This is a genomic window from Chitiniphilus shinanonensis DSM 23277, from assembly GCF_000374805.1.
Classification (GTDB): domain Bacteria; phylum Pseudomonadota; class Gammaproteobacteria; order Burkholderiales; family Chitinibacteraceae; genus Chitiniphilus; species Chitiniphilus shinanonensis.
Genome location: NZ_KB895340.1, coordinates 1 through 55,498 on the forward strand (window position 1 = coordinate 1; position 55,498 = coordinate 55,498).

Below are 55,498 nucleotides of genomic sequence, written 5' to 3' on the forward strand. Positions count from 1 at the left end.
TCGCCAGGCCGAAGCCCGCGTTACCGTTCGACTTGCATGTGTAAAGCATGCCGCCAGCGTTCAATCTGAGCCAGGATCAAACTCTTTCGTTCAATCGCTTAGCTTATTTCGTACTTTGGCTCGTACTCAAAGAAACCATCTCTGGTTCTTTTACGTATGAGCGCTGATTCGTCATCAAGCACTCACACGCATCGGCTGTAATTTGTTAAAGATCAGTCCACCGGACACCGCGCTTTTGAAACCTGCTAAACTCTTCGTTTCGCTTCGTTCTGCGCTGCGTCTCGTGCAGAGAGGCCGAACTATACGGTCGGGCCTGAAAGGCGTCAACACCTTCCCCAAGAAAAATCCAAACCAATACGCTAAGTCACTGATCTGGCAGATAACTTGCCTGCTGCATCTTCGGTCTGGTGTGGATACTCAAATGCAAAGCCCCGCTTTTGGCGGGGCTTTGGCGTATCTGGTGCAGGGCATTTCGGACTCAGCCCTGCGCAAGTCATCCACTGGGGATGGCGGCAAGATACCGGCCGCGTGTTGCACGCACATGACAAGTGTCCGTGCTCAGCCGGCTTCCTGCATGTGCTCGCCCAGGTAATCGAGAAAACAGGCGATGCGGGCCGCGAGCTGGGTGTTGCGGTAGTAGACGGCGTTGATCGGCTGGCGCACGTCCAGCGTGTCGGCCGCCAGCACCTGCACCAGGTCGCCGCGCTCGCGGTCGCGCCGGGTCATGAAATCCGACAGGCAGACCAGCCCTTCCCCACCCAGCGCCAGATGCCGCAGTGTTTCGCCGCTCGATGCGGCGAGGTCGGGCACGATGCGCAGGCCGTTGCCATGCGCGTCGCGCAGCGGCCATTGGTTCAGGCTGTCCGGATGGTTGAAGCCCAGCAGGGTGTGGTCGCCCAGGTCGGAGACCGCCTGCGGTGTGCCACGCGCCGCCAGGTAGCCGGGGCTGGCCAGGATGCGCAAGGCGCTGCTGCCGAGAAAACGCGCGTGCAGGGTGGAATCCCTGAGCTGGCCGATGCGGATCGCCACGTCGGTGCGTTGCTCCAGCAGGTCGATCACCTGGTCGTCGGTATCCAGCTCCAGGGTGATTTCGGGATAGCGGCGGCGAAAGCCCGCCACCAGCGGCACCACACCATGCAGCATGAACGGCGAGGCCGCGTTGACCCGCAGCCGTCCCGCCGGGCGCTGGCGACGCAGCGCCATCTGCTCCTCGGCGTCGTCCACCGCGCCGACGATGGCGCGGGCATGCGCGAGGAACGCCCTCCCTTCCTCCGTCAGCTCCAGCCGGCGCGTGGTGCGGCTGAGCAGGGTGGTTTCCAGCTTTTCCTCCAGCCTGCCCAGCGCGCGGCTGATGCCGGAGGTGGTCTGCCCCAGTTGCCGGGCGGCGGCGGTGATCGAGCCGGTATCGACCACCACGAGGAAAGCCTGCAATTCGTCCAGCGTGGATTTCATTGTTGATTTCCAGTCAACTATCTTGTGCAGAATGACTGGTTTTTCCGCAAAGGCAAAGCACCGACACTGCGAAGCGTTCCCATCCGGAGAGTCGCAATGCCCATTGCCTTGCTGGCGCTGACCATCAGCGCCTTTGCCATCGGCACCACGGAGTTCGTCATCGTGGGCCTGATTCCGACCATCGCAGCGGACCTGGGCGTCAGCCTGCCCTCGGCCGGATTATTGGTCAGCCTGTATGCGCTCGGCGTGGCCGTCGGCGCGCCGCTGCTCACCGCGCTCACCGGCCGGGTGCCGCGCAAGGCGCTGCTGCTGGGGCTGATGGCGCTGTTCACCGTCGGCAACCTGCTGGCGTGGCACGCCCCCGGCTACACCTCGCTGGTGGTGGCGCGCGTGCTCACCGGGCTGGCGCACGGCGTGTTCTTCTCCATCGGTTCGACCATCGCCACCGGGCTGGTGCCGCGAGAGAAAGGGGCCAGCGCCATCGCCCTCATGTTCAGCGGGCTGACGGTGGCGCTGGTCACCGGCGTGCCGCTGGGCACGTTCATCGGCCAGCATTTCGGCTGGCGCGAGACCTTCCTCGCCGTGTCGGCGCTGGGCGTGCTGGCCCTGATCGGCAGCGCGTTGTTCGTGCCGCGCGATATCCGCCACACGCCGCCGTCCTCGCTGCTGCGGCAATTGCAGGTGCTGGGCCAGCCGCGATTGCTGCTGGTGTATGCGATGACCGCGGTGGGCTATGGCGGCAGTTTCATCGCTTTCACCTTCCTCGCGCCGTTGTTGCAGCAGGCCGGCTTCTCCGGCAACGCGGTGAGCCTGGTGCTGCTGGTGTACGGGGTATCGGTGGCGTTCGGCAATCTGTGGGGTGGGCGTCTGGCCGACCGGCTGGGACCGATTCCGGCGCTGGAACGCATCTTCATGTTGCTGGCGCTGGTACTGCTGGTGCTGACCTTCACCGCGCCGCATCCCATCCTGGTGGTGCTCACGGTGCTGGCCTGGGGCGCGGTGGCGTTCGGCAACGTGCCCGGCTTGCAGGTGTACGTGGTCAAGCAGGCGGAGCGCGTGGCGCCGCATGCGGTGGACGTGGCATCCGGCCTCAATATCGCGGCCTTCAACCTGGGCATCGCGCTGGGCGCGTGGGGCGGCGGCTTGATCGTCGAGCAGGTCGGCCTGCGCCATACGCCGTGGATCGGCGCCCTGGTGGTGCTGGGCGCCTGGGCCCTCACCCGCTGGAGCGGCCGCCTGGATCGGCGGCTGGCCGGCGACGGCGTGATCGCTCCGCCATCCGCGACGCTGCCGGCAACCGTCTGCCCCGCCAGCCGCTGAATCGTCCTCCGATCCGCTATTCATTCAGGGCGTGCCCGGCACGCCGCACCCGGAGCGGCTGACAAAACTCAGCGTAGCGATCCTGGCAAGAAGCGCGAAACGCAGACAGTACGTGTGGTACGGCAAGTTTCAGCTCAGCGCCCCCACGCGACGCCGCCAGAAGGGTTTTGTTGGTCGCTCATATATCACAGGAGTCACACCATGCATCCGCCCGCCATCGGCCTCGGTACGTTCCGCCTGCAAGGCCAGCAAGTGATCGATTCGGTCGCCACCGCGCTGGAACTGGGCTATCGCCACATCGACACCGCGCAGATCTACGGCAACGAAGCCGAGGTCGGCCAGGCGATCGCCGCCAGCGGCGTGCCGCGCGACGACCTCTATCTCACCACCAAGGTGTGGACCGACAGCCTGGCCGCCGACCGGCTGGCGCCCAGCCTGGAAGAAAGCCTGCGCAAGCTGCGTACCGACCGGGTGGATCTGGCGCTGATCCACTGGCCGTCGCCGGGCGATGTGCTGCCGGTGGCCGAATACATGACCGCGCTGCACCGGGCGCAGCAACAAGGGCTGACCCGCGCCATCGGCGTCTCCAACTTCACCATCGCCCATCTGCAACAGGCGATCGACGCGGTGGGCGCCGACGCCATCGCCACCTTGCAGATCGAAATCCACCCTTACCTGCAGAACCGCAAGGTGGTGGCTTTCGCCCGCCAGCACGGCATCCACCTCACCGCGTACATGTCGCTGGCCTACGGCAAGGTGCTGGGCGACCCGGTGATCGTCGCCATTGCGCAGCGCCTGGGCGCGACCCCGGCGCAGGTGGCGCTGGCCTGGGGCTTGCAGCAGGGCTACGCCGTCATTCCGTCGTCCACCCGGCGCGACAACCTGGCGTCCAATCTGCACGCGGCAACGCTGCGACTGAGCGATGACGACATGGCCGCCATCGCCGGGCTGGAACGCGGCGCGCGCCTGGCCAATCCGGATTTCGCCCCCCACTGGGATTGAGCGACGCCGGCCGCACGGGCCGGGCCGGCGCCGATCAGGAGATCAGACTGTTGAGCGAGGCCAGTTGCTGGGTGAGGTAGCTGCTGGTCGAGTTCATGTTGGAGATCTGCACGTCGAGCGCGGTGAACTGCGCGCGGTAGCGCTTTTCGGTCTCTTCCAGCCGGCGGTTCAGCGTTTCGGCCTGCTTGTCGTAGTTGTCGATGTCGCGGTTCAGGCCGTCGATCCGGGCCTGCACCGTGCCATCGCTCGCCAGCAGGCCGGTCAGCGCCTGGTCCAGCTTGCTGGCGAAGCCCCGGCTGAACGACAGCGTGCCGTAGCTGCCGGCGGCGTCGCCGGTGACGGTGAGCTTGAGACCCTGCGCCTTGCCGGTGCCGGTCAGCGTCTGGCCGCTGCCGGTGGCCGGCGCACCGCCGATGCTGCCCTCCACGTCCTTGCCGGTGTCGCGCAGGCCCACCTTCAGGCCGAACAGGCTGTCGTTGGCGCCGGTGCTGGTCACCTGGATCTGCGATGCGCTGCCGTAGCGGTTCGAGGTCATCTGGAACGACTGGCTGGCGCTGTCGAAACCGACCGAGACCGTCACCCCCGCGTTCTTGAGATTGCTGTCGCCGTTGATCTGCGACTGGATTTCGGCCGCCAGCGCGGCCGGCGACGAATAGGTGCCCGGCGACAACTTGATCTGCTTGGACGACACCCCGTCCACCGCCACCATCAGCGTGTCGTTCTCGTCGGCGGTGATGGTGAACGAGGTGTCGGTAATGGCGGCGCCGCTGACGGTGGCGCGCGTCGCCGGCTGGGTGATCTCCACCGCGTACTGGCCGGCCTGGGTCTCGGCGGTGGCCGACAGGTAGCTCACCCGCGCGTCGCTGGCGGTGCCGTTGGTGGCGAACAGGCTGGCCACGTCGTCCGGGCGCGCATCCAGTGCGGATTGCAGCTTGCTGCTGTCCAGCGTCATGTTGCCGTTCTTGTCGAAGCTGATGCCCACTTCGCTCAGGCTCTGGTAATGACTGCCCGCGCCCAGCGCCTGGTTGAGCGTGGCGCGCAGCGTGTTCTGCACCGAGCGCACCATCGAATCGCCGTTGAGCACGCCGCTGCTCTTGTCGTCCTCGTTGTAGAAGGTGAGGTCCGATACCGATTTGACGAAGGCGTTGTACGAATCGACGAAATCCTGCACCGACTTCTTCACGCCGCTGGTATCCCGGGTGATGTTGAGCGTGGTGGCGACCGGATTGCCGCTGCTGTCCAGGCTGCTGGTCTTCTGCAGGTTGAGCGTCACGCCTTGCAACAGGTCGGAGACCGAGTTGCTCGACTTGGTGATGGCGATGCCGTCCAGCGCGAACCTGGCATCCTGCGCCGCCTGGGTCTGCACCAGGTGGCCGGTGGCGTTGGCGTCGTAGGTGAAGCGCGACAGGCCCGCCGCGTCACTGTTGTCGCCATCGGCGTCCTCGGCCTGGATGCGCAGGCTGTTGGCGCTGCCGCTGTCGCTGGACGAGAGCAACAGCCGGTAGCCGCCGCCATCGTTGATGAGGGTGGCCGTCACCCCGGCGTTCTGGTTGTTGATGGCATCGCGCAGCCCGGTCAGCGTGTTGTTGCTGCTGTCGATCTTCACCGTCAGCGCGCCCTTCTCGCCGTTCACCGCGAAGGTGCCGGCCGCACCGTCCACGCCGGGCACCTCGGTGCCGAACTGGATGGTCAGCGTGCCGGTGCCCACCGGCGCGCTGGCGCTGGAGAACACATCCGACTTCAGCTTCTGGCTCTGCGCCAGTTGCGTCACCGCCAGGCTGTAGCTGCCGGCCTGCGCCAGCACCGAAGTCGACACCGTGCCGATGCCGCTGTCGCCCAGGCTGCCCTGCACGCTCTTGTAGGCGCTGGCGCTGGACAAGGTCAGCACCTTGCCTTGCAGCGACGCCAGCGCGCTTTGCAACGACCCGACCGCCGAAATCTTGGTGCCGGCCTCCGTGACCTTGGTCTGCAACTTGGTCAGCGGCTGGCTCTCCACCTGCATCAGTTGCGAGATGATGCCGTTCACGTCCAGCCCGGACCCGAGGCCCGCCGAGCTAATCGCCATGCTGTGCTCCACGCGCGGGCCCGCGCCCGCTCACGACACACAAGCTAACGTCCTCGCTTCACCGCGCTATCGCCGCCTTGTAACAGCGATGTCAAGCCGTTCCCGGCGCTGCATGCCGTGCATGGCGCGGCTAACAAAACCCTCCTGGCGGCGTCGCGCTTACTTGCCGTACTTACCCGTACTGTCTGCGTTTCGCGCTCCTTGCCAGGACCGCTTCGCTGGGTTTTGTCAGCCGCTCTTCGTGTCACCGCGCTTGCACCACGCTGCTTCGCCGCCATCATGATCGAACAACCATCGCCACCGAGTCCGCCATGCCCCGCATCAGCGCCAACCAGATCGAGATCGAATACGAAACCTTCGGCCCGCCCGAGCGCCCCGCCGTGCTGCTGATCATGGGACTGGGCATGCAGTTGGTGGCCTGGCCGGAGGATTTCTGCCGCGCGCTGGCCGACGCCGGCTTTCACGTGATCCGCTACGACAACCGCGACGTGGGGTTGTCCAGCCACCTGAATCACCTGGGTCGGCCGCGCCTGCCGTGGCAGATGCTGAAGCGCGCGCTCGGCCTGCCGCTGCGCCCGCACTACACGCTGGACGACATGGCCGAAGACGCCGTCGGCCTGCTCGACGCGCTCGGTATCCGCCACGCCCACGTGGTGGGGGTGTCGATGGGCGGGATGATCGCGCAGCTGTTGGCCGCGCGCTGGCCGGAGCGGGTGCTGACGCTGTCCAGCGTGATGAGCAGCAGCGGCGCGCCCGGGCTGCCCGGCCCCACGCCCGCGGCCCGGGCGGCGCTGCTGCGCCGGCCGCCGCGCGGCTTCTATCGCCCGGAGCGACGCGAAGACCTGGTGAGCTTTCTGCAGGACACCTTCCACATGCTGAACAGCCCCGGCTTTCCCATCGACCCCGCCTTGCAGCGCCAGCGCATCCGCGAGGGGCTGGACCGCGCGCTGAACCCGGTGGGCTCGCTGCGCCAGATCATGGCCGTCGCCGCCGCGCCGGATCGCAGCGCCATGCTGGCGGCCATCGGCGCGCCGACGCTGGTGGTGCACGGCCTGGACGACCCATTGCTGCCGGTGGCCTGCGGGCGCGACACCGCCGCCAAGATCCCCGGCGCGCGGCTGGTGGAGGTGCCGGGCATGGCGCACGACCTGTCGCCCGGCGTGTGCGACACCCTGCTGCAACTGCTGGTGCCGCATCTGCGACGCGAGGAAGCCGCCTGAAGCGGCCGGCCCCCCGCGTCGGGGCGGTCACGCCTTGCGGTCGATCCAGCGCAGCACGCGGTTGAAGGTCAGCCCCTGCAACAGGATGGAGAACAGCACCACCACGTAGGTGGCGGTCAGGATCAGCGGCTTGTATTGATCGTTGGGCAGCGACAGCGCCAGCGCGATCGAGATGCCGCCGCGCAGGCCGGCCCAGGTCATCAGCAGCGGCGTGCGGCGGAAGTTGAAGTCGTAGCGCGAGCCGATCAGCCCCAGCGCGCACACCAGGATGCTGGCGTAGCGCGCCAGCAGCGTGATCGCAATGGCGGCCAGCCCCACCAGCACGTAATCGAACTTGATCACCACCACCACCATCTCCAGGCCGATGATGACGAACAGGATGGCGTTGAAGATCTCATCGAGCAGCGACCAGAACGCGTCCAGGTGCTCGGTCGATTTGCGCGACATCGCCAGGTGGCGCACCCGGTTGCCGATGAACAGCCCGGCGGTCACCACCGCGATCGGCGCCGACACGTGCAGCAGCTCCGCCAGGGCGTAGCTGCTCAACGCCAGCGCCATGATCATCATGATCTCGATCTCGTAGCTGTCGATCGACTTGATCGCCAGGTACAGCGCGAACGACAGCGCCAGCCCCACCACCACGCCGCCCAGGATGTCCTTCACGATCAGCAGCAGCACGCTCCAGTCCAGGCTGCTCACCGGCTGGCCGGCGTGCACCAGCCCCAGCAGCACGATGAACAGCACCACGCCGGTGCCGTCGTTGAACAGCGCCTCGCCGGTGATCTTGGTCTTGATGTTCTTGATGCTGGGGCCGTCGCCCAGCAGCGCCAGCACGCACACCGGATCGGTGGGCGAGATCAGCGCGCCGAAGATCAGGCAGTAGACGAAGGGCAGATCCATCCCCAGCGCCCGGCACGCCAGGTAGAACAGCACGCCGGTGATCGCCGTCGCCAGCATCACCCCCACCGTGGCGAACAGCGCGATCGGCAGCTTGTACGCCTTCAGCTCCGCCACGTTCACATGCAGCGCGCCCGCGAACAGCAGCACCGCCAGCATGCCGTGCAGCAACAGGTTCTCGAAATCGAGCTTGTTGACCAGCACGCCGACGCTTTGCAGCGAAAACGCCGAGGTCTTGTCCATCACGATCAGCACCAGCGACAGCAGCACCGAGAAGAACAGCAGACCGATCGACGCCGGAAAGCGGAACACCTTGTGGTTGATGTAGCCGCCGATGGAGGTGATGGAGAACAGCAGCGCCAGCAGTTGCAGGGTGGAAAGTTCCAAAAGAAGAGCCTCGTGCTTGTTTGCGGTGACAATTGACGGCCAGCGACGCGGGTCAAGCAATTTCGACAAACCACGTTGGCGCCGGCAGGCGCAATATACGACAGCATGCGTTTCAGGCCATCGGTCACGTTGCAACGGCGGCGGACTGACTATGCTTGAGGCACGCCGTCCAACCCATCCCCCTCCCCGCCATGATCGCCCTTCTCGAAGCACGCCGCGCCGGACTGCTCGGCCGCCAGCACTGGATGTCCAACCTGATTGCCGGCGTAGTGGTCGGCGTCGTCGCCCTGCCGCTGGCCATGGCCTTCGCCATCGCCTCCGGCGCCAAGCCCGAACAGGGGCTGTACACCGCCATCGTCGCCGGCCTGCTGGTGTCGATCTGCGGCGGCAGCCGTCTGCAGATCGCCGGCCCCACCGGCGCCTTCATCGTCATCCTGTCCGGCGTCACCGCCAAGTACGGCATCGCCGGGCTGCAACTGGCAACACTGATGGCGGGGCTCATCCTGCTGGTGTTCGGCCTGACCCGGATGGGCGCGGTGATCAAGTTCATCCCCGATCCGGTGATCGTCGGCTTCACCGCCGGCATCGCCGTCATCATCTGGACCGGGCAATGGCCGGATTTCTTCGGCCTGCCGCCGGCGCAGGGCGCGCACTTCCACGAAAAGCTGTGGCACATGCTGCAATCGTTCCCGCAGTGGCACCCGGCCACCACCGGGCTGGCGGTGCTGTCGCTGCTGCTGGTGCTGTACAGCTCGCGCCTTCCCGGCCTGAAGCGTATCCCCGGCCCGCTGGTGGCGATGGTGGTGGCCACCGTGGTGCAGGCGATCTTCCAGTTCGACGGCGTGGTCACCATCGGCAGCGCCTTCGGCGGCATCCCGCAGGGCCTGCCCAGCTTCGCGCTGCCCGAGATCACCGCATCGCGCGTGATCGAGCTGATCGGCCCGGCGTTCACCATCGCCATCCTCGGCGCCATCGAATCGCTGCTGTCGGCGGTGGTGGCGGACGGCATGGCCGGCACCCGCCACAATGCCAACCAGGAACTGGTGGGCCAGGGCATCGCCAACATGGTGGCGCCGCTGTTCGGCGGCTTCGCCGCCACCGGCGCGCTGGCACGCACCGCCACCAACGTGCGCAACGGCGGCAACAGCCCCCTGGCGGGCATCACCCACGCGGTATTCCTGCTGCTGGTGCTGTTGCTGCTGGCGCCGCTGGCCGCCGACATCCCGTTGCCGGCGCTGGCCGCCATCCTGTTCGTGGTCGCCTGGAACATGAGCGAGGCGCGGCACTTCCTGCGCATGACCCGCCGCGCGCCGCGCGCCGACGTGGTGATCCTGCTGGTGACGTTCTCGCTCACCGTGTTCGCCGACCTGGTGGTGGCGGTGAACATCGGCGTGATCCTGGCCACCCTGCACTTCCTGCGGCGCATGTCGTCCAGCGTGGCGGTCACCGCGCAGGGCAGCCAGGAACTGAAAAAGGAATTCGGCCATCGCGGCTTCACCGACCTGCCGCCCGGCCTGCTGGTGTACGCGTTGGAAGGCCCGTTCTTCTTCGGCGCCGCCGAGAACTTCGAACGCACGCTGAGCAACATCCACGCCTACCCGCGCATCCTGATCATCCGTTTGAAGTGGGTGCCCTTCATCGACATCACCGGCTTGCAGACGCTGGAGGAAGTGATCGGCTCGCTGCACAAGCGCGGCGTGCTGGTGAAGTTGTCCGGCGCCAACGAGCGCGTATCCGAAAAGCTGGAACGCGCCGGCATCGTCGAACTGGTCGGGCGCGAACACGTACATCCGGCCTTCGACGAAGCACTGGCTTCCGCCACCGACCTGATCGCCTCCGGCGAGCCGCTGCGCCCCCCGCCCCGCCCGCAGTCCTGATGCCACGAAGAACGGCCCGGTTACCCGGGCCGTTTGCTTATGCACCAGCCGTTCACTGGCCGGCGCACTTGCCACTTTGCAGCGCCTCGACCTCGGCCAGCCCAATCCCGGCGCTCCGCCTCTGGCGGAAATTCCAGCCCGCGTTGTAACAAACACCCGCAACACCTGTGGACACGGAGCGCACCGAGCGCACGGAGAACACAGAGAAAACCCAGCGCCGCCCCTTCGCCGGACCGCATCCACCCCGAGCAACGCGAGGCCCCCTCGCGGCGGCGAGGGCGGGGGGAGTGGGATCGATCAAGGGGAGCCGATCCCGGCAAACCATCACGACCAAGACCCCGGCTAGGCCGGGGGCCGTAGCAATCATGCGGACAGCGCTGCCACCACTTCACTCGGCGCCCTGCGGCGAGGGCGGGGGGAGTGGGATCGATCAGGAAAGAGCCGGTGTGGGCATTCCTGAAACGACGCGCACCCGGCTTGGCCGGGTGCTTGATGCCGCCTCAATCTCAACCCCGGCAAACCCGCAAACCCAAGGCTCACCCCACCCGCTGCCCCGCCCGCCACACCCCGCGCACCAGCGGCGTATGCGGCGTGGCGCGCACGCGGATCACGTCGGCGCGCAGGCCGGGCGCCAGTTCGCCGCGGTCGTCCATCCCGACCAGCCGCGCCGGGGTGCGCGTCACCGTGGCCAGCGCGCGTGGCAGGCTCCAGCCGGGCTCGTCGGCCAGCATGAAGGCCGCGTGCAGCAGGCTGGCCGGCACATAGTCGGACGACAGCACGTCCAGCAGCCCTGCGCGCGCCAGTTCGGTGGCGGCGACGTTGCCGGAGTGCGAGCCGCCGCGCACCACGTTGGGCGCGCCCATCACGATGGCCTGCGCCGCCGTACGCGCGGCCTGGGCGGCGAGCAGCGTGGTCGGGAATTCGGACACCGTCACGCCGTCGACCGCGCCTTCGGCCACGTGCTCGACCGTGGTGTCGTCGTGGCTGGCCAGCGCCAGGCCGCGTTCCTGCGCCAGCCGCACCACGGCGCGGCGGTTGCGCTGCGCGTGCGTCTCCTGGAGCACGCGGCGCTCGGCCACGTCCTGCGCCAGGCGCTCGTCGCTCCAGTGCTCGTGCTTCTGCGAGTAGACGCGGTATTTCTCCAGGTCCATCCACTGCCGCTGGCCGGGCGTGTGGTCCATCACCGACAGCAGCTTGAGCAGCGGCTCGTCCAGGTAGCGTTCCAGTTGTTCCAGCACGTCGGGGCTGGAGACCTCGCAGCGCAGGTGCAGCCAGTGGTCCACCCGGGTGTGGCCCTGAGCCACCGCGTGGCGCAGCGCATCGATCGACGGCGCCAGCGTGGTGGCGCGCAGGCTGTTGCGATCCTCGCCGATGCACAGCGCGTCGAACACCGTGGTGATGCCGGCGCTGGCGACCTGGGCGTCGTGGATGGTCAGCGCGGAATGCACCGGCCATGCCACGCCGGGACGCGGGCCGAGGTGCTTTTCCAGGTTGTCGGTATGCAGTTCGACCAGCCCCGGCATCAGGTAGTCGCCGTCGCAATCCTCGGCGCCGGGCACGGCGGTGACGCCGTGGCTGAGGTCGACGATGCGGCCGTCCACCAGCCGCAGGGTGCCGTGGAGGATGTCATCGGCCAGCACGATGCGGGCATTGGTCAGGATCTGTTGGCTCATGGCGCGGTTTCCGTGGCACGGGTGAGGGAGAAGCAACGGCTGGCGACGCGGTCGCGGATCGCCACGTCGTGGAAGATACCGACGATGGCGGCGCCGCGCTGGCGCGCCGCGTCGATCAGTTGCGCGACGCGCTCGGCGTTGGCGGCGTCGAGCGAGGCGGTGGGTTCGTCCAGCAGCAGGATCGGGTGCTCGGCGATCAGGCCGCGCGCGATGTTGACGCGCTGCTGCTCGCCGCCGGAGAAGGTGGCCGGCGGCAGGCGCCACAGTCGTTCCGGCAGCGACAGCGCGCGCAGCAGCACGGCGGCGCGCTCGCGCGCCTCGCCGTCCGCCACGCCGCGATCGCGCAACGGCGCGGCGACGATGTCCAGCGCCGGCACGCGCGGAATCACGTGCAGGAACTGGCTGACGTAGCCGATGGTGTCGCGGCGCAGCAGCAGCACCTCGCGCGCCGCGGCCTCGCCCAGCACCGTCCAGCCGGCGTCGCCGCGTACCCGCACTTCGCCGCCGCTGGCCAGGTAGTTGCCATACAGGCAGCGCAGCAGCGTGCTCTTGCCGGTACCGGACGGGCCGACCAGCGCCACGCATTCGCCACGCGCCACCGCCAGGTCCACACCGTCGAGCACCGCCAGCCGCGCGCCGTGTTGTTGATGCAGCACGAAGGTCTTGGACAGACCACGGGTTTCGATCATCAGGTCGGGATTCATGCGCGTCTCACAGGTGAAGAACCGAGGACACCAGCAGCTGGGTGTACGGATGTTGCGGATCGTCCAGCACCTGGTCGGTCAGGCCGGTCTCGACCACGCGCCCGCCCTGCATCACCAGCAGGCGATGCGCCAGCAGGCGCGCCACCGCCAGGTCGTGGGTGACGATCACCGCGGCCAGGCCGAACGAGGTGACCAGCTCGCGCAGCAGGTCGAGCAGCCGCGCCTGCACCGATACGTCCAGCCCGGCGGTGGGCTCGTCCATCAGCACCAGCCGCGGCTTGGTGACCAGGTTGCGGGCGATTTGCAGCCGCTGCTGCATGCCGCCGGAAAAACGCGATGGCGCTTCGTCGATGCGCGCCGGGTCCAGCTCGACCCGCGCCATCCAATCCTGCGCGGCGGCGCGGATCTCGCCGTAGTGGCGCGCGCCGGTGGCCATCAGCCGCTCGCCGACGTTGGCGCCGGCGCTGACGTTCATCCGCAGCCCGTCGCGCGGATTCTGCTCGACGAAGCCCCAGTCGGTGCGCAGCAGCCAGCGGCGCTCGGCCTCGGACAGCCGCGACAACTCGGTCAGGCCGCGCCCCAACAGCGCGTATTCGATGCGGCCGGCGTCGGCCGCCAGCCGGGTGGACAACAGCTTGAGCAGCGTCGACTTGCCCGAGCCCGATTCGCCGACCACGGCCAGCACTTCGCCGGGCCACAGCTCGAAGCCGACGTCGGCGCAGCCGATGCGCGCGCCGTAATGGCGGGTCAGCCCGCTTACCCTCAGCAATGGCGTCAGAAGCCTGTCATTCGCTTGCATAGTTAAGCTCCAATTCAGGAAGAAGCAGGCCCCCGGCCAAGCCGGGCGCTCGCCGTATCGTTTGATGCCGGCACCGGCTTCCCTTGCTCGATTCCAACTTCCCCCGCCCTCGCCGCCGCGAGGGAGCCTCGCTGCGCTCGATGGGCCGGGCCGGTGTGGCCGGCGTGCTGCCGCGATGCGCAGTATTCGGAATCGGAACAGACGAACATCCGCCCGCCGGCGTCGTCCAGCACCACTTCGTCGAGGAAGCTGTCGTCGGCGCCGCACAGTGCGCACGGTTCGTCCCAGCGCTGCACGCTGAACGGGTGGTCCTCGAAATCCAGGCTTTCCACGCGGGTGTACGGCGGCACCGCGTAGACGCGCTTCTCGCGCCCGGCGCCGAACAGTTGCAGCGCGGGGCTGCGGTGCAGCTTGGGGTTGTCGAACTTGGGGATCGGCGACGGCGACATCAGGTAGCGGCCGTTGACCATCACCGGGTAGTCGTAGGTGGTGGCGATGTGGCCGTAGCGGGCGATGTCCTCGTACAGCTTCACGTGCATGAAGCCGTAGTCGGCCAGCGCGTGCAGGGTGCGCGTCACCGCCTCGCGCGGCTCCAGCCGGCGCATCGGCTCGGGCTCGGGCACCTGGTACACCATGATCTGGCCTTCGGCGAGCGGCGCCTCGGGGATGCGGTGGCGGGTCTGGATCACCGTCGCCTCCGCCGTGCGGTCGGTGGTGGCCACGTCGGCGGTGCGGGCGAAGAAGCGGCGGATGTTCACCGCGTTCACGGTGTCGTCCGAACCCTGGTCGATCACCTTGAGCACATCGTCGCGCCCCAGCACCGAGGCGGTGACCTGGATGCCGCCGGTGCCCCAGCCGTAGGGCAGCGGCATCTCGCGGCTGCCGAACGGCACCTGGTAGCCCGGGATGGCAACGGCCTTGAGCAGCGCGCGGCGGATCATCCGCTTGGTCTGCGGGTCGAGGTAGGCGAAGTTGTAGCCGGTGGCGCTCATGCGGTCTGCTCCTGGGCAGGCTGCGCGCTGGCGATGGCGGCGCGCATGCGGCGCACCAGTTCCAGCTCGGATTGGAAATCGACGTAGTGCGGCAGCTTCAGGTGCTGTACGAAGCCGCCGGCCTCGACGTTGTCGGAGTGCGACAACACGAATTCGGCCTGCTGCGCCGGCGCGGCGGGCTCCTCGCCCAGCTCGGCGCAGCGCAGCGCGCGATCGACCAGCGCCATCGCCATGGTCTTGCGCTCGGCCTCGCCAAAAGCCAGGCCGTAGCCGCGGGTGAACTGCGGCGGCGTGGTGCTGGAGCCGGCGAACTGGTTGACCATCTGGCACTCGGTCACGGTGATCTCGCCAATCTGGATGGCGAAACCCAGCTCTTCGGGCACTACCTCAAGCGCCACCTCGCCCATGCGGATCTCGCCGGCGAACGGGTGGGTGTGCGAATAGCCGCGCTGGGTGGAATAACCCAGCGCCAGCAGAAAGCCCTCGTCGCCGCGCGCCAGATTTTGCAGGCGGGTGGCGCGCCCGGCCGGGAACGACAGCGGCTCGCGCGACAGATCGGCCGGCGCCGGATCGCCCGGCGGCGGCAGTTCCGGCTCGATCAGCCCTTCCTCGCCCAGCAGGTCGATGCCGCGCGGCAGGTGTTCGGGCAGCGGCTGCGCGGCCTCGGCGACCACCGGCGCCTCGCCGCCGGCCAGCAGCGAGAAATCGAGCAGGCGCTGGGTGTAGTCGTAGGTCGGCCCCAGCACCTGGCCGCCCGGCAGTTCCTTGAAGGTGGCGGAAATGCGCCGCCGCACCGCCATGCGCGCGGTATCCAGCGGCTGGCTGTAGCCGAAGCGCGGCAGCGTGGTGCGGTAGGCGCGCAACAGGAAGATCGCCTCGACCTGATCGCCGGCCGCCTGTTTGAGCGCCAGCGCCGCCAGCTCCTCGTCGTAGAGCGAGCCCTCGGCCATCACCCGCGCCACGCCCAGCCGCAACTGGCCGGCGATCTGCGCCACCGAGACTTCGGACACCGCCGGATCGCCCCGGCGCGCCTGCGCCAGCAAGGTGCCGGCGTTGAGAATGGCGGTTTCCCCGCCTTTGACGGCCACGTACATGTCATGCCTCCCGAACGGTGGTGGTACGCGGCAGGCCGACCACCTGCGCGCCCGCCACCAGCAACAGATCGACCCCCAGCGGGAAATGCCCGGCATTGCGCTGCCAGTCGCGCCAGAAACCGTCGGGCAGCCCGACCACGCCCAGCCGCACTTCGTCGGCGATGCCGGGACCGGACCAGATCGGGCCGCGTAAGGTCGGGCCGCGCTCGGTCGAAGCGTGCGGTGCGAAGCCCGCCACCTGGATCAGCAGCGTGGCGGAGCGATCCGGGTATTCCGGTTCGCCCTGGGCGAACGCGCTCAACGGCGGCATGGCGCCGGCATCGTCGATCAGCGCGAAGCGCGCCCGCGCCGGGTCGTCCACCAGCGGGCAGCCGGCGTGGAAGCGCAGCCACGGCGCGCTGTCGGCGCTTTGCAGCCAGACCGGCGTTTCGTAATCGAGCAAGGCGAGCGCGGCGGCGCCGGTCGCGGGGGCCAGCGGCGCCGGCGCGGCGAACTCGAACGGCAGGGTCTGCACCCGGCCGGGGCGCGCCAGTGCGTCCAGCAGCAGGCGGAACACGCGCTGGGCGTGGTCCTCGGGCTGGGCGAAGCCGGGCAGAAGCGGTGCATTCATGGTCAATCCCCTCGTGCCAGCGTGAAGAATTCGACGCGCGTCGCGGCGGCCTGGGCGCCGGCGGTGGCGCGCGCGGCGCGCTGGCGCGCGGCCAGCGGCTCGATCAGCGCCGGCAACAGGTCGGCGCGCTGGATGTCGTCCTGCAACAGCAGGTCGAACAGCGCCACCAGCTCAGCATGGCGCCCCACCCTGCCCCGCACGTAACCGACGCCGAGCCGGCCGGCGTCGTCCTGCACCGCGCAGCGGGTGACCGACACCTCGCCCAGGTTGAACTGGGCGCCGGTGCCGCCGGCGCGGCCGCGCACCATCATCAGGCCGGTCTCCGGCCGGCGCAGCCAGTGCAGCGCGGGCAAGGCGCGGCGCGCCAGGTGTTGCTCCAGCTCGACCGGGCTGGCCTGGGCCAGTACGCCCAGCCAGTGGCGCCGTTGCGCCGGGTCGCAAAGTTGAGTCATCGCGGCTCCTTCATGTATAAATGTCTATACAAGTTACGGCCGAGAGTATCGGCGCAAGCAACGCGGCAAGTAAACCACCGACGCATGAATCTTTTTTGAAACGGGTACCGGGCCGGGCACGGCTGCGGCAACATCGCGGTTTTCCGGCACAGGACAGCAGACCATGATCCAGCGCGGTTCCGGCGTGGCAGTGTGGCGCCAGATCGAACAGGCCATCGAGGCGGAGATCGCCCAGCAACACTACCGGGCGGGCGAGCGCCTGCCGACCGAGGCCGAGTTCGCGGCGCGTTTCGAGGTCAACCGCCACACCATCCGCCGCGCCGTGGCCGCGCTGGAGACGCGCGGGCTGGTGCGGGTGGAACAGGGGCGCGGCATCTTTTTGCAGGACTACGCCGTGCACTACAGCATGGGCAAGCGCATGCGTTTCTCCGAATCGCTCAAGCGCCTGCAACGCGAAGGCCAGATCGAAGTGCTGCGCTCGCAGGAGATCCCCGCCAGCGCCAAGGTGGCGCAGGCGCTGCGGCTGGCCGAGGGCGAGCGGGTGTTGCAGGTGGACAGCCTGGCACGCGCCGACGGCCGCGTGGTCAGCATGACCACCCGCTTCTTCCCGGCGCAGCGCTTCGCCGGCCTGGCCGAGGCGTATGCCGAGACCGGCTCGATCACCAGCGCGATGCAGCGCTACGGCGTGGCCGACTACGAGCGGCTGGAAAGCCGCATCACCGCCCGCCTGCCCGACGAAGCCGTGGCGCGGCACCTGCAACGCCCGAAGAACCAGCCGGTGTTGCAGGTGGAAGGGATCAACATCGACCAGCACGGCGTCCCCATCGAATTCGGCATCAGCCGGCTGGCGGGGGATGCGGTGCAGTTGGTGGTTGGCGGGGAAGAGTGAAGGGGGAAGGGCAACGGCGTGACCCCAAATCTTGAACCACAGAGGACACGGAGAGCACAGAGTTTCACAGAGAAAACCAAAGCAAAGAGGAAGTAAACCGGGGTGCGGCGGCCAATGGTTGCTTTGCCACGATTCTTCCTTCTTCCATTACCTTCCTCCCGGTTTTCTCCGTGTTCTCTGTGTCCTCTGTGGTTCAAGATTTGGGGTCTGGGTTTTGTCACCCTTCCCCCTTCCCTCTTCTCCCTTCCCAGCGGGGCAGCGCGGCAACGCGCCGCCCCACGCAAAACCGTCATGCAAGCCCCGTAGCATCCCGGCCCGGACAAGGAGACCCACATGTTGCAAGGAATCGTTGGTCGTCGCGTGCTGCTGGACGACGGCCATTGGCATGACACCCCCCTCGCCTTCGCCGACGGCCTGATCGCCGGCTGCGACGGCCCTGCGCCGGTCGGCGCGCTCGATTGCGGCGACTATCTGGTGCTGCCGGGCATCGTCGATCTGCATGGCGATGCGTTCGAGCGCCAGATCCTGCCGCGCCCGGAGGCGGCGTTCCCGCTGCCGCTGGCGCTGGCCGACACCGATCGCCAACTGGTCGCCAACGGCATCACCACCGCGTTCCACGGCATCACCTGGAGCTGGGAAGGCGGCCTGCGGGGCCGCGACAACGCCATCGGCATCCGCAATGCGCTGGCGCGACTGAAGCCGCGCCTGGGCGCCGACCACCGCATCCACCTGCGCTGGGAGACCTACAACCTCGACGCCGTGGACGAGATCGCCGACTGGCTGGCCACCGGCCACATCGACCTGCTGGCGTTCAACGACCATCTCGACATGGTGCAGGCGCGGCTGGGCGACGACGGCAAGCTGCGCAAGTACGCCGAACGCGCCGGCATGCCGCTGGCCGGATTCCGCGCGCTGGTGACGCGGGTGGCGGCGCGCGGCGACGAAGTGCCCGCCGCCATCGCCCGGCTGGCCGGCCACGCCCGCGCCGCCGGGGTGGCGATGGCCTCGCACGACGACGACACCCGCGCCGAGCGCGCGGCCTTCCAGGCGCTGGGCTGCACCATCAGCGAATTCCCGCGCACCGCCGAGGCCACGGCGGCCGCCCGCGAGCTGGGCAGCCCCACCGTGTTCGGCGCGCCCAACGTGGTGCGCGGCGGCAGCCACTGCGGCGCCCCCGCCGCGCGCGAGATGGTGGCCGCCGACCTGTGCGACATCTTGGCTTCCGACTACTACTACCCGGCGCCGCTGGCGGCGGCCTGCCAACTGGCCGCCGACGGCGTGGTCGGCTGGGCCGGCGCCTGGAAACTGGTCGCCGCCAACCCGGCGCGCGCCGCCGGTCTGACCGACCGCGGCGAACTCGCCGTCGGCCAGCGCGCCGACCTGATCGTGCTGGACGCCAGCGATCCCGCCACCCCGCGCGTGGTGGCGACCGTGGCCGGCGGCCGGCTGGTCCATCTGGCCGAGGATTTGCCGCGGGTGACCGCATGAGCTACCGCTACGCCCTCTATCTGGCCCCGCCGCAGACGCATCCGCTGTGGAGCGTCGGCAACCGCTGGCTGGGCCGCGACGCCGAACGCGGCGACGCGCTGACGCCGTCCACCATGCTGGGGCTGGACCACGCCACCTGGAACAGCCTGGTCGGCGCCCCGCGCCGCTATGGCCTGCATGCCACGCTCAAGGCGCCGTTCCGCCTGGCCGACCCCTATGACGAAGCCCAGCTGCTGCTGGCGCTGGAACAATTCGCCGCCACCACCGCGCCGTTCACCCTGCTGCCGTTGCAGGTGACGGCGCTGGCCGGCTTCATCTGCCTGCGCCCGCGCGAGGAATCGCAGGCATTGCAGGCACTAGCCGACGCCTGCGTGGCGGAGTTCGACCGCTTCCGCGCCCCGCCGGCCGCCGCCGAACTGGAACGCCGCCGTCCCGGTCAGCTGGACGTGCGGGCCCGCTACCTGCTGGAACGCTGGGGCTACCCGCACGTGTTCGAGCGCTTCCGCTGCCATTTCACGCTGACCGATCCGCTGCCCGAACCGCAACGCAGCGCGCTGTTGCCGCTGCTGGCCGCACACTTCGCGCCGGTGCTGGACCAGCCCCTGCCGGTGGGCGAACTGTGCCTGTTCGTCGAGGACAGCCCCGGCGCGCCGTTCCGCCTGACGCGGCGCTTCGCGCTGGGCAGCGCGCTGTGAGCGGGCGTCTGATCGTGCTGGTGGGGCCGTCCGGCGTCGGCAAGGACAGCGTGCTGGCGCACGCCCGCGCCAGCCTGGCGCGGCTGCCGCAAGGCGGCGGGGTGCGCTTCGCCCGGCGCGCCGTCACCCGCCCCGCCACGGCCGGCGGCGAGGATCACCTGGCGCTGAGCGAGGACGAATTCCACAGCGCGCTGGACGAGGGTCGCTTCGCGCTGTGGTGGGGCAGCCACGGCCTGCATTACGGCATCGACCGCGAGATCGACGACTGGCTGGCGGCCGGCCTCACCGTGGTGGTCAACGGCTCGCGCGCCCACCTGCCGCTGGCTTGGCAGCGCTATCCCCGGCTGGAAGCAGTGCTGCTGACCGCCCGGCCGGATACGTTGGCCAAACGCCTGGCCGCGCGCGGCCGCGAAGACGAGGCCGCCGTGGCCGCCCGCCTGGCGCGCACGCCGCCGCCGTTGCCGGACGGCATGGCGCTGACTGAGATCGCCAACGACGGCGAGCTGGCAGAGGCCGGCGATCAGTTCGTGGCACTGCTGCTGACCGCGCCGACCGGCAGCACCGCCGAAGCGCCCAGCGCGCCGGACCAGCGCAGGTAGAGCGCGGCGGTCAGCCCCAGCAGCGCGGCGGCCACGGCGAACGGCGCACGATGGTCGAGGTACTGGTACGCCGCGCCGCCCAGCAGCGGTCCCACCGCGGTGGCCGCGTTGGCGACGGTGGCGTACAGCCCGAACACCGTGCCGCCGCGCGCGCCGCAGATTCCCGCCACCAGCTTGCGTTCGGCCGGCACCACCAGCGCCATGCCGCAGGCTTCCACCACCCACAGCGCGATCAGCCAGCCCAGGTGCGTCATCCACGGCATCAGCAACATCGCCGCCGCCATCAGGCCCAGCCCGGCCACCAGCGGGCGCGTGCTGCCCAGGCGATCCACTAGGCGACCGGCATGGCCGGGCAGAATGCTCAGCACCAGCGCGGCCGGGATGTAGGCGCCGGCGATGGTCGACGACGGCGCGCCGAAGCGCTCGCTCAGGTACAGCATCAGCACCGGCAGCACCATGCCGCCGGCCAGCGCGGTCAGCAGTGCCAGCGCCAGCAGGCGATGCAGGCGGCGGCGATCCGGGCCCGGCAGCGGCATGGCGGCCTGGGCGCCGGACGGCGTGCGCGGCACCATCCGCCACGCGGCCAGCGCGGCCACCACCGCCCCCATGGCGAAGGCCGCCATGATGAACGGCCAGCTGTGCTCCAGGCTGAACATCCCCACCACGTTGAACGCGGGAATGGCGCCGATCAGCGCCCCGCGCGCGCTGGCGGATTCCAGCCGGCCCATCCCCTCGCCCACGCGGCGATCCTGCGCGGCCACCAGCGCCAGCGCGGCGGTCCAGATCAGACTGTTGGCCACGGCCGCCACCACTGCCGACAGGTACAGCATCGACACCTGCCGCGAGGCGGCGTAGCTCCAGAACGCCAGGCCCTGCAACACGCAGCCCAGCACCAGGAACACCCGCTTGTCGCCACGATCCATCCACCAACCCACCGCCGGGCGGCACAGCAACTGGGTGATGCTGGCCAGGGTGAAACAGATACCCACCTGCACCGCGCCCGCCCCCAGGGCATGGGCGTACAGCGGCAGCGCGAAGTTCATCACGCCGTTGGGCAGGCAGGCCAGCATCATGGCCAGGAACGGCCCCTGGCCCGGTTTCGATTGTTCCATCGCGTTCTCCTCGATCATGCGGCGTTCCCGACGCCTCGCAGCCATGCTAGGCAGCGGGCCGGACGCCGGCCGGGCGCTGCGACCAAGCGCCCGAAACCAGGATCGAGTTGCCGTGGAGGGCGATGAAATGCCGGGTGGGTTCAGGCTGGAATGATGCGTGTCGCAGTCGCTGCAATCGCCAGGTAATGCTCCAGTGATGGCGTGGGCTTGCCCGGCACCTTGGCCAGATCGTCCCACTGGCGCAGCCGCACCGCGTCGGCGGCGTAGGGCTGGGCAATGAACTCGGCGGCCGCCGCCTGGGTCATCGTGCCGCCTTGCAGGTTCAGGCTGCGCTGCGAGGCGAACGACAGCATGCCGCGGTAGCCCGGCTGCACCGCGCACAGGTAGCGCTTGGCGTCGACGTGCAGGCGGATCGGCTCCAGCACGTCGTGGTCGAACAGCGGCCGCAGGAACGGCAGCGCCAGGAACTGGTGCACGTCGTCCACGCCTTCGGCGGCGGGATCGTCCCCCATTTCATGGACCAGGTGGCCCAGGTCATGCAGCAGCGCGGCGGTGATCAGCGCGGCGCTGGCGCCGGCGCGCTCGGCCAGTTCGGCGCACTGCAACGCGTGCTCGCGCTGCGACACGCCCTCGGCACCGTAGTATTCCTCGCCACGGCGGTTGAACAGCAGATGGATGTCGGCGATGCTCAGCGCCATGTTGCCTCCGTAAACGGGGTTCAGCGGCCAACAAAACCCGGCGGTTCCGGCAAGGAGCGCGGCACCGCAAGGAGGGTTTTGCCAGTGGCTCTCAAATCAGGCCCTTGCGGATGCGGGCGGAGATCAGGTCGATCAGCGACACGGTGACGACGATCATGATCATCACCGCGCAGGTGTCGGCGTACTGGAAGCCGCGGATGATCTCGTACAGCACCACGCCGATGCCGCCGGCACCGACCATGCCGACCACCGAGGCCGAGCGCACGTTCGATTCGAAGCGGTACAGCGAATACGAGATCCACAGCGGCAGCACCTGCGGAATCACGCCGTAGATCACTTCCTCCAGCGGCGAGGCGCCGGTGGAGCGGATGCCTTCCACCGGGCGCGGGTCGATGGCCTCGACCGCCTCGGAGAACAGCTTGGCGAGAATGCCGGTGGTGTGCACCCACAGCGCCAGCACGCCGGCAAACGGCCCCAGGCCGACGGCGACGATGAACAGCATGGCGAACACCATCTCGTTGATGGCGCGGCAGGCATCCATGACGCGGCGCACCGGCTGGTAGACCCAGGCCGGCACGATGTTGGCGGACGACAAGACCCCCAGCGGCACGGCGCAGACCACGGCCAGCACCGTGCCCCACAGGGCGATCTGCACGGTGACGATCATCTCGCTCAGGTAGATGCGCCAGTCGCGGAAATTGGGCGGGAAGAAGTCGCCGGCGAACTGCGCCATGTTGCCGGAATCGCGGAACAGGTCGAGCGGGCGCATGTCGGCGCCGCGCCAGGCCCAGGCCAGCACCAGGCACAACAGCGCCCAGCCGATCAGGCGGCCGGTGTGGTGCGCCGGGCGCGGCGCGGGCGGAATGGCAATTGCAAGGTCGGTCATGATGGCGTTCCAAATGGCGACGCGCCGGCGGTGGAGCCCGCCGGCGCGTCGCGTTGCTTACTTGCTGCCGGCGGCGGCCAGTTGGCGGCCCAGTTCGGCCAGCCTGGCGTTCACGTCGTCGAGCTGGGTCTTCTTCTCGGCGTCGGACAACGTGGTGTCGTCCTCGATCTTGCTCTTCACGCGGGCCAGTTCCAGCTGGCGGGTGGGCAGCAATTGGGCATCGCTGGAGGCGCGGAAGCTGCCGGTGTTGTAGATGGCCTTGAGCACGGCCTTTTCGCGCTCGTTCTTGCCGTAGCCGACGATGAAGGCGCGGATGCGGTTCTTCAGGTCGTCCGGCAGATCCTTGCGGTACACCAGCGGGTCCTTCGGGATCAGCGGCGAACGCCACAGCACGCGGATCTGCGCGTAGCGCTCCGGCGAGGTCTGCTTCAGCTTGTCCAGTTGTTCGGTGTTGTTGGTGGCGACGTCCACCTGGCGGGCGAGCACGGCCATGATGTTGGTCTCGTGGTTGGCGTTGCGCACCGTGCTGAAGTGGGTCTTGGGGTTGATGTCGTTCTGGGCGAACAGGTAGTAGCCCGGCACCAGGAAGCCCGAGGTCGATTGCGGATCGCCCATGCCCAGCGTGTACTTGCCCTTGTTCTTCAGCACCTGGTCCACCGAGGTGATGCCGCTGTCCTTGTGGGTGATCAGCAGCGACCAGTAGCCCGGGGCGCCGTCGGCGTCCACCTGCTGGGCGAACACTTCGCCGCCGGCGCGATCGACCGCCTCGATGGCGGACTTGTTGCCGAACCAGCCGAGCTGCACCTTGTTGAAGCGCATGCCTTCGATCACGCCGGCGTAGTCCGGGGCGAAAAATGCGTTCACCTTGATGCCGAGCTGCTTGCTCATGTCATCGACCAGCGGCTGCCACATCTGGCGCAGCGCGCCGGTGGATTCGGTGGCGATGATGCCGAAATTCAGTTCTTTCGGCGCTTCGGCGGCGTGGAGCGGCAGCACGGTGGCGGCCAGCGCGACCGCGGTCAGAAAACGACGGAACATCGGAACGACTCCTTGATGGCGGGGTGGGGTTATCAGTGGGCGAGCGCGGGCTGCGGCGCGGCTTGCGCCTCGGGCGCGCCGTGGGCGATCAATTCGGTGGCCAGCGGGCCGTAGATGTCGTGCAGCAGCGCCGGGGTCAGCCGCGCCGGGGTGCCGTCGTAGACCACGCGCCCCTGGTGCAGCGCCACCACGCGCTGGCAATAGCGCATGGCGATGTCCACCTGGTGCAGCGACACGATCACGGTGGTGCCCAGCTCGCGGTTGATGCGGGCCAGGGTGTCCATCACCTTGCGCGCGGCGGCGGGGTCGAGCGAGGCGATCGGCTCGTCGGCCAGGATCAGGCGCGCTTCCTGCACCAGGGTGCGGGCGATGGCGGCGCGTTGTTGCTGACCGCCGGACAACGTGGACGCACGCTGCGCGGCGTATTTGTCGATGCCCACCTGCGCCAGCGCCGCCATGCAGCGCTGGCGCTCGTCGCGGGTGAACCACTTGAACACCGAGCGCCACGGCGGCACGCGGTGCAACATGCCGGTCAGCACGTTGGTGGTCAGCGGCAGGCGCCCGACCAGGTTGAACTGCTGGAACACGAAGCCGATCTGGGTGCGCAGCGCGCGCACGTCGCGCGCCAGCTTGCCGTCGCGCTGCACGTAGCGGTCCAGCACCTTGACGCTGCCGCTGCCGGCGTCGCCGCAGACGAAACCGGCGATATGGCGCAGCAGGGTGGATTTGCCCGAGCCGGAAGCGCCGAGCAGCACCACCATCTCGCCCTCATCCACGCGCAGGTTCACGTTGTCCAGCGCCTTCTGGCCTGGGGTGAAGGTCTTGCTGAGCTGGCGGATTTCCAAAGCGATGGCCATGGCCGCGCTCCCCGTGTTGAACGATGGCGCGGATTCTGGGCGCGTCAGATGAAAGCGAGATGTCTATACAATGAACAACAGATGACGGCCATGCGACGCCCAACTGTCACCACGGCCGCACGCGGCCGCCCGGCGGGCCAGGCAGCCGCTTCGCCCCCGCAATCGTCCGGCGCGCGGCATCATCGTCGGATGTCGGTGGCCTTGCCGGCACGGCTTGGCACGGATTACAGGAACGATCATGAGCTTCTCCACCTTGGGCATCGGCCTGGCCGGGATGCAGACCTACCAGCGGGCGCTGGACGTCTCGTCGGCACGCGTCGCCTCCGCCGGGCTGCGCGACGACACCGACGGCCTGACTCGCGGTCTGGTCGGCACCACCGAGGCCAAGGACAACTTCCAGGCCGCCGCCAAGGTGGTGAAGGCGGCCGACGAGATGATCGGCTCGCTGATCGACACGCTGGCCTGAGCGCCGGCCCGCAGCAGCGGCGCGTCTCGGGTGAATCCGGTAATGCGTCCGCCAGCGGAATCGCCCATGCTTCGTATTCCCCTCATTCGTGGATGCGCAGCATGAACGACGCCCTCTCTTCCAAAGTTGCCATCGTCACCGGCGCCTCGCGCGGCATCGGTGCCGCCATCGCCGAGCGGCTGGCGCACGATGGCTTTGCCGTGGTGGTCAACTACGCCGCCAGCGTCGGCGACGCCGGGCAACTGGTGGCGCGGATCGAGGCCGCCGGCGGCCGCGCCATCGCGGTACGCGCCGACGTCGCCGATCCGGCGGCGATGCGCGCCCTGTTCGACGAGGCCGAACGGCAGCTGGGCAAGGTGGACGTGCTGGTGAATAACGCCGGGGTGATGCAGGTGGCGCCGATCGCCGAGGCCGACGACGAGGTCTACCAGCGCACCTTCGACATCAATGTGCGCGGCACCTTCAACGGCCTGCGCGAAGCCGCGACGCGGCTGAACCAGGGCGGGCGCATCGTCAATTTCTCCACCACCGCGCTGGCGCTGAAGCTGCCGGGCTATGCGATCTACAACGCGTCGAAGGCGGCGGTGGAGGCGATGACCCAGGTGTTCGCCAAGGAACTGCGCGGCCGCGACATCACGGTGAACGCGGTGGCGCCGGGGCCGGTGGCGACCGAGCTGTTCCTACAGGGCAAGACCGAGGAACAGATCGAAAACTTCGCCCGGATGCCGCCGCTGCAACGGCTGGGCCAGCCGGACGATATCGCGTCGGTGGTGTCGTTCCTGGTCAGCCCGCACGCGGGCTGGGTGAATGGGCAGGTGCTGCGCGCCAATGGTGGTCTGGCTTAGCGGGGAACTCAGCTGATGTACTTGCGCATGGCAATGCGCATTCCTCGTGCGCGATGCCACCGCCGACGGCGAACGCCCCAGATCGCCGTCAGACCAGGTTGCGCGGCTCGCCCTTGAGAAAGGCGTCGATGTTGTCGGTGAGTTGTCCGGCCAGTCGCTGCATGGTCTGTTCGCTGGCCCAGGCCACGTGCGGGGTGACGATCAGGTTGGGCAGCGACACGTCCAGCAGCGGGTTGCCGCGGCGCGGCGGTTCCTCGTGCAGCACGTCGATGCCGGCGCCGCCGAGGTGGCCGGTTTGCAGGGCGGCCAGCAACGCGGCTTCGTCCACCAGGCCGCCGCGCGCGGTGTTGAGCAGCAGCGCGCCGGGCTTCATCCGCGCCAGCGCGGCGGCATCGATCAGGTTGCGGGTGTCGTCGGTCAGCGGGCAGTGCAGGCTGAGCACGTCGGCGCTGGCCAGCGCGCTGTCGAAGTCCAGGTAGCCGTCGCGCACCGTATCGGCGCCGCGGCGCTCGACGAAACGCACGTCCATGCCGAAGGCGCGTGCCAGGTGGGCGGTGGCCTGACCCAGCGCGCCGGCGCCGATCAGGCACAGTCGCAATCCGGCCAGGTCGCGCATCGGCGCGCCGAAATGACAGAAACCCGGTGCGCGCTGCCAGGCGCCGTCCTGCACGTCGGCGCGGTAGGCCGGCAACTGGCGCGCCAGCGCCAGCAGCAACATCAGCGTGTGTTCGGCCACGCCGTGGATGGCGTAGTCGCGGATATTGCACACCGCCACGCCGCGCGCCCGGCAGGCATCCAGATCGATGATGTTGTAGCCGGTGGCGGCCACCGCCACCAGCTTGAGCAACGGCGCGGCGGCCAGCACTTCGGCGGTGATCGGCACCTTGTTGGTGATCGCCACCGCCGCGCCGCCCAGGCGCTCGGCGGCTTGCGCCACGCTGCTGGCGGGGTATTCGATCCACTGGTGCGGGCTGGCCGGACGATGCACCGGCACCGGCAGCGTATCGCGGTCGAGAAAGACGATCTGGGGCTGGGACATGACGATTTCCGGATTGATCAAGCAGTGACGAAGCGTGCGGCGAAGCTCTGGATCGCTTCGGTCAGCGCCTGGGCGGCGGCGTTCTGCCGCGTGGCGTAGTGCCAGTACAACGCCACCGGCAACGGCGGCACGCCGAGCGCCACCAGCGCGCCGTCGGCCAGTTGCGGCGCGGCCTGGGCGCGCGGCACCACGGCGTAGGCCACGCCGGCGCAGGCGGCGGCGTACAGCGCGCTGGAATCGGGAATGGCGTGGCACGGATAGCCGCCCTCTTCCAGGCCGTGCGCTTCGCGCAGCCAGCGCCGGTGCAGGCTCTGCTTGCGGCCGTAGACGGCGGCCGGCGCATGGGTCAGCGTCTCGCGGGTGACGCCATCGGCAAAGAAGTGGCCGACGAAGGCCGGCGTGGCGACGAACAGGTAGGCCAGCGCGCCCAGCGAGGCCACTTCGCAGCCGGCCACCGCCTGCGCCTGAGTGCTGATGCAGCCGCTGACCTCGCCGGCCTTGAGCAGGTCGAGGGTGTACGACTCGTCGTCCACCACGCATTCGAGCAGGATGCGATGGCCGCGCAATACCGGCGCCAGCGCCGGAATCAGGCCGATGGCCAGGCTGTCGGCGTTCACGCCGACGCTCAGCGAGTTCCAGCCGGCGCCCTCGCCTTCCACCTGCCGCGCCAGGTCGGTTTCCAGGTCGCGCACCTGCTTGACGTGCGCCAGCAGGCGTTCGCCCGCCGGGGTCGGGCGCACGGGAATGTCGCGCACCAGCAGCACGGCGCCGATGCGTTCCTCCAGCAGGCGGATACGCTGCGACACGGCCGACTGGGTCAGGTGCATGCGCTTGGCGGCGGCGTCGAAGCTGCCGGCGCGGGCGACCATTTCGAGGGCTTCGAGCAGTTTGTAGTCGAGCATGGATGAGCGGTGGTAGCGAAGGCGCCGACGCCGCGGCGGACCATAAGCCGGGCTGATGGCGGATAAGAAAACATCGTTTTACCACGATGCGGCGCTCTGCTTGAATACGCGCGCAATCAATACAGGAAGCCTATCGAGATGAAGCCCGTCCATGGCCCGCAACTGGTGGCGCTGGCCCGCCAACACGGCACGCCGTCCTGGATCTACGACGCCGCGGTGATCCGCGAGCGCATCGCGCAACTGCGCCAGTTCGACACCATCCGCTTCGCCCAGAAGGCGTGCTCCAACATCCATATCCTGCGACTGATGCGCGAGGCCGGGGTGAAGGTGGACGCGGTCTCGCTGGGCGAGATCGAGCGCGCGCTGGCCGCCGGCTATCGCGGCAACGATGCCAACAGCGGCATCGTCTTCACCGCCGACCTCCTGGACCGCGCCACGCTGGCGCGCGTGGTGGAACTGGACATCCCCGTCAATGCAGGCAGCCCGCAGATGCTGGAGCAGCTGGGCCAGGCCAACCCCGGCCATCGGGTGTGGCTGCGCATCAACCCCGGCTTCGGCCACGGCCACAGCCAGAAGACCAACACCGGCGGCGAGCAGAGCAAGCACGGCATCTGGCACGAGCACCTGGACGAAGCCTACGCGCTGATCGATCGCTATCGGCTCGACCTGGTGGGTCTGCACATGCACATCGGCTCGGGCGTGGACTACAGCCATCTGGCGGAGGTATGCGACGCGATGGTGGCGCAGGTGAAGGCCAGCGGCCGCGACCTGCGGGCGATCTCGGCCGGCGGCGGCCTGTCGATCCCGTACCGGGTCGATGGCGAGCGCATCGACACCGCGCATTACTTCAGCCTGTGGGACAAGGCGCGCCAGCAGATCGAGGCCCACCTGGGGCACCCGGTGCACCTGGAGATCGAGCCGGGCCGCTTCCTGGTGGCCGAGTCCGGCAAGCTGGTGGCCGAGGTCCGCGCGCTGAAGGACGTGGGCAGCAATCACTTCGTGCTGTGCGACGCCGGCTTCAACGACCTGATGCGCCCGGCCATGTACGGCAGCCACCACGAGGTGACGCTGCTGACCGCCGACGGTGCGGTCAAGCACGGCCCGACCCGGCCGACGGTGCTGGCCGGCCCGCTGTGCGAATCGGGCGACGTGTTCACCCAGGAGGAAGGCGGCGTGGTGGCGCCGCGCGCACTGCCAGCCGCCGCGGTGGGCGATTTCGTGGTGTTCCACGACGGCGGCGCGTACGGCGCCAGCATGTCCAGCAACTACAACACTCGCCCGCTGATCCCGGAAATCCTGCTCGACGGCGACCAGGCCCGCCTGATCCGGCGGCGGCAGACGGTGGCGGAGCTGCTGGCGCTGGAAGACATCTAACCGCGATAGGCTGGCCAATGAAAAACGCCGTTTCCCTCAACAGGAAACGGCGTTTTTCTTGCAGTCGCCGGGCACGCGCAACGAGCGAAGCGAGGCTCTCTCGCGGCGGCGAGGGCGGGGAGAGTGGGCTCGAACAAAGAGCGCTGTGGCCGGCAAACCACAGGCACGAAGCGCCCGGCTTTGCCGGGGGCCAAACTCCCGTTCCCCGTCAGCCCATCGTTGCCAGTACCGCTTACAGCGCGGCCACCACCGCATCGCCCATCGCCGAGCAGCTCACCTTCTCGGTGCCGGCCTCGTAGATGTCGGCGGTGCGCAGGCCCTTGGCCAGCACGGCCTTGACGGCATCCTCGACGCGGATGGCGGCGGCTTCGGCGTTGAAGCTGTAGCGCAGCATCATCGCCAGCGACAGGATGGTGGCCAGCGGGTTGGCGATGTCCTTGCCGGCGATGTCCGGCGCGGAGCCGTGGCTGGGCTCGTACAGGCCCTTGTTGTTGGCGTCCAGCGAGGCCGACGGCAGCATGCCGATCGAGCCGGTCAGCATCGAGGCTTCGTCCGACAGGATGTCGCCGAAGATGTTGCCGGTGACCATCACGTCGAATTGCTTGGGGTTGCGCACCAGCTGCATCGCGGCGTTGTCCACATACATGTGGCTCAGTTCGACGTCCGGGTAGTCGCGGGCGACGTCGATCATGATTTCCTTCCAGAACTCGGTGGTCTCCAGCACGTTGGCCTTGTCCACCGAGCACAGCTTCTTGTTGCGCTTCTGCGCGGCCTGGAACGCCACGTGGCCGATGCGGCGAATCTCGGATTCGCTGTACAGCATGGTGTTGAAGCCTTCGCGTTCGCCCGCCTCGTTGACGCGCACGCCGCGCGGCTGGCCAAAGTAGATGTCGCCGGTCAGCTCGCGCACGATCAGGATGTCCAGGCCGCTGACCACCTCGGGCTTGAGGGTGGAGGCGTTGGCCAGCTCGGGATAGAGAATGGCCGGGCGCAGGTTGGCGAACAGGTTCAGATCCTTGCGGATGGCCAGCAGGCCGCGCTCGGGGCGCAGCGGGCGATCCAGCTTGTCGTATTGCGGGCCGCCCACGGCGCCCAGCAGCACGGCGTCGGCGGCGCGCGCCAGCTTCTGCGTGACTTCGGGGTACGGCGAGCCGTAGGCGTCGTAGCCGGCGCCGCCCAGCGGGGCTTCTTCCAGCTCGATCTTCAGGCCGTCGGTCTGCAGCGCGGCCAGTACTTTCTTCGCTTGCGCAACGATCTCGGGACCGATGCCATCACCAGGGAGAACGAGAATCTTCATCTTCTTGAGTCCAAATAAAAACCCAAACCCCGGTTGGGGTTTGGGTCGGGTTTCAGCCGCGTGGGATCAGTGCGAAACCTTGTACTGCACGTCGCAGTCGGTCATCACGATCACGCGCGGGTGGGTTTGCAGCAGCGAAGCCGGCACCTGGGTGGTGATCGGGCCGTTCAGGGTGCGGTCGAGGATCTCGGCCTTTTCCTGGCCCTTGACCACCAGCAGGATCATCTTGGCCTGCATGATGGTGCCCATGCCCATGGTCACGGCGTGGGTCGGCACTTCGTCCAGGCTGTTGAAGAAGCGCTTGTTGGCTTCGCGGGTGTCTTCCTTCAGCGTCACCTTGTAGGTGAAGCGCGACAGTTCGGTATCCGGCTCGTTGAAGCCGATGTGGCCGTTGTGGCCGATACCCAGCAGTTGCAGGTCGACCGGGCCTTGCTGGTACAGCATCTCGTCGTAGCGGCGGCACTCGGCGTCGATGTCCGGCGCGTTGCCGTTCGGTACGTGGGTGTTCTCGGGCTTGATGTCGATGTGGTCGAACAGGTTGCGCTGCATGAAGGCGCGATAGCTTTCGGGGTGGGTCACCGGCAGCCCGACGTATTCGTCGAGGTTGAAAGTGCGCGCTTCCTTGAAGCTGATCAGACCCTGCTGGTAAGTCTTGACGATTTCCTTGTACAGGCCCACGGGTGTGCCGCCGGTGGCCATGCCGAGCACGGCATTGGTCTTGGAACGGACAACGGAAATGATCAGGTCGGCTGCGGCACGGTCGAGATCGGCCTGGGTCTTGAATTTATGCAGGATCATGGGTTCTCTACGCTTTTCAGGCTGGGTAAGTGGAATTAACCCTATAAGTATAAATCGCATCCGGCAAGGCCGGTTGACCTTGCCCAAGGATGACCGTGTTTGACCCCCGCGCGTTCAGACGAACAGCCAGGGCTGGCGCTGCTGGTGCCCGGCCTCGAACGCGCGGATGTCGTCGGCATGGGCCAGCGTCAGGCCGATCTCGTCCAGGCCGTTGAGCAGGCAGTGCTTGCGGTGCGCGGTGATCTCGAACGGGAACGATTGGCCGGACGGCGTGACCATGGTCTGCGACGGCAGGTCGATGGTCAGGCGATAACCTTCGGACTGCTCGGCCTCGCGGAACAACTGGTCCACCACCTCGGCCGGCTGCACGATGGGCAGCAATCCGTTCTTGAAGCAGTTGTTGAAGAAGATGTCGGCGAAGCTGGGCGCGATCAGCGCGCGAAAGCCGTAATCCTCGATGGCCCACGGCGCATGCTCGCGGCTGGAACCGCAGCCGAAGTTCTCGCGCGCCAGCAGTACCTCGGCGCCACGGAAGCGCGGAAAGTTCAGCACGAATTCCGGGTTCACCGGGCGGGTGCTGTTGTCCATGCCCGGCTCGCCGTGATCGAGGTAGCGCCACTCGTCGAACAGGTTGGGGCCGAAGCCCGAACGCTTGATCGATTTGAGGAACTGCTTGGGGATGATGGCGTCGGTGTCGACGTTGGCCCGGTCGAGCGGGCAGACGAGGCCGTTGATCTGGTTGAATGCTTTCATGGCTTATTTCTGCGCCGCGCCTTCGATCTTGTCGCCCAGTTTCTGCACGTCCTTGCCGAAGCCGTGAACGGTGTTACAGGCGGACAACGAAGCCATGGCGACCACCGCCACCACGGCCAACAGGATCGATTTCATCAGCGACTCTCCTAATTCGGTTAAGCGAAGGTACGTACATCGACGAAGTGGCCGGCGATGGCGGCGGCTGCGGCCATCTCCGGGCTGACCAGGTGGGTGCGGCCACCCTGCCCTTGCCGGCCTTCGAAGTTGCGGTTCGAGGTGGAGGCGCAGCGCTCGCCCGGCTCCAGCCGGTCGGCGTTCATCGCCAGGCACATCGAGCAGCCCGGCTCGCGCCACTCGAAGCCGGCCTCGATGAAGATCTTGTCCAGGCCCTCGGCCTCCGCCTGCGCTTTTACCAGCCCCGATCCGGGCACCACCATGGCGAGCTTCACATTCGCGGCCTTGGTGCGGCCACGCGCGATCTCGGCGGCGGCGCGCAGATCCTCGATGCGGCTGTTGGTACAGGAGCCGATGAACACCTTGTCGATGGTGATCTGGCTGATCGGGGTATCGGCCGCCAGGCCCATGTATTGCAACGCGCGCTCGGCGCTGCCCTTCTTCACCGGATCGGCTTCGCCGGCCGGGTCGGGCACTCGCGCGCCGATGGACACCACCTGCTCGGGCGAAGTGCCCCAGGTGACTTGCGGTTCGATATCTTCGGCCTTGAGTTCGACCACATTGTCGAACACCGCACCTTCGTCGCTGACCAGGGTACGCCAGTAGGCGACGGCCCGATCCCAGGTTTCGCCGGTGGGCGCGAACGGGCGCCCCTTCACGTAATCGATGGTGGTCTGGTCCACCGCCACCATGCCGGCACGCGCACCGGCCTCGATCGCCATGTTGCACAGGGTCATGCGGCCTTCCATCGACAGCGAGCGGATGGCGCTGCCGCCGAATTCCACCGCATAGCCGGTGCCGCCAGCGGTACCGATGCGCCCGATGATCGCCAGCGCCACATCCTTGGCGGTGACGCCGCGGCCAAGCTGGCCTTCAACCTTGACCAACATGGCCTTGGATTGCTTGGCGACCAGCGTCTGCGTGGCCATCACGTGTTCCACCTCGGAGGTGCCGATGCCGTGCGCCAGCGCGCCGAACGCGCCGTGGGTGGAGGTATGGCTGTCGCCGCAGACCACGGTCATCCCGGGCAGGGTGGCGCCGTTTTCCGGGCCGACCACGTGCACGATGCCCTGGCGCAGGTCCTTGAACGGAAAATAGGCCAGCGCGCCGAACGCCTTGATGTTGGCGTCGAGCGTTTCCACCTGCTGCCGGCTGATCGGGTCCTTGATGCCCTCGTCCCAATGGTCGGTCGGGGTATTGTGGTCGGCGGTGGCCACGATGGAGTGGTTGCGCCAGGGCTTGCGGCCAGCCAGACGCAGACCTTCGAACGCCTGCGGGCTGGTCACTTCGTGCACCAGGTGGCGGTCGATGTAGATCAGACAGGTGCCGTCCTCTTCTTCCCGGACGACATGCGAACTCCACAACTTGTCGTACAACGTCTGCGCTTTCATGCTGGATTCCGTTCGATGCAGGCACCTGGAGCGGGCCGATGACGCGAGATTAGGCGGATTGCCCGAGCCGGACAATACCAGCGATTATCCTGGTATAAAAACTACCCAGTAACAGGATGCAGCACCATGCCGACCAGTGCGGCCAAGACGGCAACCCTGGTATAAGAGCGGCTGACAAAACCCGGCGCAGCGGCCCTGGCGAGACGCGCGAAACGAGATAATACAAGGCGTACGACAAGCGAGGCGTGGCGCCCGCGCGGCGGCGCCCGGAGATTTTTGTCAGCCGCTCCAGATCGCCCATCACTACCGGGATAAAGACCGACCATGTCCATCCGTCGCAAGGAACTCGGCGACTTCCTCGCCTCGCTGCGCAGCAAATGCCCGCCGGCGGCGTTCGGCTTCCCCGCCGGCATCCGCCGCCGCACCCAGGGCCTGCGGCGGGAGGAAGTGGCCCAACTGGCCGAGATCAGCCCCACCTGGTACACCTGGATCGAACAGGGCCGCGACATCAATGTTTCCAGCGACGCGCTCGACCGGCTGGCGCGCGCGCTGCGCATGGATCGCACCCAGCGCGCCTACCTGTTCGAACTGGCCGGCCGCCGCGACATCAGTCCGCTTCCCGCCGATCCCGAATTGCCCGACGGCCTGCTGGACAACCTGGTGCAAGGCATCGCCATGCCGGCCTACGTGCTGGGACGCTACTGGGAAGTGCTCGCCTTCAACCCGGCCGCCGCCGCGCTGTTCAGCGGCTGGCTGGACCAACCCGGCCCGCACAACCTGCTGGAATACGTGTTCCTCGATCCGGGCGCGCGCATTCTGGTCGAGGACTGGGAAGCCCGCGCCCGGCGGCTGGCGGCCGAGTTCCGCGCCGACAGCCGCTCCAGCCTGGACGACCCGGTGCTGGAAGCGTTCGTGGCGCGGCTGGCGGCGGAAAGCCCGGACTTCGCCGAGTTCTGGCGTCGCCACGACGTGCTGGAACGCCAGGGCGGGCTGCGTGGCTTTCACCACCCGCAGCGCGGCCATCTCGCCTATCAGCAGGTGACGTTCCGGCTGGTGGATCACGACGAAATCAAGCTGGTGATGCTGCGGCCCACGACCTGAGAGCCTGTTCAAAACCTTTTCACGGCAGCGCCGGGCACCACGGGTTCGGGGCATTGCCGGGGCGCTGCCGCGTTGCATGCCGCTCACGGTATTCATACCGCATGCGTCCTGCGCCTTGCCGTACACCGACACGGCTCCGAATGCTGTCGCGAAAAGATCTTGAACAGGCTCTGGGCCGCCATTCGGCGCGGACGATACGGTTGACCGGCCCGGCCGGGCATCCCGGGCATGACACTGGCAGAATGCGCTTTTCCCCTGGAACCGATCATGCGCCGCTTCCTGTTTGCCCTGCTGTTGTGTTCATCCCCGGTATTCGCCGCGACCGACTGCCGGCAACTCGCCGGCGAAGTGGCGCGCCAGCAGCGCCTGGACGCCGCCGAACTGGGCGACGTGCTGGTCGCCCTGGGCCGCGATGGCCGGCTGCCCGCCAAGTTCGTCACCAAGCGCGCAGCGCAGGACGCCGGCTGGCAACCCGGGCGCGATCTATGGCAGGTGTTGCCGCAGCATTCGATCGGCGGCGACCGCTTCGGCAACCGCGAGCGCCGTCTGCCCCGGGGCGACTATCGCGAAGCCGACCTCGACTACCGCGGCGGCAAGCGTGGCGCCAAACGCATGGTGTTCGAGCCGCGCGGGCGCCGCTTCGTCACCGTCGATCACTACCAGACCTTCACCGAAATCCCCACCTGCAAGCCATGACGACCATGACCGAACCAAAGCAAGCCGTACTGCAACAGATCCGCACCCTGGACGATGTCTACGACCAGCTCTCCCACCAGCTCGACCTGCCCGGCCACTTCGGCCGCAATCTCGATGCGCTCTATGACGTGCTCCGCGCCAGCGTGGAGGGCCCGCTGGTCATCACCTGGCGAGGCTGCCTGCAATCGCTGCCGCTACTGGGCCAGGAACAGTTCGACGCACTGCTGGGCGTGCTGAACGAGGTGGCCGGCGAACGCGACGATATCCAGATCCGCCTGGCCTAGGGCGAATCGACCTTCAAACGCGGGATGCGTTGGTCCGTGGGCCGGATGGCTGCGCGAAGCGCGGCGCAGCAGATAGCCCTCCTCTCTGCAAGCCGTGCGACAAAGCAGACGCCGGCCCACGGACCAACCCGCAGGGAAGGACGAAGGCCGGGCGCATGGCGGCGTTGCGCCTCGCTTGCGGGGATGACCCCGCGGCACTCGGCACGCCTTGCCCTGCATCCCGGCCTTCGTCCTTCGCACCCGCGTTTGAAGGTCGATTCGCCCCAGGCGCCGATCAGTCGTTCAGCGACTCGATCAGCAGCAACTCCTCGTCGGTGAATCCGGCATCGCGGCGAGCGTCGCGATTGAGCGGCCCCCTGAAGCTGGGTGTGGCGGTGTCGCGCAGCAACTGCACGAAGGTGGCGATCGGGTCGAGGCCGCGCTGCGCGCAGCAGTGGCGATACCAGCGGTTGCCGATGCGCACGTGGCCGATCTCGTCGCGCAGGATCACGTCCAGCACCTCGCACGCCGACGCATCGCCGCTCTGCGCCAGCTTGGCACGGATGCCGGGCGTCACGTCCAGGCCGCGCGCCTCCAGGATGCGCGGCACCAACGCCATGCGCGCCATCACGTCGTGGTCGGTGCGCAACGCCATGTCCCACAGGCCGTTGTGTGCCGGGAAATCGCCATAGGTATGGCCATACCGTGCCAGCTCCCGGCATAACAATGTGAAATGCAGCGCTTCTTCCTTGGCCACTTGCAACCAATCGCGGTAATACGCTAGCGGCATGTCGCCAAAGCGATAGATGGCGTCAAGCGCCAGATTGATGGCATTGAATTCGATGTGCGCGATGGCGTGCAGCAGCGCTGCCCGCCCCGCGGGAGTCGAGATATTTCGCTGGATCAGCGCCCGTGGAGGCACCAGTTCCGGCCGTTCCGGCCGACCCGGGACCGGCAGCCTGACGACCTCGATTTCCGATAACAATGGCAAGTTATCGTTCAGCGCCTCAACAGCTTCGACCTTGGCCTGCGGCCGGGTCTCGCACAGCGCCATGAAAGCGCCACCACGAAGGCCGCCTGAGACATCCGGATTGGATTCAGTTCCCATGGATAACGCGTTTTTTTGGCGATTTCCCCGTGGCAATAGTCACGTGGGATTCAAAAGGGTGGATCGATAAGATGGCGGCATAGCACTGCCAGGAACCTGGGCAAGCGCCCGATTTTATCCGCTGGCAGTCGATGTTCGGGAGTTAATCTACATGTCTGACGAAATCCTCAATCCGCGCGAGATTCGCCGCCGTCTTGGCCTCAACCAGCAACAATTCTGGGGTCGCATCGGCGTCACGCAAAGTGGCGGTTCCCGCTACGAAAGCGGCCGCGCCATGCCCAAGCCTGTCCGCGAACTGCTGCGCGTGGTCCATGTCGAGCAGATCGATCTGGCCGACCTCAGCCGCGAAGACATGCGGGTACTGGAATACCTGCGCAAGTCCAAGCCGGAGCTGTACGAAACGCTGAAGGCCGCCGCGCGCGAGCAGGCCCAGCCCGCCGACAAGCGCCTCCTCGGCGGCAGCGCCTACGCCCGCTGACCGTCAGATGCTGAGCCGGACCGCCAGCCCCAGCGCGGCGATCCGGTCGGCAACCGATTGCATCCATTCCCGCGGTGCCGCCGCCAGCAACGGCGCTTCCACCTGCATCGACGGCCGGGCCAGGCCGTAGAGCAACACCCCTTCCAGTTTCACTCCGTCGGCCAGCTGCGCCGCGACGAAATCCAGGTACGCCTGGATCTCCGCCTCGTCGGGCAGACGCCCTTCCCGCATGAACATACAGGTCTGCAACCACGTGGGGCAGCCTTGCGCCGCCGCAGCCAGATGGCGCGCCACCGCTTCGCGGTTGAGCTGCACCTGGTTCACCTCGGAAAAACCATCCTGCGGCGCGCGATCCAGCTTGAACCACACTTCGCCGTTGAGCGTTTTCAGCGCCGCCAGCGCCTGCTGCACCCGTGCCCGATAGAGCTGGCTGCCATTGGTGATCAGCACGACCTTGATCCGCCCCAGCAGGTCGTAGCGTTGCAGCAGGTGGCGCACGCGCTCGACGGCCTGGGGGAACTCCGGGCTCATGGTCGGCTCGCCGTTGCCCGAGAACGCCACGTCGTTCAGACGGCGCGCGCCTTCGGGAACGCTGCGCGTCATGAAATCGCCGTGCACGATGTCGTGCAGCATGGCGTCGAGTTCGGCTTCCAGTTGGTCCAGTGCGATGGGAGGCGGTCCGCCGCGGGTCAGATCCGGGACCTGGCAATACACGCAGCGCCAGTTGCAGGCATTGTTGGGATTCAGGTTGATGCCGACGGAGACTCCGCCGGCGCGACGCGAAACCACGGGATAGACGTAGGTGAAGCCCGCGGCATCGCGCGCATGGTCGTCCACCCGCAGGACGCGGATGGACGGGACATCATTTGCTGGCATTGTTCGGCGTTCGCACCAGCAGGATCGGCACGTTGGTCGCCCGCATCACGCCCTCGGCCACGCTGCCCAGCAGCAGATGGGTCAGCCCGCCAAAGCCGTGAGTGCCCATGGCGATCAGTTCGGCCTTCCATTTGCTGGCTTCGTCGACAATGGTCTGCGCCAGGTTGCCGCCCCAGGCTTCGAGCAGCTCCTGCTCGGGGTGCAGGCCGGCTTCGCGCAGGGCCTCGGCATGGCGTTCGAGCAACTGTTTGCCGGACTTGCGCAATGCATCCTGCAACTGCGGCACGTCGAGGAATTCGTTGGCGCTCCACGCGAACTGCGCCAGATCGATCACATGGACCAGGCGGATCACCGCCTTCTGTTCGCAGGCAAACTGCGTGGCTTCGCGCACGGCGGCGGCACTGGTTTCGCTGTCGTCGACTGGAACAAGGATCCGTTGGTACATGGCATTCTCCCTGGACATGGCTGTCGTTAAGTCTAGCAGAAGCGTCGATTCCCCCCGCCATCGGATTTTCCGCAGTAGTCAGGGCGGTTCCAGCGGGTAGGATACCTTCACCTTCCCTCTTTCCCGTCCGAAGCGCCATGCCCAGAATCAAGATCGACCCACCGGCCCACGTCGAATACAGCATCACGCTCGGCGTGCGTGCCAGCGACCTGAACTACGGGGCGCATCTGGCCAATCACGCGCTGCTGACGTTGTTGCAGGAAGCCCGCCTGGGCTGGTTGGCCAGCCATGGCCTGAGCGAAACCGGCGACGCGGATCACCCTGGCATCATCCTGGGCGATCTGGCCGTCAGCTTCGCCAGCGAAGCGTTCCTGGGCGAGCAGCTCGTCATCGAGGTCGGCGTGGCCGAATACACGCGGGTGGCCGTCGATCTGCGCTACGCCGTGCGGGAATCGGTCACGGGCCGGCCCGTGGCCACGGCAAGCACTTCGTGCGTGTTTTTCGATTACCATAGCCGCAAGGTCGTACCGATTCCGCAAGCCCTCAAATCCAAGCAGTCTCCGGGCGCCAGCGCAGCGCCCCGATAGCCCACAAAGGAATACAACCATGAAGAAGTACGCAAACAACAGCCCCGAGGCCATGGCTCGCATCCTGGTTCTGCAGATGATCTGCGACGGCAGTTTTGCTCCGGAGGAACTGGAGGAACTGGAGCATCTGCGCGTCTACGAGGCGCTGGGCATTTCCCGCAAGGGCTTCATCCAGGTGTTGCAGGACTACTGCAACGACGTGTCGGACGAAGCGGACGAGAACGGCACCATCCGCCTGGTCGACCGCGAGCGCATCGAAGCGCTGTTCGATACCGTGGACGACCCGAAGAAGCGCCTGGCCGTCGCGGCCATCGCACTGGACCTTGCCAAATCCGACCACGATTTCAGCGAAGTGGAACTGGCGGTGTTCCGTCACATGCTGGCTTACTGGCGCCTGCGCCTGGAAGACCTGCATGCCGCATTCGCATCCTGAACCGACAAAATCATTAACGATGCAGTCGATGCACCCGGCACTGGGTTGACCGTGCCGGGCATTGCCGGCCCCTTCGATCGTCGTGCGGGCGGGCACGACACCAAGCATCAACGCTGGGGAGAGTGCCATGGGCTGGTTGAACGATTTCCACGCGAATCTGGAGCGGACCTTGCTGCCCACCTTGGCACGCAAGTTCGCGTTCCTGTATCTGCTGGTCCTGCCGCCGTTGCTGCTGCTGGCGTTGAGTTATGCCGCCGAAGCCCGGCTGGCGGACGTCGCGCGGAGCCTTAAGCTGGACCCGGCGGCCATCGCACAGCTATCCCAGGTATTGGCTGATTACCGCGTCTGGGCCTGGGTGCTGGTCCTGCTCAGCGTGGTGTTGGTCACCGTCCAGATGGTGTACTTCAACTACTGGATCAAGCGGCCGGTCGGCCGCTTCACCGACGTGTTCCGTCTGGCCGCCAGCGGCGAAGGCGATCTCTCCACCGACATCCCCGCCATCACCAACGACGAGATCGGCGAACTGGCCCGGACCTGCAATCGCTTCCTGGCCAAGCAGCGCGACATCATCGCCAGCGTCCAGGCAATGACGGTGGGCATCGCGCTGGAAGCCGCCAAGTCGATGAAGAACATCAAGGACTCGGCCACCTCGACCCAGCAGCAGGACCAGTTGGCGCAACGAGTGGTCGATGCCAGCGACAGCACCACCCGTGGCATCAACGACGTGTCGCACCGCACCCAGGATATCTCCGGCACCACCGCGCAGAACCTCGACCTGGCGCGCGGCTCGTATGCCGAATTGCAGGACGTCACCAGCCGCATCAACGCGATCACCGCCAAGATCGAGAACTTCAACAACACCGTGGACGGGCTGAACCAGCGCTCGGCCAGCATCAAGAGCATCGTCGACCTGATCCGCGAGATCTCCGGCCAGACCAACCTGCTGGCGCTCAACGCCGCCATCGAAGCCGCGCGGGCCGGCGAGGCGGGGCGCGGTTTCGCCGTGGTGGCGGACGAGGTGCGCAAGCTGGCGGAAAAGGTGGGCGACGCCACCGACGAAATCTCGCGCGATATCGACAGCATGCTGGGCCAGGTGGCCGAGACGCTGACCGAGACCGAACTGATCACCCAGGACGCCAAGCTCACCCACGAGGTGGTGGACAAGGCGTCCGGCCAGTTCGCCAAGATGATGGCCGACTTCGAGAGCACCAGCGGCGCGCTGGCCGAGATCGCCGGCACGCTGGAGAACTTCACCGAGGCCAATCACCTGGTCAACGCCAATGTCTCGGAGATCCACCAGTTGTCGCTGGCAGTGAATGAGCGCATGACGCGTTCGGCGCAATCGTCGCAGGATCTGTCGCGCGCCGCCGAGCGGGTGCAGGAAATGATGGGCCGCTACATCGTCGGCCAGGGCGAGCTGGACACCATCATCCAGCGCACCAGTCGCTACCGCGACGAGATCCAGCTCAAGCTGGAAGCGATGCTGGCGCGCAACGTCAACATCTTCGACCAGAGCTACCGCCCCATTCCCGGCACCGATCCGCAAAAGTTCAAGACCAGCTACGACGCCGAGTTCGAGCGCGAACTGCAGCCGCTGTACGACCGCCTGGTCAAGGAGACCACCGGCGGCAAGTTCTCGCTGGCGGTGGATACCAAGGGCTACGGCGCCACGCATAACAGCTGGTATTCCAAGCCACCCACCGGCGACCGCGCCGTCGACCTCGTCAACAGTCGCGACAAGCGCCTGTTCAACGATCCGGCCGGCCTGCGCGCGGCGCAGATCAACCAGCGCTTCCTGCTGCAAACCTACCTGCGCGATACCGGCGAGATCATGACCGAGCTGGATCTGCCCATCGTGGTCAACGGCCGAGCCTGGGGCGGACTGCGCCTGGGCTTCGACGCCAGCGCACTGATCCAGAAGAGCGGCCACTGAGCCGGGGCGGCCCGCGCCGGGCCGCCCTTTTTTGCATGCCGATTCCCGATCCGACACCGACCAAGCAGGGCTTGCCGCCCATCGTGGACCGCGAGGTCCGCGTGCTGGTGCTGGGCAGCCTGCCCGGCGATGCCTCGCTGTCGGCGCAGGCGTATTACGCCCATCCGCGCAACGCGTTCTGGCCGATCATGGCGGCGCTGCTGCAGGTCCGCTTCGATATCGACTGGCCGCAACGCTACGCCACACTGCTGGCCCACGGCGTCGGCCTGTGGGACGTGATCGGCCGCGCCGAGCGGCAAGGCAGCCTGGATACCCGCCTGCGGCGCATCGAAGCCAACAGCCTGCCCGCGCTGCTGGCCGACCTGCCGGCCTTGCGCGCGGTCGCGTTCAACGGCGCCACCGCCGCCCGCCTCGGCCTGCCGCAGATGCCGGCCGGCATCGCCAGCCTGATCCTGCCGTCCACCAGCCCGGCCCACACCCTCAAGCTGGTGGACAAGATCGAGGCCTGGCGCGCACTGGAGCCCTGGCTGGCTCCGCCCTCGGGGCGCTGAGGGCTGGCGACGTGATGCCGCACTCGACGCATCTGCCATGCTCCGAAGCCTCGACTTCCGGATAGCGCGCCCCAAGCAAAGGGGAATGGGCCCCTACCGCCGCCGCACCGGACTCACGACAGCGTGATCCCCAGGTAGATGGCATAGAGCACGCCGTTGGCAAGCAATGCCCAGATCGGCAGGCCCCCGGCACGGGAGTTCAGCCGCAACCAGGCGGCGGCGAGCAAGGTGATGACCACGCCGGTCAGAACCTCCACCCGCGGCTCCCAGGGCGTCAGCATGATGCCGATCGCCGGCAACAGCGTTCCCTGGAAGACCATTGCGCCGGTGATGTTCCCAAACGCCAGCGTGTCCTTGCCGCGTCGGATCCACAGGATGCTGTTCACCTTCTCGGGAAGCTCGGTGGCAATCGGGATGATCAGCAACGACAGCAGCAGCGCGGAGATACCAAGGATTTTCGACACCCCCTCCACGCCGTAGATGAACCCCTTTGCCCCGGCCACGAGCAAAGCTGTCGCACACACCAGTTGCAGCACGATGGTGCCGAGGTTCGTCGGCAGCCCGACCCGCGCCAGCATCATCTTGCCGGGCGCTTCGGTGCCGTGCCCTTCCGCCACCAGATGCCTGGACGCCCGGAATGTCATCACCACATAGCCGACGTAAATGGCGACCAGGCCGATGCTGAAGGCGGCACGGATGTACCAGGCGTGGTGAGGGACGAACATTGCCGCGGCAGCCAGGCCGAAAGCGATCAGGAAGAAGTTCATGTCGCGTCGAAAGCCGGTCCGCTCGGGGGAGATATGCCCGCCCAGCTTGCGCTGGCGCAGCGCCGCCAGCGTCATCAGGAACGTGGACAACGTGGCCAGCATGAGGGGCGCCCCGAGGATCGCGCCGACGCCGATTTCCTCGTTGACCGAGACGGCCGTCCCGGAGGTCAGCGCCAGCAACGGCACGCTGGTTTCGGGCAGCGCGGTCCCGACGGCGGCAAACAGCGAGCCGGTCACCCCCTCCGAGATCTTCAGGCGTTCGCCGAGATGCTCGAGCGCGTTGGTGAACAGCTCCGCCGCCGCCAGGATGACGACGAGCATGACGAGGAGTTCGAATACGAGTCCGGTCATGCCGCGTCCCCCGGGCAAGTGGAATGCAGCGGACGCGAGGCAAAGCTACAGGGAGGGCGAGACGGGAATTGATGCGAGGAATGCACGGGTTGCTCCATGGCCGGGCGTTGACGAACCAATGACGCACGCTCCCGCCCAGCCTTGGACAAAGCATGCGTCAATGGTCTCGCCAAACCCGAATGGGCCGAGCGTGTCATGGCCGAAGCCAAGTGTGTTGACACGCTCTCCTCTGGATAGAGGAAGGCTACTCCCCAGTGACAGGGGCTGATTGTAGCGATGCATCGGCACGAGACAAAGGAAATTCGCTCCAGCAATTGATGCCGCCCAAATGAAGCCGGTTCGAATCGCCGGCCGCGTCCTGCGAGGTTTTCGCTGCTACCGCTCGACACCCATGTATAGCCCATGAAAAAACGCCACCCGAAGGTGGCGTTTTCCTTGGCGCGAACGCCGCTTACTTGATCATGCCCTTGCTTTTCAGCAGTTCGAACATGGTCTTGCCGATTTCCGCCGGGCTGCGGGTGTAGGCGATGCCGGCCTTCTCGAAGGCCTTGAACTTCTCTTCGGCCGTGCCCTTGCCACCGGAGATGATGGCGCCGGCGTGGCCCATGCGCTTGCCCTTGGGCGCGGTCACCCCGGCGATGTAGCCCACCACCGGCTTCTTGACGTAGCTGCGCGCGAACTCGGCCGCTTCTTCCTCGGCGGTGCCGCCGATTTCGCCGATCATCACGATGGCGTCGGTATCGGGGTCGTCCTGGAACAGCTTCAGCGCGTCGATGTGGCTGGTGCCGGGGATCGGGTCGCCGCCGATGCCGATGCAGGTCGATTGGCCCAGGCCCAGCGCGGTGGTCTGCGCCACGGCTTCATAGGTCAGGGTGCCGGAACGCGACACGATGCCGATGCGGCCGGGGTTGTGGATGTGCCACGGCATGATGCCGATCTTGCACTCGCCCGGGGTGATCACGCCGGGGCAGTTCGGGCCGATCAGGCGGATGCCGGCTTCGTCCACGGCCTTCTTCACGTACAGCATGTCGATGGTCGGCACGCCTTCCGTGATGCAGACGATCAGCTTCACGCCGGAATCGATGGCTTCGAGGATCGAATCCTTGGCGAAGGCCGCGGGCACGTAAATCACCGAGGCATCGGCCTGGGTCTGGCGCACGGCATCCTTCATGGTGTTGAACACCGGCAGGCCCAGGTGCTCGGCACCGCCCTTGCCCGGGGTCACGCCGCCGACCACCTTGGTGCCGACCTTCAGCGCCTGTTCGGCGTGGAAGGTACCGTTCTTGCCGGTGAAACCTTGCACCAGCACTTTCGTATCTTTGTTGACGAGAACGCTCATTTCGAAATCCTTTTAACGCGTGCGCGTGAATTAGAGGGCAGCGACGGCTGCGACGATCTTCTCGGCCGCGTCGTTCAGGCCTTGGGCCGAAGTCAGCTTCAGGCCCGACTCGTCCAGGATCTTGGCACCCAGTTCGGCGTTGTTGCCTTCCAGGCGCACCACCACCGGCACGGTCACGTTCACTTCCTTGACGGCGGCGATGATGGCCTCGGCGATCATGTCGCAGCGCACGATGCCGCCGAAGATGTTGATCAGCACGCCCTTGACCGAGCTGTCGGCCAGGATCAGCTTGAAGGCCTCGATCACGCGCTCCTTGGTGGCGCCGCCGCCCACGTCCAGGAAGTTGGCGGGCTGGCCGCCCTTGAGCTTGATGATGTCCATGGTGGCCATCGCCAGGCCGGCGCCGTTCACCATGCAGCCGATGTTGCCTTCCAGGGCCACGTAGTTCAGGTCGAACTCGGACGCCTTCACTTCACGCTCGTTCTCCTGGCTCTTGTCGCGCTGGGCCAGCAGGTCCGGATGGCGGTACAGGGCGTTGGAATCCAGGTTGATCTTGCCGTCCACGCAGGCCAGCTGGCCGTTTTCGCGCAGCGCCAGCGGGTTCACTTCGAACAGGGCGAAGTCGTTCTCGACGAATGCCTTGTACGCGCCCAGCATCAGCTTCTCGAAGGTCTTGAGCTGGTCGCCGGTCAGGCCCAGGGCGAAGGCGGCGTCGCGCGCCTGGAACGGCTGCATGCCGACCAGCGGGTTCACTTCCACCTTGATGATCTTTTCCGGGGTTTCCTCGGCGACCTTCTCGATCTCGACGCCGCCTTCGGTCGACACCATGAACACGATGCGCTGGCTGCCGCGATCCACCACGGCGCCCAGGTACAGTTCGCGCTGCACCGGGTACATGTCCTCGCACACCAGCACCGAGTGCACCGGCTGGCCGGCCGCGTCGGTCTGGTAGGTGACCAGGTTGGTGCCGATCAGCGACTTGGCGACCTCGGCGGCCTCTTCGCGGCTCTTCACCACCTTCACGCCACCGGCCTTGCCGCGACCGCCGGCATGCACCTGGGCCTTGACCACGGCGAACTTGCCGCCCAGTTGGTCGTAGGCGGCGGCGGCTTCTTCGGCGCTGTTGGCCAGGATGCCGCGTTGTACCGGCAGGCCGTACTTGGCCAGCAGTTCCTTGGCTTGATACTCGTGCAGATTCATGGATGTTCCTTGGTGAGGAGTTGGGGGTAAGGCAAAGCGCGCGGACCACGGCCCGGCGCGCTCCGACGCCTCACGCCATTAAGAATGGAGACTGCGCTTGTCGACGCCCAGCGCCGCTTCGTGCAGCGATTCGGACAGCGACGGGTGCGCGTGGACGATGCGGGCGATGTCTTCGGACGATGCGTTGAATTCCATCGCCACCACCGCCTCGGCGATCAGTTCCGATGCGAACGGGCCGATGATGTGCACGCCCAGGATGCGGTCGGTCTTGGCGTCGGCCAGCATCTTGACGAAGCCGGCGACCTCGCCCAGACCCAGCGCGCGGCCGTTCGGGCCGAACGGGAACTGGCCCTTGCGGTACTCGACGCCTTCTTTCTTCAGTTGCTGTTCGGTCTTGCCTACCCAGGCCATTTCCGGGCTGGTGTAGATCACCCAGGGCACGGTGTTGAAGTCGAGGTGCGGATGCTGGCCGGCGATGCGCTCGGCCACCGCCACGCCCTCTTCCGACGCCTTGTGCGCCAGCATCGGGCCGCGCACCACGTCGCCCACCGCCCACAGGTTGGGCAGCGAGGTACGGCACTCGGCGTCGACCACCACGAAGCCGCGCTCGTCCAGCGGCAGGCCGACTTCGTCCGCGGCCAGTTGCCAAGTGTTGGGCTGGCGGCCGATGGCGACGATCAGCTTGTCGAAGGTTTCGGCGACTTCCTTGCCTTCGCTGTCGGCGTACGACACCTTGACGTTGTTCTTGCCGGCCTTGATCGAGGCGATCTTGATGCCGGTATTGATCTTCAGGCCCAGGTCCTTGGTGAAGATCTTCTGCGCTTCCTTGGCGATGGCTTCGTCGGCGGCCAGCAGGAAGCCGGGCGCGGCTTCCAGGATGGTCACGTCGGCGCCCAGGCGCTTCCAGACCGAACCCATTTCCAGGCCGATCACGCCGGCGCCGATCACGCCCAGCTTCTTCGGCACGTCGGGGATCGACAGCGCGCCCTCGTTGTCCAGCACCAGCTTGTTGTCGAACGGCAGGTCGGGCAGCGCGCGCGGCACCGAGCCAGTGGCCAGGATGACGTGGGTGGCCTCGACCGTTTCGGTCGAACCCGCGCCGGCCACTTCGATCTGCCAGCGGCCATCCTTGTGCGACAGCAGCTTGCCGTGGCCGAACAGGCTGGTCACCTTGTTCTTCTTGAACAGGAAGGCGATGCCGCCGGTGAGCTTGTCGACGATGCCGTCCTTGCGCTCCAGCATCTTCTTGATGTCGAATTTGGCGCCTTCCACGCTGATGCCGTGCGCGGCGAACTTGTGCTCGATGCGCTCCCAGTTCTCGGAGGATTCAAGCAGCGCCTTGGACGGGATGCAACCCACGTTGAGGCAGGTGCCGCCCAGGCTGGGCTTGCCTTCCTTGTTCTTGAATTCGTCGATGCAGGCGGTCTTGAAGCCGAGCTGCGCGGCGCGGATCGCCGCCACATAGCCGCCGGGGCCGGCACCGATGACGATGACGTCGAATTGTTGGGACATGGTCGAAAACCTGTGAGGTGTGAGGAGTTAGGTGTGAGGCGTTATCGCTGCACTCACACTATCCGGATTGATCGCAGGGGCTGGAGCAAAGAGCGGGTTCTACACCTCGCTCCTCACCCCTCACCCCTCACTTCGATTACAGATCCAGCAACAGGCGGGCCGGGTCTTCGATCGCTTCCTTGATCGCCACCAGCGACAGCACCGCTTCGCGGCCGTCGATGATGCGGTGGTCGTAGGACTGGGCCAGGTACATCATCGGGCGCACCACGATCTCGCCGTTCTCGACCACGGCGCGTTCCTTGGTGGCGTGCATGCCCAGGATCGCCGATTGCGGCGGGTTGATGATGGGGGTGGACATCATCGAGCCGAAGGTGCCGCCGTTGGAGATGGTGTAGGTGCCGCCGGTGAGTTCCTCGATGCCCAGTTTGCCTTCCTGCGCGCGCTTGCCGAAGTCGGCGATGGTCTTCTCGATGTCGGCCAGGCTCAGCTGGTCGGCATTGCGGATCACCGGCACCACCAGGCCGCGCGGGCTGCCCACGGCCACGCCGATGTCGAAGTAGCCGTGGTAGACGATGTCGTTGCCGTCCACCGAGGCGTTGACGATCGGGTACTTCTTCAGCGCGTGCACGGCGGCCTTCACGAAGAAGCCCATGAAGCCCAGCTTGACGCCGTGTTCCTTCTCGAAGCGGTCCTTGTACTTGTTGCGCAGGTCCATCAACGGCTTCATGTTGACTTCGTTGAAGGTGGTCAGGATGGCGTTGGTCTGTTGCGATTGCAGCAGGCGCTCGGCCACGCGCTGGCGCAGGCGGCTCATCGGCACGCGCTGCTCGGGGCGGCCGGCCGTATCGACCACCGGGGCCGGGGCGGCCTTGGCGCCGCCGGCGATGGCGTTCTGCACGTCTTCCTTCAGCACGCGGCCGCCACGGCCGCTGCCTTCCACCTTGCTGGTGTCGACGTTGTTGTCGGCGGCGAGCTTGCGCGCGGCCGGCAGCACGGCGGTGCCGAAGCCGACGGCGGACGCCTCGACACCGGCGGCCTTGGCCGCGGCCTCGACGCGCTGCGCTTCCTGCGACGGCGCGACGGGGGCCGGTGCGGCGGCGGCCGGCGCGGTGCCGGCCTTGGCGTCGGTGTCGATGGTGGCGATCACTTCATCGCTGACCACGCTGTCGCCTTCCTGCTTGAGGATGGACACCACCACGCCGGCCTGCGGCGCGGGGATTTCCAGCACGACCTTGTCGGTCTCGATGTCGATCAGGTTCTCGTCGCGGGCGATGGCTTCGCCCTCTTTCTTCTTCCAGCCCAGCAGCGTGGCTTCGGATACCGATTCGGGGAGTTGCGGGACTTTGATTTCGATGATCATTGGGAAAATCTCCAAGCGGTTCTTGCTGGCGACAAGACGCGGCGGGCACCCGCCCGCCGCGTTGGATTACAGGGTCATTGCCTCGTCGAGGAAGGCCTTGAGCTGCGCGGTGTGCTTGCTCATGTAGCCCACCGCCGGCGACGCGGACGATTGGCGTCCCGCGTACTTCAGGGTCTGCTTCGGACTGGTCACCCCTTCCAGGCGGTGACGGATCTGATGCCAGGCGCCCTGGTTGCGCGGTTCTTCCTGCACCCACATCACTTCGCGGGCGTTCGGATACTTGGCGATCTCGGCTTGCAGTTCTTCCGTCGGGAACGGATAGAGCTGCTCGATGCGCACGATGGCGATGTCCTTGATCTCGCGCTCGCGGCGGGCGTTGTCGAGGTCGTAGTAGACCTGGCCGGCGCACACCAGCACGCGCTTCACCTTCTTGGCATCCAGGCCGGCCGCGTCGCCGATCACGTTGCGGAATTCGCCGCTGACGAACTGCTCGATCGGGCTGGTGGAGACCTTCGCCTTCAGCAGGCGCTTGCTCATGATGATGATCAGCGGCTTGCGCACCGGACGCAGCATCTGGCGGCGCAGCACGTGGAAGATCTGGCTGGCCTCGGTCGGCTGCACCACCTGGACGTTGTGCTCGGCGCACAGTTGCAGGTAACGCTCGACGCGGGCGGACGAGTGCTCGGGGCCCATGCCGTCGTAGCCGTGCGGCAGCATCATGGTCAGGCCGCACAAGCGACCCCACTTGGTCTCGCCGGAGGTGATGAACTGGTCGATCACCACCTGGGCGCCGTTGGCGAAGTCGCCGAACTGCGCTTCCCAGATCACCAGTTCGTCCGGAGCCGACGAGGCGTAGCCGTATTCGAACGCCAGCACCGCTTCTTCGTTGAGGATCGAGTCGATCACCAGGAAGTGCGACTGGTTGTCGGAGATATGTTGCAGCGGGATATAGACGCCCTGGTCCCAGCGCTCGCGGTTCTGGTCGTGCAGCACGGCGTGGCGGTGGTTGAAGGTGCCGCGGCCGGAATCCTCGCCGGAGATGCGCACGGCGTAGCCTTCGGTCAGCAGCGTGGCGTAGGCCAGATGCTCGGCCATGCCCCAGTCGACGCCGACGTTGCCAGCGACCATTTCGCGACGCTCGCCGACCACCTTCTCCACCGTGTTGCGCAGCTTGAAGCCTTCCGGCACGGTGGTGAAGCGCTCGGCCAGGCGTTGCAGGTCGGCGTGGGCGACGCTGGTGGTCACCGGGTGACGCCAGTGGTTGCCCATGTACTTCGAGAAATCGATGGCGAAGTTGCGCTTGTAGTCGGTGAGCGTGGTCTGTTCCACGTGCTCGCCGCGATCGAGCGCCGCGCGGTAGGCCTGGATCATGCCGTCGGCTTCCTCGGCGGTGACCACGCCCTCGGCGATCAGGCGGTCGGCGTACTTCTTGCGCACGCCCGGATGCGCCGCGATCTTGCGGTACATCATCGGCTGGGTCACGTACGGATCGTCCGCCTCGTTGTGGCCGTGCTTGCGGAAACAGACGATGTCGACCACCACGTCCTTGCGGAAGCGCTTGCGGAATGCCAGCGATGCTTCGATGGCGAAGCACACGGCTTCGGGGTCGTCGCCGTTCACGTGGAAGATCGGCGCTTCGACCATCTTGGCGATGTCGGTGCAATACAGCGTGGAGCGGTTGTCGCGCGGGTCGGAGGTAGTGAAGCCGACCTGGTTGTTGATGACGATGTGCACCGTGCCGCCGGTGCCGTAGCCACGGGTCTGCGACAGGTTGAAGGTGCCCTGGTTGGTGCCCAGGCCGATGAAGGCGGAGTCGCCGTGCACCAGCACCGGCAGCACCTGCTCGCCAGCCTTGTCGCCGCGACGCTGCTGGCGCGCGCGCACCGAACCTTCGACCACCGGGTTGACGATCTCCAGGTGCGACGGGTTGAACGCCAGCGACAGGTGGATCGGGCCGCCCGGGGTGGGAATATCGGCGGAGAAGCCGTTGTGGTACTTCACGTCGCCCGACGGCAGATCGGTGGTCGGGCGGCCTTCGAATTCGCTGAACAGGTCGCGCGGCAGCTTGCCCAGGGTGTTGACCAGCACGTTGAGGCGGCCACGGTGGGCCATGCCGATCACCATTTCCTGCACGCCGTCACGGCCGGAACCCTGCACCAGGGTATCCATGGCCGCGATGAAGCTTTCGCCGCCTTCCAGCGAGAAGCGCTTCTGGCCGACGTACTTGCGGTGCAGATACTGCTCCATGGTCTCGGCGGCGGTCACCTGCTTGAGCATGCGCTTCTTCTGCTCGGCGCCGAACGACGGCGTGGACAGCGAGCTTTCGAAGTAGTCCTGGATCCACAGGCGCTGCTCGGTGTTGGTGATGTGCATGTACTCGACGCCGAAGTTGCCGCAGTACGTGCTGCGCAACCGGCCGATGATGTCGGACAGCGGGGCGTTTTCCGGGCCGGCGAGGTTGCCGCAGTTGAACTGCACCGCCATGTCGGCGTCGGACAGGTCGTACTGGGCGAGATCCAGTTCGGGCACCGGCGCCATGTCCATGCGCTTGAGCGGATCCAGATCGGCGGCGCGACTGCCCATCAGGCGATAGGCGTTGATCAGGCGCAGCACGCCCACCTGCTTGCGGCTGCTTTCGCGCTCGGCGGCCACATCGCGCACCGCGGTCAGGCGCGGCTGACGCGCCAGGCGCACGAACGATTCCTCGATCGGGGCGCGCGGCACGTCGCGGACGGCACCGCCGCCGGCCTGCTGCAACTTGTCGAAATAGTCGCGCCACTGCGCGGCGACCGACGCGGGGTCGGCCAGGTACTGTTCGTACAGTTCCTCGACGAACGGGGCGTTCCCACCGAACAGGTGGGAGTTCATTTCCAGTTCTTTCATCATGATGCGGGGCTTATCCTTCAGCCGGCCCGCCGGTCCGGCTGCAACCTGTCTTTGAGCAATCCCTGAGGTACTGCCGGGGCGGCATCGCCGCCCCGTGGTGCGCCACCGTACTTGGCGGTGGCGTCATCGATGCCGCTTAGCGGTCTTGAACCTTGATGTAGTCGCGACGTTGCGCGCCGGTGTAGAGCTGGCGCGGACGGCCGATCTTCATGCCGGGGTCGGAGATCATTTCGTTCCAGTGGCTGATCCAGCCCACGGTGCGGGCCAGCGCGAAGATCACGGTGAACATCGACACCGGGATGCCCAGCGCGGTCAGCACGATGCCGGAGTAGAAGTCCACGTTCGGGTACAGCTTGCGCTCGATGAAGTACGGGTCGTTCAGCGCGATCTCTTCCAGCTTCATGGCGAGCTGGAACTTCGGATCGTTGCGCAGGCCCAGTTCGTTCAGCACCTCGTCGCAGGTCTGCTTCATGATCTTGGCGCGCGGGTCGAAATTCTTGTACACGCGGTGGCCGAAGCCCATCAGCTTGTGGGTCTTGGCCTTCACGCCTTCCATGAACGCGGGCACGTTCTCGACCGAACCGATCTCGTCCAGCATCTTCAGCACGGCCTCGTTGGCGCCGCCGTGCGACGGGCCCCACAGGCAGGCGATGCCGGCGGCGATGCAGGCGAACGGGTTGGCGCCGGAGGAGCCGGCCAGGCGCACGGTCGAGGTGGAGGCGTTCTGCTCGTGGTCGGCATGCAGGGTGAAGATGCGATCCAGCGCGCGCACCAGCACCGGGTTCGGCTCGAACGGCTCGCACGGCGTGGCGAACATCATGTGCAGGAAGTTCGCGGTGTACGACAGGTCGTTGCGCGGGTAGTTGAACGGCAGGCCGTTGTTGTAGCGGTAGCACATGGCGGCGATCGTCGGGATCTTGGAGATCAGGCGATAGATCGCGACCTTGCGGTGCTCGCCGTCGGCGATGTCCAGGCTGTCCTGGTAGAACGCCGACAGCGCGCCGACCACGCCGACCATCATGGCCATCGGGTGGGCATCGCGGCGGAAGCCGTTGAAGAAGCGGGTGAGCTGGTCGTGCACCATGGTGTGCTTCATCACGGTGTGCTCGAAGGTGTCGCGCTGCTCGCGGGTCGGCAGTTCGCCGTATACCAGCAGGTAGCACACTTCGAGGTAGTCGGCGTGCTCGGCCAGTTGTTCGATCGGGTAACCGCGGTAGTAGAGCTGGCCTTCGTCGCCGTCGATGAAGGTGATCTTCGATTCGCAGGCGGAAGTGGCCAGGAAGCCCGGGTCGAAGGTGAACATGCCGGTCTTGGAGAAAGCGCGGATATCGACCACGCTGGGACCGAGCGTACCCGGCAGAACCGGCAGCTCGATGCTCTGGCCGCCGTCGTAAGTCAGGGTGACTTTGTTTTCCATCTATTGGGCTCCTGGGTAAATACTCCGGCCGCGGCCGAATATCGATTCATCGTTGGGCATCCCGAATCCGGGCGATCATGGGCGCCAGGCGGACATTCGGGCATTCGGACCGGCCGTTCAGGTAGTCGAGCAGGTCGTTGTCGGGCAGTTGCAGCAGTTCGCGATACAGCAGCAGATCCGCTTCGCTCAATTGGGGCAGCGCTTCGGCGACGAAACGCTCCAGTTGCAGATCGAGTTCCAGCAGCCCGCGGCGCGAGCGCCACACGATGCGTTTCAGTTCGATCTCGTCCAATTCACTTCACCTTGCGCCGCAGCGCGGTTCGTCCGCGGCCGCCACCGGGGCGGCCGATCGGGGCGGGTTCCGCCCGCCCCGGCCGATCAGGCCATGCGCTTGACCATCAGGTCCTTGATCTTGCCGATGGCCTTGGTGGGGTTCAGCTCCTTCGGGCACACGTCGACGCAGTTCATGATGGTGTGGCAGCGGAACAGCCGGTACGGGTCTTCCAGGTTGTCCAGCCGTTCGTTGGTGGCGGTGTCGCGGGTATCGGCGATGAAGCGGTACGCGGCGAGCAGGCCGGCCGGGCCGACGAACTTGTCCGGGTTCCACCAGAACGAAGGACAGGAGGTGGAGCAGCACGCGCAGAGGATGCACTCGTACAGGCCGTTCAGTTCCTCGCGGTCTTCCGGGCTTTGCAGGCGCTCGCGATCCGGCGCCGGAGTATCGTTCACCACGTAGGGCTTGATCGAGTGGTACTGCTTGAAGAACTGGGTCATGTCCACGATCAGGTCGCGGACCACCGGCAGGCCGGGCAGCGGGCGGATCTGGATCGGCTGCTTCAGGCTGTCGATGTCGGTGATGCACGCCAGGCCGTTGCGGCCATTGATGTTCATCGCGTCCGAACCGCAGACGCCTTCGCGGCAGGAGCGGCGGAACGACACCGAGTCGTCCACCACCTTGAGCTTGACCAGCGCGTCCAGCAGCTTGCGGTCGGACGAATCCAGTTCGACGGAGTAGTCCTTCATGTACGGCTTCGCGTCCTTCTCCGGGTCGAAGCGGTAGATGCTGAACTTGACGGTACGGGTAGTCATTGATGCATTCCCCTCAGTAGGAGCGGGTCTTGAGCGCGATGGTCTCGACCGTCAGCGGCTTGAGATTCACCGGCTTGTATTCCAGGCGGTTGGCGTCGCGGAACCACAGCGTGTGCTTGAGCCAGTTCTGGTCGTCGCGGCCGTTGGGATGCTCCGGTGTGTCGGCGGCATCGTCGCGGACATGCGCGCCGCGCGACTCGGTGCGGGCCTCGGCCGAGATCATGGTGGCCTTGGCCACTTCGATCAGGTTCTCCAGCTCCAGCGCTTCCAGGCGCGCGGTGTTGAAGGTCTTGGACTTGTCGGCGATCTCGATGGTCTTGACCATCGATTCGACCTCCAGGATCTTCTCCACGCCTTCCTTGAGCATGTCCTTGAAGCGGAACACGCCGCAGTGGTTCTGCATGGTGCGCTGCATGGCGGCGCGCGCGGTCTCCACCGGCGTGCCGTTCTGCTGGCCATCCAGGCGCGCGACGCGGGCCAGCGAGCGATCGACGTCGGCGGTGGCCAGCGGCGGCAGATCCTTGGGTGCGGCCTTGATGAACTCGATCATCGAGTTGCCCGAGCTCTTGCCGAACACCAGCAGGTCGAGCAGCGAGTTGGTACCCAGGCGGTTGGCGCCGTGCACCGAGGCACAGGCCACCTCGCCGGCGGCGTAGAAGCCCGACACCACCTGGTCGTGGACCACCACTTCACCGCGGTAGTTGGTCGGGATGCCGCCCATCTGGTAGTGGCAGGTGGGCACCACGGGGATCGGCGCCTTGATCGGATCGACGCCGGCGAACTTGATCGAGATCTCGCGGATGCCCGGCAGCTTGGACTTGATGACTTCCGGATCCAGGTGAGTGATGTCGAGCAGCACGTGATCCTTGTTGGGACCGCAGCCGCGGCCTTCGTTGATCTCGGTAACCATGGCGCGCGACACCACGTCGCGGCTGGCCAGATCCTTGGCGTTGGGCGCGTAGCGCTCCATGAAGCGCTCGCCGGCGCTGTTGCGCAGGATGCCGCCCTCGCCGCGCACGCCTTCGGTGATCAGCACACCGGCACCGGCCACGCCGGTGGGGTGGAACTGCCAGAATTCCATGTCTTCCAGCGGAATGCCGGCCCGCGCCGCCATGCCCAGGCCATCGCCGGTATTGATGAAGGCGTTGGTGGACGAGGCGAAGATGCGGCCGGCACCGCCGGTGGCGAACAACGTGGCTTTGGCCTGGAACACGTAGACCTCGGAGGTCTCCATTTCCATCGCCACCACGCCCTGGACATT

54 protein-coding genes, 1 rRNA gene and 1 riboswitch (1 of these 56 cut by a window edge) are annotated in these 55,498 nt (G+C 67.0%); of the genes, 19 read left to right on the forward strand and 36 right to left on the reverse strand.

All coding sequences use genetic code 11. The features are described 5' to 3' along the window. Positions 1-92, reverse strand: a 16S ribosomal RNA gene (locus C556_RS0108125); the annotation flags it as partial. A 466-nt stretch (positions 93-558) separates the two neighbouring features. Then, complete coding sequence (locus C556_RS0108130; RefSeq protein WP_018747743.1) at positions 559-1,452, reverse strand: LysR family transcriptional regulator; 894 nt, start codon at positions 1,450-1,452, stop codon at positions 559-561. A gap of 96 nt (positions 1,453-1,548) precedes the next feature. On the opposite strand from C556_RS0108130, the gene C556_RS0108135 reads away from it, so the two are divergent. Together C556_RS0108135 and dkgB are read left to right on the forward strand one after the other, a co-directional pair. Continuing rightward, on the forward strand, positions 1,549-2,772 hold the full coding sequence (locus C556_RS0108135; protein ID WP_018747744.1) for an MFS transporter: 1,224 nt from the start codon (positions 1,549-1,551) through the stop codon (positions 2,770-2,772). A 201-nt stretch (positions 2,773-2,973) separates the two neighbouring features. Next, positions 2,974-3,774 (forward strand): 2,5-didehydrogluconate reductase DkgB, encoded by an 801-nt coding sequence (gene dkgB, locus C556_RS0108140; RefSeq protein ID WP_018747745.1) that lies wholly within the window; start codon positions 2,974-2,976, stop codon positions 3,772-3,774. Between the two features lie 34 nt (positions 3,775-3,808). On the opposite strand, the gene fliD is transcribed toward dkgB, so the two are convergent. Next, the gene (fliD, locus tag C556_RS0108145; protein WP_018747746.1) at positions 3,809-5,839 is read right to left on the reverse strand and encodes a flagellar filament capping protein FliD; all 2,031 of its coding nucleotides are present in this window, start codon (positions 5,837-5,839) and stop codon (positions 3,809-3,811) included. 311 nt (positions 5,840-6,150) lie between these two features. Between fliD and C556_RS0108150 the strand changes: the two genes are divergently transcribed. Next, positions 6,151-7,059, forward strand: coding sequence for an alpha/beta fold hydrolase (locus C556_RS0108150; RefSeq protein WP_018747747.1), 909 nt, complete (start codon positions 6,151-6,153; stop codon positions 7,057-7,059). A 27-nt stretch (positions 7,060-7,086) separates the two neighbouring features. Here the strand turns inward: C556_RS0108150 and C556_RS0108155 are convergent, their stop codons facing one another. Further along, positions 7,087-8,343 (reverse strand): cation:proton antiporter, encoded by a 1,257-nt coding sequence (locus C556_RS0108155; RefSeq protein ID WP_018747748.1) that lies wholly within the window; start codon positions 8,341-8,343, stop codon positions 7,087-7,089. A gap of 191 nt (positions 8,344-8,534) precedes the next feature. Between C556_RS0108155 and C556_RS19795 the strand changes: the two genes are divergently transcribed. Then, positions 8,535-10,220, forward strand: coding sequence for a SulP family inorganic anion transporter (locus C556_RS19795; protein WP_018747749.1), 1,686 nt, complete (start codon positions 8,535-8,537; stop codon positions 10,218-10,220). Between the two features lie 536 nt (positions 10,221-10,756). On the opposite strand, the gene C556_RS0108165 is transcribed toward C556_RS19795, so the two are convergent. The 7 genes from C556_RS0108165 to phnG are packed head-to-tail and all read right to left on the reverse strand — an operon-like array spanning position 10,757 to position 16,544. Then, a complete protein-coding gene (locus C556_RS0108165) occupies positions 10,757-11,893 on the reverse strand; it encodes an alpha-D-ribose 1-methylphosphonate 5-triphosphate diphosphatase (protein WP_018747750.1) in 1,137 nt (378 codons plus the stop codon). Next, positions 11,890-12,597 (reverse strand): phosphonate C-P lyase system protein PhnL, encoded by a 708-nt coding sequence (phnL, locus tag C556_RS0108170; protein ID WP_018747751.1) that lies wholly within the window; start codon positions 12,595-12,597, stop codon positions 11,890-11,892. Before phnL ends, C556_RS0108165 begins: the two co-directional genes overlap by 4 nt. A gap of 7 nt (positions 12,598-12,604) precedes the next feature. Continuing rightward, entirely contained in the window at positions 12,605-13,396 is a 792-nt protein-coding gene (gene phnK, locus C556_RS0108175; RefSeq protein WP_026262916.1) for a phosphonate C-P lyase system protein PhnK, read from the reverse strand. 14 nt (positions 13,397-13,410) lie between these two features. Next, on the reverse strand, positions 13,411-14,388 hold the full coding sequence (locus tag C556_RS19800; RefSeq protein WP_018747753.1) for an alpha-D-ribose 1-methylphosphonate 5-phosphate C-P-lyase PhnJ: 978 nt from the start codon (positions 14,386-14,388) through the stop codon (positions 13,411-13,413). Beyond that, complete coding sequence (locus tag C556_RS0108185; protein WP_018747754.1) at positions 14,385-15,482, reverse strand: carbon-phosphorus lyase complex subunit; 1,098 nt, start codon at positions 15,480-15,482, stop codon at positions 14,385-14,387. Before C556_RS0108185 ends, C556_RS19800 begins: the two co-directional genes overlap by 4 nt. Position 15,483: 1 nt before the next feature. Beyond that, positions 15,484-16,092, reverse strand: coding sequence for a phosphonate C-P lyase system protein PhnH (gene phnH, locus C556_RS0108190; protein WP_018747755.1), 609 nt, complete (start codon positions 16,090-16,092; stop codon positions 15,484-15,486). Positions 16,093-16,094: 2 nt separating this feature from the next. Further along, entirely contained in the window at positions 16,095-16,544 is a 450-nt protein-coding gene (phnG, locus tag C556_RS0108195; RefSeq protein ID WP_018747756.1) for a phosphonate C-P lyase system protein PhnG, read from the reverse strand. A 163-nt stretch (positions 16,545-16,707) separates the two neighbouring features. On the opposite strand from phnG, the gene phnF reads away from it, so the two are divergent. From phnF to phnN, 4 genes are all read left to right on the forward strand, one after another. Next, positions 16,708-17,433, forward strand: a complete 726-nt coding sequence (gene phnF / locus C556_RS0108200) for a phosphonate metabolism transcriptional regulator PhnF (RefSeq protein WP_018747757.1) — start codon at positions 16,708-16,710, stop codon at positions 17,431-17,433. Between the two features lie 333 nt (positions 17,434-17,766). After that, a complete protein-coding gene (locus C556_RS0108205) occupies positions 17,767-18,921 on the forward strand; it encodes an alpha-D-ribose 1-methylphosphonate 5-triphosphate diphosphatase (RefSeq protein ID WP_026262917.1) in 1,155 nt (384 codons plus the stop codon). Continuing rightward, positions 18,918-19,616, forward strand: a complete 699-nt coding sequence (locus C556_RS0108210) for a DUF1045 domain-containing protein (RefSeq protein ID WP_018747759.1) — start codon at positions 18,918-18,920, stop codon at positions 19,614-19,616. The genes C556_RS0108205 and C556_RS0108210 overlap by 4 nt, the downstream gene beginning before the upstream one ends. Then, positions 19,613-20,215, forward strand: coding sequence for a phosphonate metabolism protein/1,5-bisphosphokinase (PRPP-forming) PhnN (gene phnN / locus C556_RS19805; RefSeq protein ID WP_018747760.1), 603 nt, complete (start codon positions 19,613-19,615; stop codon positions 20,213-20,215). The genes C556_RS0108210 and phnN overlap by 4 nt, the downstream gene beginning before the upstream one ends. Here phnN and C556_RS0108220 read toward each other — a convergent pair. The 5 genes from C556_RS0108220 to phnC form a co-directional block, all read right to left on the reverse strand. Continuing rightward, positions 20,137-21,327 carry an MFS transporter gene (locus C556_RS0108220; RefSeq protein WP_040430815.1) on the reverse strand — a complete coding sequence of 397 codons (1,191 nt, stop codon included), beginning with the start codon at positions 21,325-21,327 and terminating at the stop codon, positions 20,137-20,139. The genes phnN and C556_RS0108220 overlap by 79 nt on opposite strands. A 140-nt stretch (positions 21,328-21,467) precedes the next feature. Continuing rightward, the gene (locus tag C556_RS0108225; protein ID WP_018747762.1) at positions 21,468-22,025 is read right to left on the reverse strand and encodes a phosphonate degradation HD-domain oxygenase; all 558 of its coding nucleotides are present in this window, start codon (positions 22,023-22,025) and stop codon (positions 21,468-21,470) included. A 91-nt stretch (positions 22,026-22,116) separates the two neighbouring features. Next, entirely contained in the window at positions 22,117-22,911 is a 795-nt protein-coding gene (phnE, locus tag C556_RS0108230) for a phosphonate ABC transporter, permease protein PhnE (RefSeq protein WP_018747763.1), read from the reverse strand. Positions 22,912-22,968: 57 nt separating this feature from the next. Further along, positions 22,969-23,949, reverse strand: coding sequence for a phosphonate ABC transporter substrate-binding protein (phnD, locus tag C556_RS0108235; RefSeq protein WP_018747764.1), 981 nt, complete (start codon positions 23,947-23,949; stop codon positions 22,969-22,971). Positions 23,950-23,981: 32 nt separating this feature from the next. Further along, the gene (gene phnC, locus C556_RS0108240) at positions 23,982-24,806 is read right to left on the reverse strand and encodes a phosphonate ABC transporter ATP-binding protein (protein WP_018747765.1); all 825 of its coding nucleotides are present in this window, start codon (positions 24,804-24,806) and stop codon (positions 23,982-23,984) included. Between the two features lie 238 nt (positions 24,807-25,044). Between phnC and C556_RS0108245 the strand changes: the two genes are divergently transcribed. Together C556_RS0108245 and C556_RS0108250 are read left to right on the forward strand one after the other, a co-directional pair. Further along, positions 25,045-25,272, forward strand: a complete 228-nt coding sequence (locus tag C556_RS0108245) for a flagellar basal body rod C-terminal domain-containing protein (protein WP_018747766.1) — start codon at positions 25,045-25,047, stop codon at positions 25,270-25,272. A 101-nt stretch (positions 25,273-25,373) separates the two neighbouring features. Continuing rightward, the gene (locus C556_RS0108250) at positions 25,374-26,117 is read left to right on the forward strand and encodes an SDR family oxidoreductase (protein ID WP_018747767.1); all 744 of its coding nucleotides are present in this window, start codon (positions 25,374-25,376) and stop codon (positions 26,115-26,117) included. Positions 26,118-26,205: 88 nt separating this feature from the next. Here C556_RS0108250 and C556_RS0108255 read toward each other — a convergent pair whose 3' ends face one another. Both C556_RS0108255 and C556_RS0108260 read right to left on the reverse strand, forming a co-directional pair. Then, complete coding sequence (locus C556_RS0108255; protein WP_018747768.1) at positions 26,206-27,156, reverse strand: D-2-hydroxyacid dehydrogenase; 951 nt, start codon at positions 27,154-27,156, stop codon at positions 26,206-26,208. A 17-nt stretch (positions 27,157-27,173) separates the two neighbouring features. Further along, the gene (locus tag C556_RS0108260) at positions 27,174-28,058 is read right to left on the reverse strand and encodes a LysR family transcriptional regulator ArgP (protein WP_018747769.1); all 885 of its coding nucleotides are present in this window, start codon (positions 28,056-28,058) and stop codon (positions 27,174-27,176) included. A gap of 138 nt (positions 28,059-28,196) precedes the next feature. On the opposite strand from C556_RS0108260, the gene lysA reads away from it, so the two are divergent. Continuing rightward, on the forward strand, positions 28,197-29,432 hold the full coding sequence (gene lysA, locus C556_RS0108265) for a diaminopimelate decarboxylase (protein ID WP_018747770.1): 1,236 nt from the start codon (positions 28,197-28,199) through the stop codon (positions 29,430-29,432). Between the two features lie 232 nt (positions 29,433-29,664). Here lysA and leuB read toward each other — a convergent pair whose 3' ends face one another. The 5 genes from leuB to leuC form a co-directional block, all read right to left on the reverse strand. Continuing rightward, entirely contained in the window at positions 29,665-30,729 is a 1,065-nt protein-coding gene (gene leuB, locus C556_RS0108270; RefSeq protein WP_018747771.1) for a 3-isopropylmalate dehydrogenase, read from the reverse strand. Positions 30,730-30,795: 66 nt separating this feature from the next. Further along, positions 30,796-31,527, reverse strand: a complete 732-nt coding sequence (nagB, locus tag C556_RS0108275; protein ID WP_018747772.1) for a glucosamine-6-phosphate deaminase — start codon at positions 31,525-31,527, stop codon at positions 30,796-30,798. 114 nt (positions 31,528-31,641) lie between these two features. Then, entirely contained in the window at positions 31,642-32,280 is a 639-nt protein-coding gene (leuD, locus tag C556_RS0108280) for a 3-isopropylmalate dehydratase small subunit (protein WP_018747773.1), read from the reverse strand. A 3-nt stretch (positions 32,281-32,283) separates the two neighbouring features. Further along, positions 32,284-32,415, reverse strand: a complete 132-nt coding sequence (locus tag C556_RS0108285; protein ID WP_018747774.1) for an entericidin A/B family lipoprotein — start codon at positions 32,413-32,415, stop codon at positions 32,284-32,286. Positions 32,416-32,435: 20 nt separating this feature from the next. Then, complete coding sequence (gene leuC, locus C556_RS0108290) at positions 32,436-33,845, reverse strand: 3-isopropylmalate dehydratase large subunit (RefSeq protein WP_018747775.1); 1,410 nt, start codon at positions 33,843-33,845, stop codon at positions 32,436-32,438. 324 nt (positions 33,846-34,169) lie between these two features. On the opposite strand from leuC, the gene C556_RS0108295 reads away from it, so the two are divergent. The 3 genes from C556_RS0108295 (at position 34,170) to C556_RS0108305 (ending at position 35,926) form a co-directional block, all read left to right on the forward strand. Continuing rightward, the gene (locus tag C556_RS0108295) at positions 34,170-34,946 is read left to right on the forward strand and encodes a helix-turn-helix transcriptional regulator (protein WP_018747776.1); all 777 of its coding nucleotides are present in this window, start codon (positions 34,170-34,172) and stop codon (positions 34,944-34,946) included. Between the two features lie 267 nt (positions 34,947-35,213). Continuing rightward, positions 35,214-35,642, forward strand: a complete 429-nt coding sequence (locus C556_RS0108300) for a ribonuclease domain-containing protein (protein ID WP_018747777.1) — start codon at positions 35,214-35,216, stop codon at positions 35,640-35,642. Between the two features lie 5 nt (positions 35,643-35,647). After that, entirely contained in the window at positions 35,648-35,926 is a 279-nt protein-coding gene (locus C556_RS0108305) for a barstar family protein (RefSeq protein WP_026262919.1), read from the forward strand. 274 nt (positions 35,927-36,200) lie between these two features. Here C556_RS0108305 and C556_RS0108310 read toward each other — a convergent pair whose 3' ends face one another. Further along, a complete protein-coding gene (locus tag C556_RS0108310) occupies positions 36,201-36,959 on the reverse strand; it encodes a ferritin-like domain-containing protein (RefSeq protein WP_018747779.1) in 759 nt (252 codons plus the stop codon). A 205-nt stretch (positions 36,960-37,164) separates the two neighbouring features. Here C556_RS0108310 and C556_RS0108315 point away from each other — a divergent pair, with 205 nt between their 5' ends. Next, positions 37,165-37,491 carry a helix-turn-helix domain-containing protein gene (locus C556_RS0108315; protein ID WP_018747780.1) on the forward strand — a complete coding sequence of 109 codons (327 nt, stop codon included), beginning with the start codon at positions 37,165-37,167 and terminating at the stop codon, positions 37,489-37,491. A gap of 3 nt (positions 37,492-37,494) precedes the next feature. Here the strand turns inward: C556_RS0108315 and C556_RS0108320 are convergent, their stop codons facing one another. Together C556_RS0108320 and C556_RS0108325 are read right to left on the reverse strand one after the other, a co-directional pair. Further along, positions 37,495-38,367 carry a radical SAM protein gene (locus C556_RS0108320; RefSeq protein ID WP_040430820.1) on the reverse strand — a complete coding sequence of 291 codons (873 nt, stop codon included), beginning with the start codon at positions 38,365-38,367 and terminating at the stop codon, positions 37,495-37,497. After that, on the reverse strand, positions 38,354-38,812 hold the full coding sequence (locus C556_RS0108325) for a universal stress protein (RefSeq protein WP_018747782.1): 459 nt from the start codon (positions 38,810-38,812) through the stop codon (positions 38,354-38,356). The genes C556_RS0108320 and C556_RS0108325 overlap by 14 nt, the downstream gene beginning before the upstream one ends. 137 nt (positions 38,813-38,949) lie before the next feature. Here C556_RS0108325 and C556_RS0108330 point away from each other — a divergent pair, with 137 nt between their 5' ends. From C556_RS0108330 to C556_RS0108345, 4 genes are all read left to right on the forward strand, one after another. Beyond that, positions 38,950-39,399 carry an acyl-CoA thioesterase gene (locus C556_RS0108330; RefSeq protein WP_018747783.1) on the forward strand — a complete coding sequence of 150 codons (450 nt, stop codon included), beginning with the start codon at positions 38,950-38,952 and terminating at the stop codon, positions 39,397-39,399. 19 nt (positions 39,400-39,418) lie between these two features. Continuing rightward, positions 39,419-39,832, forward strand: coding sequence for a hypothetical protein (locus tag C556_RS0108335; protein WP_018747784.1), 414 nt, complete (start codon positions 39,419-39,421; stop codon positions 39,830-39,832). 127 nt (positions 39,833-39,959) lie between these two features. Next, complete coding sequence (locus C556_RS0108340; protein WP_018747785.1) at positions 39,960-41,765, forward strand: methyl-accepting chemotaxis protein; 1,806 nt, start codon at positions 39,960-39,962, stop codon at positions 41,763-41,765. Positions 41,766-41,800: 35 nt separating this feature from the next. Then, entirely contained in the window at positions 41,801-42,316 is a 516-nt protein-coding gene (locus tag C556_RS0108345; RefSeq protein ID WP_018747786.1) for a DNA-deoxyinosine glycosylase, read from the forward strand. A 113-nt stretch (positions 42,317-42,429) separates the two neighbouring features. Here the strand turns inward: C556_RS0108345 and C556_RS0108350 are convergent, their stop codons facing one another. The 10 genes from C556_RS0108350 to sdhA all read right to left on the reverse strand — a co-directional run. Beyond that, positions 42,430-43,434 carry a sodium:calcium antiporter gene (locus C556_RS0108350; RefSeq protein WP_026262922.1) on the reverse strand — a complete coding sequence of 335 codons (1,005 nt, stop codon included), beginning with the start codon at positions 43,432-43,434 and terminating at the stop codon, positions 42,430-42,432. 99 nt (positions 43,435-43,533) lie between these two features. Beyond that, positions 43,534-43,699, reverse strand: a riboswitch (yybP-ykoY riboswitch). Between the two features lie 186 nt (positions 43,700-43,885). Continuing rightward, positions 43,886-44,773, reverse strand: coding sequence for a succinate--CoA ligase subunit alpha (gene sucD / locus C556_RS0108355; RefSeq protein WP_018747788.1), 888 nt, complete (start codon positions 44,771-44,773; stop codon positions 43,886-43,888). A 30-nt stretch (positions 44,774-44,803) separates the two neighbouring features. Beyond that, the gene (sucC, locus tag C556_RS0108360) at positions 44,804-45,973 is read right to left on the reverse strand and encodes an ADP-forming succinate--CoA ligase subunit beta (RefSeq protein ID WP_018747789.1); all 1,170 of its coding nucleotides are present in this window, start codon (positions 45,971-45,973) and stop codon (positions 44,804-44,806) included. 78 nt (positions 45,974-46,051) lie between these two features. Further along, positions 46,052-47,485: a dihydrolipoyl dehydrogenase gene (lpdA, locus tag C556_RS0108365; protein WP_018747790.1), complete on the reverse strand. Its 1,434-nt coding sequence runs from the start codon at positions 47,483-47,485 to the stop codon at positions 46,052-46,054. A gap of 136 nt (positions 47,486-47,621) precedes the next feature. Beyond that, positions 47,622-48,845: a 2-oxoglutarate dehydrogenase complex dihydrolipoyllysine-residue succinyltransferase gene (gene odhB / locus C556_RS0108370; protein ID WP_018747791.1), complete on the reverse strand. Its 1,224-nt coding sequence runs from the start codon at positions 48,843-48,845 to the stop codon at positions 47,622-47,624. Positions 48,846-48,911: 66 nt separating this feature from the next. Then, positions 48,912-51,731, reverse strand: coding sequence for a 2-oxoglutarate dehydrogenase E1 component (locus C556_RS0108375; RefSeq protein WP_018747792.1), 2,820 nt, complete (start codon positions 51,729-51,731; stop codon positions 48,912-48,914). Between the two features lie 136 nt (positions 51,732-51,867). Next, positions 51,868-53,148 carry a citrate synthase gene (gene gltA / locus C556_RS0108380; protein ID WP_018747793.1) on the reverse strand — a complete coding sequence of 427 codons (1,281 nt, stop codon included), beginning with the start codon at positions 53,146-53,148 and terminating at the stop codon, positions 51,868-51,870. A gap of 46 nt (positions 53,149-53,194) precedes the next feature. Further along, positions 53,195-53,440: an FAD assembly factor SdhE gene (locus C556_RS0108385; protein ID WP_018747794.1), complete on the reverse strand. Its 246-nt coding sequence runs from the start codon at positions 53,438-53,440 to the stop codon at positions 53,195-53,197. 86 nt (positions 53,441-53,526) lie between these two features. After that, a complete protein-coding gene (locus C556_RS0108390) occupies positions 53,527-54,237 on the reverse strand; it encodes a succinate dehydrogenase iron-sulfur subunit (protein WP_018747795.1) in 711 nt (236 codons plus the stop codon). 13 nt (positions 54,238-54,250) lie between these two features. Further along, positions 54,251-55,498, reverse strand: the 3' portion of a protein-coding gene (gene sdhA, locus C556_RS0108395) for a succinate dehydrogenase flavoprotein subunit (protein ID WP_026262923.1). 525 nt of this gene lie beyond the right edge of the window; 1,248 of the gene's 1,773 nt are visible here — the last part of the coding sequence; its start codon lies beyond the right edge, outside the window — the gene reads right to left on this strand; its stop codon occupies positions 54,251-54,253.

Coding starts and splice junctions, on each gene's coding strand:
- C556_RS0108185 (WP_018747754.1), bottom strand. CDS start 15,482: ATGTACGTGGCCGTCAAAGGCGGGGAAACCGCCATTCTCAACGCCGGC.
- C556_RS0108250 (WP_018747767.1), top strand. CDS start 25,374: ATGAACGACGCCCTCTCTTCCAAAGTTGCCATCGTCACCGGCGCCTCG.
- C556_RS0108210 (WP_018747759.1), top strand. CDS start 18,918: ATGAGCTACCGCTACGCCCTCTATCTGGCCCCGCCGCAGACGCATCCG.
- C556_RS19800 (WP_018747753.1), bottom strand. CDS start 14,388: ATGAGCGCCACCGGCTACAACTTCGCCTACCTCGACCCGCAGACCAAG.
- leuD (WP_018747773.1), bottom strand. CDS start 32,280: ATGAAAGCATTCAACCAGATCAACGGCCTCGTCTGCCCGCTCGACCGG.
- gltA (WP_018747793.1), bottom strand. CDS start 53,148: ATGGAAAACAAAGTCACCCTGACTTACGACGGCGGCCAGAGCATCGAG.
- C556_RS0108345 (WP_018747786.1), top strand. CDS start 41,801: ATGCCGATTCCCGATCCGACACCGACCAAGCAGGGCTTGCCGCCCATC.
- sucC (WP_018747789.1), bottom strand. CDS start 45,973: ATGAATCTGCACGAGTATCAAGCCAAGGAACTGCTGGCCAAGTACGGC.
- phnK (WP_026262916.1), bottom strand. CDS start 13,396: ATGCAAGCGAATGACAGGCTTCTGACGCCATTGCTGAGGGTAAGCGGG.
- C556_RS0108245 (WP_018747766.1), top strand. CDS start 25,045: ATGAGCTTCTCCACCTTGGGCATCGGCCTGGCCGGGATGCAGACCTAC.
- phnC (WP_018747765.1), bottom strand. CDS start 24,806: ATGGCCATCGCTTTGGAAATCCGCCAGCTCAGCAAGACCTTCACCCCA.
- C556_RS0108295 (WP_018747776.1), top strand. CDS start 34,170: ATGTCCATCCGTCGCAAGGAACTCGGCGACTTCCTCGCCTCGCTGCGC.
- phnE (WP_018747763.1), bottom strand. CDS start 22,911: ATGACCGACCTTGCAATTGCCATTCCGCCCGCGCCGCGCCCGGCGCAC.
- C556_RS0108285 (WP_018747774.1), bottom strand. CDS start 32,415: ATGAAATCGATCCTGTTGGCCGTGGTGGCGGTGGTCGCCATGGCTTCG.
- phnD (WP_018747764.1), bottom strand. CDS start 23,949: ATGTTCCGTCGTTTTCTGACCGCGGTCGCGCTGGCCGCCACCGTGCTG.
- phnH (WP_018747755.1), bottom strand. CDS start 16,092: ATGAATGCACCGCTTCTGCCCGGCTTCGCCCAGCCCGAGGACCACGCC.
- sucD (WP_018747788.1), bottom strand. CDS start 44,773: ATGAGCGTTCTCGTCAACAAAGATACGAAAGTGCTGGTGCAAGGTTTC.
- C556_RS0108225 (WP_018747762.1), bottom strand. CDS start 22,025: ATGGCGCTGAGCATCGCCGACATCCATCTGCTGTTCAACCGCCGTGGC.
- odhB (WP_018747791.1), bottom strand. CDS start 48,845: ATGATCATCGAAATCAAAGTCCCGCAACTCCCCGAATCGGTATCCGAA.
- nagB (WP_018747772.1), bottom strand. CDS start 31,527: ATGATCCTGCATAAATTCAAGACCCAGGCCGATCTCGACCGTGCCGCA.
- C556_RS0108310 (WP_018747779.1), bottom strand. CDS start 36,959: ATGGCGCTGTGCGAGACCCGGCCGCAGGCCAAGGTCGAAGCTGTTGAG.
- leuB (WP_018747771.1), bottom strand. CDS start 30,729: ATGAAGATTCTCGTTCTCCCTGGTGATGGCATCGGTCCCGAGATCGTT.
- phnF (WP_018747757.1), top strand. CDS start 16,708: ATGATCCAGCGCGGTTCCGGCGTGGCAGTGTGGCGCCAGATCGAACAG.
- C556_RS0108300 (WP_018747777.1), top strand. CDS start 35,214: ATGCGCCGCTTCCTGTTTGCCCTGCTGTTGTGTTCATCCCCGGTATTC.
- C556_RS0108325 (WP_018747782.1), bottom strand. CDS start 38,812: ATGTACCAACGGATCCTTGTTCCAGTCGACGACAGCGAAACCAGTGCC.
- dkgB (WP_018747745.1), top strand. CDS start 2,974: ATGCATCCGCCCGCCATCGGCCTCGGTACGTTCCGCCTGCAAGGCCAG.
- C556_RS0108350 (WP_026262922.1), bottom strand. CDS start 43,434: ATGACCGGACTCGTATTCGAACTCCTCGTCATGCTCGTCGTCATCCTG.
- C556_RS19795 (WP_018747749.1), top strand. CDS start 8,535: ATGATCGCCCTTCTCGAAGCACGCCGCGCCGGACTGCTCGGCCGCCAG.
- C556_RS0108150 (WP_018747747.1), top strand. CDS start 6,151: ATGCCCCGCATCAGCGCCAACCAGATCGAGATCGAATACGAAACCTTC.
- C556_RS0108375 (WP_018747792.1), bottom strand. CDS start 51,731: ATGATGAAAGAACTGGAAATGAACTCCCACCTGTTCGGTGGGAACGCC.
- C556_RS0108255 (WP_018747768.1), bottom strand. CDS start 27,156: ATGTCCCAGCCCCAGATCGTCTTTCTCGACCGCGATACGCTGCCGGTG.
- C556_RS0108390 (WP_018747795.1), bottom strand. CDS start 54,237: ATGACTACCCGTACCGTCAAGTTCAGCATCTACCGCTTCGACCCGGAG.
- C556_RS0108340 (WP_018747785.1), top strand. CDS start 39,960: ATGGGCTGGTTGAACGATTTCCACGCGAATCTGGAGCGGACCTTGCTG.
- C556_RS0108130 (WP_018747743.1), bottom strand. CDS start 1,452: ATGAAATCCACGCTGGACGAATTGCAGGCTTTCCTCGTGGTGGTCGAT.
- C556_RS0108205 (WP_026262917.1), top strand. CDS start 17,767: ATGTTGCAAGGAATCGTTGGTCGTCGCGTGCTGCTGGACGACGGCCAT.
- C556_RS0108330 (WP_018747783.1), top strand. CDS start 38,950: ATGCCCAGAATCAAGATCGACCCACCGGCCCACGTCGAATACAGCATC.
- lysA (WP_018747770.1), top strand. CDS start 28,197: ATGAAGCCCGTCCATGGCCCGCAACTGGTGGCGCTGGCCCGCCAACAC.
- phnG (WP_018747756.1), bottom strand. CDS start 16,544: ATGACTCAACTTTGCGACCCGGCGCAACGGCGCCACTGGCTGGGCGTA.
- fliD (WP_018747746.1), bottom strand. CDS start 5,839: ATGGCGATTAGCTCGGCGGGCCTCGGGTCCGGGCTGGACGTGAACGGC.
- leuC (WP_018747775.1), bottom strand. CDS start 33,845: ATGAAAGCGCAGACGTTGTACGACAAGTTGTGGAGTTCGCATGTCGTC.
- C556_RS0108315 (WP_018747780.1), top strand. CDS start 37,165: ATGTCTGACGAAATCCTCAATCCGCGCGAGATTCGCCGCCGTCTTGGC.
- phnL (WP_018747751.1), bottom strand. CDS start 12,597: ATGAATCCCGACCTGATGATCGAAACCCGTGGTCTGTCCAAGACCTTC.
- C556_RS0108135 (WP_018747744.1), top strand. CDS start 1,549: ATGCCCATTGCCTTGCTGGCGCTGACCATCAGCGCCTTTGCCATCGGC.
- C556_RS0108305 (WP_026262919.1), top strand. CDS start 35,648: ATGACCGAACCAAAGCAAGCCGTACTGCAACAGATCCGCACCCTGGAC.
- C556_RS0108220 (WP_040430815.1), bottom strand. CDS start 21,327: ATGGAACAATCGAAACCGGGCCAGGGGCCGTTCCTGGCCATGATGCTG.
- C556_RS0108165 (WP_018747750.1), bottom strand. CDS start 11,893: ATGAGCCAACAGATCCTGACCAATGCCCGCATCGTGCTGGCCGATGAC.
- C556_RS0108260 (WP_018747769.1), bottom strand. CDS start 28,058: ATGCTCGACTACAAACTGCTCGAAGCCCTCGAAATGGTCGCCCGCGCC.
- C556_RS0108335 (WP_018747784.1), top strand. CDS start 39,419: ATGAAGAAGTACGCAAACAACAGCCCCGAGGCCATGGCTCGCATCCTG.
- C556_RS0108320 (WP_040430820.1), bottom strand. CDS start 38,367: ATGCCAGCAAATGATGTCCCGTCCATCCGCGTCCTGCGGGTGGACGAC.
- lpdA (WP_018747790.1), bottom strand. CDS start 47,485: ATGTCCCAACAATTCGACGTCATCGTCATCGGTGCCGGCCCCGGCGGC.